The organism is Rhizobium sp. P2_G9 (assembly GCF_056403475.1).
In genome coordinates, this window is sequence record NZ_JBFUFK010000006.1 from 56,605 (window position 1) to 112,011 (window position 55,407).

Here is a 55,407-nt window from a genome sequence, read left to right on the forward strand (position 1 = left end):
CTTTCGGCGCTCCTGGCTATCTTTCCGTTCCTGATCTTCGGCACGACGCTCGCGACCTTTCTCGGGGCGGACCAGTTTTCCTCGACCGCGGTGCACCTGATCTTCGACAATCTGCCGCAAATCATCGCCGAGCCGATCGCCAAGGAAGTGGTGCAGGTGCTGACGGTGCCGCGCGGCGGCCTGTTGACGGTCTCGGTTCTGGCGGCTTTCTATTTCTCGTCCAACGGCGTCGAGGCATTGAGAATCTCGCTCAATCGCGCCTATCGCGTCTATGATCCGCGCCGCTGGTATATCACCCGTCCGATCAGCCTTTGCTATGTGCTCGCCGCCGTGCTGGCGCTGGTGGCGCTGTCGACCTTCCTGGTCGCGGCACCGCTGGCGGTGCGCTTCGCGGGCAAGTGGATTCCCTGGGCCAAGGATTTCATGATCGTCGTCAACAGCTGGAGTCTCTGGGGCGCCGGGATCACGGTGCTGATCGTGCTGTTCGTCGCCCATCTCTGGCTGCCTTATAGCAGGCGCAGCTTCCTCGATGTGCTGCCCGGCGTCCTGCTCACCATTTTTGCCTGGCTCGCGGGCGGCTACCTCTTCGCCGATTATCTCAGCACATTCAACAACTATGCCGCGACCTATGCTGGGCTGGCATCGATCATGATCGCGCTGGCTTTTCTCTATATGGCGGCGGCGATTTTCATGCTCGGCGCGGAGATCAATGCAGCGCTGATGAAATACCGCGTCCGCCACCTGATCGGCCGGTACCTGTCACGCCGGCAGGTCATCGAGGCCGATCCGGCGCCGGATGTCGAACGGGCTGAGACCCGCCTGCCGGAGGACACGCAGGCCGGTTGAGCCGAGACTTTTGGAGAGCTTTTCGCCTGACGCGTCGAGCAGCAAGGCGTGGTGGTGGTAGATCGGGGCAGGCAGGCCGAAAAGGGTTTGCAGCAGGCGATGCACTGGCGTGGCGTGGTAGAGGTCACGGCCGCGAACGATGTGGGTTATGCCCTGTAGCGCGTCGTCGAGGACGACGGAGAGGTGATAGCTGGAGGGGGCGTCCCAGCGCCAGAGCACGACGTCGCCCCAGATGGAAGGGTCGGCGGGGATGGTTTCGGGGTGACCGGAGGAGGTTTCTGTCCAGGCGAGAGCTTGTGTTGCCGCGTCTACCCCCCTCTGGCCTGCCGGCCATCTCCCCCTCAAGGGGGGAGATTGACTCGTGGCTCGCTCTCCACCCTCCACCGGCGTTGGGTCATTGAAAACCACTTGAGGAGAGAGAGGCCGAGGTGGTCGCCCCATCCAATCTCCCCCCTTGAGGGGGAGATGGCCGGCAGGCCAGAGGGGGGTAGCCGCAATCTCCGACAGCGCCCTCTCCATATCCAGCCGCCACATATGCCGCTCGCCCGCCGCAATCCGCCTCGCAGCCAATTCCGGATCGAGCCCTCGCTCCTCCGTCGGATAAATCGGCGTCCCATCCGGATCACGCGGCCAGACGCCACCTCCGGCCTCGAACACCGTCACTCTCGCCTTCACCTCTGCCCGCGACAGAAAGGCGGGATAGACCAGCCCTCGCCCATTCAACGTCTCCAGCGCCGCGCGATAGTCCGCCACATGTTCGGATTGCCGCCGTACCGGCTTCTCCCAAGTGAGGCCCAGCCAGCGCAGGTCCTCGTAAATGGCAGCCTCGTATTCCGGCCGGCAGCGGGCCGGGTCGATATCCTCGATCCTCAGCAGGAATCGGCCGCCAGACGCTTTTGCCATGTCGAAATTCAGCAGCGCCGACAGCGCATGGCCGAGATGAAGCTCTCCGTTCGGGCTCGGCGCGAAGCGGAAGACCGGGGCCATGTCAGGCCGGCTGCTTCTTGAAGAAATTGCCGGAGACGGCGAGGAGTGCGCCGAGCGAAACCAGCAGGCAGGCGATCAGGATCCGCCACGAGGGTTCGGCAAAGTGGGCAAGCACCAGCGCCAAGGTCGACAGCACCGGTGCGGCATAGCTCGCCACGCCAAGAATCTGGATATTGCCTTTCTTGACGCCATAGTCCCAGGCATAGAAGGCCAGACCGACCGGAAACAGGCCGAGGCCGATCACGGCAAGCCATTCGGTCGTCGCCTGCGGCCAGACCGTCGTTTCCAGCGCCATATGGCAAAGCGCCGACAGGATTGATGTCGCCAGGCAAAAACCGGTGACGGCATCGGTCGGCACGTCGCCAAAGCGACGGCTGACCAGCGAATAGGTCGACCAGATGAAAGCGCAAACAAGGGCGGCGAGATAACCGATCGTATACCGGCTATCGAAATTCAGGCCGTTGCGCGACACGATCAGGAAGGTGCCGGCGAAGCCGATCAGGGCACCGAGGATATGCACGAGCCGTAGCCGCTCGCCCGGCAGCATGGCCGAGCCGAGCACGATCAGCAGGGGCCAGAGATAGGAAATCAGTCCCGCTTCGACCTCCGGTGCACTGCGCAAGGCGGTGAAATAAAAGAAGTGATAGCCGAACAGGCCGATCACGCCCGTTGCCCAGGCGGCAGGCGGCTGCTTCAGAAGTTTCAGCCGCTCAGGCCTGAGGATGAAGGTGAAAATGCCCGGCAGCGAGCCAATGGCGAAACAGATCGCCGCAAGCTGAAAGGGCGGCATCTTGCCCGACGCGGCGGTGAACAGGGCCAGAAGCGCCCACATCAGAATTGCCGAGAAACCCGATAGTGTCGCGCGCAGCATCAGCAAAACCTTCGAGATCATCTTCCGGCATTGGATGCGCCCGGGCGGCTAGCCGTCGAAACGCGTCGCCGTGACCGTCAGCGTGCCGTATCGCGTCGGGACCGAGAAGAATACTGGCGCATATACATTGAGAAGAGCCGACTTCGCAAACCAGATTTCCATGCTCGACAGCTTGCGGATATATTCGACGTCGCTGCGGCCCTTGCGATAGCCGGATTTCGGTTCGTAGCGGACCGAACAGACGATCGCGTCGCCGGCAAACCCCTTGATCTTGAACTGGTCCTCGCGCTTGCGCGACAGTTTCAGGCTGAGCCGCGATTCACCGTCATAGATCTTGATCTCGGACTGGCACGGATCCACCTTCAAAGGCACGACCAGACCGGCGATCGGGTCGGTGACCGCCTTCAGGTCGTCCGGGCTGACATCGATCCAATTCTTGCGCTTCCTCATCTCCGGCTCGGCGACCGAAGATGTGACATTGCCTTCGTCGAAATGGGTCTCGAAGCTGCGCGCCTTGCGGCCATATTTGTAGCGGAAGGAGAATTGCTGCGGATCGAACGTGCCATTCTTGACGATGCCGTAGGACGACATTTCCGCCTTGGCGTCGGAAATGATGCCGCCAATGCCGGTGGAGGCGATCTGAGCATCGATGGAATAGGTCTTGCCGCTCTTGCGCGCCTGGAAAAACGCATTGGCGAGCGGCAGGCCCGAAAGGGCGATCTCGTAATTGGTGTGGTTCAGCACTTCCTCAGCGCCGACAGCAGGGCCGAAAAGGCCGAGCAAGGCGGCAACAGAAAATGTGAGAAGACGCTTGAACATTCAGGAGCCCTGATGGTGACAGCCACGGAGTAGAAAGCTAATGTGGTTTTTCTTGGCAAGTGGCAAAAGGCCACGCCCCGAGAAAATTCGACTGCAGGCCAAGTTTGGCTTGACAGTCCAAGCAGCGGTCTTTAAGGAACCGCAACTTCCAAAACAGGCCAGCGGAGCGCAGGCCCGACTTTCGGGTGCGTCATCCTGTTGCCAGTGCGAATAGAATAGGTGTTAAAATGTCCCGTTGCTGCGAACTGACCGGCAAGGCCGTCCTTACCGGGAACAATGTCAGCCATGCCAACAACAAGACCAAGCGTCGGTTCCTGCCGAACCTGTGCAACGTCACGCTGATCTCGGACGCGCTGGGCCAGCGTTTCCGTCTTCGCGTTTCGGCGCATGCGCTGCGCTCGGTCGAGCATCGCGGTGGCCTCGACGCTTTCCTGGCCAAGGCTGATGAGTCCGATCTTTCGGTCCGCGCCCGTCTGTTGAAGCGTCAGATCGTCAAGAAGCTCGCAGCCTGATCAAGGCTTCGATCTCACGGATGAAGGCTTGAACGGCTCCGTTCAGGCCTTTTTTCTGTGTCCAGTGCATGTCTCCCGAAAATGAAAACGGTTTCGGAGACATGCGAAAACAAACAAAGATATCGTCAACTCCAACTGGTGGCATCACCCAGGATAAAAAAATGCGGGCGCAACGCTATACATTCATTTATGTGATCCTGATGACGCTTGTCGTCGTCGCTTCCAACGTGCTGGTTCAGTTTCCGGTCCAGGGCACGTTGTTCGGCATCAATCTTGCCGATCTGCTGACCTATGGTGCCTTCACCTATCCGATCGCCTTCCTGGTCACCGATCTCACCAATCGCCAGTTCGGGCCGAAATATGCACGCATCGTGGTGATCTGCGGCTTCATCGTCGGCGTCACCTTCTCCTGGTTCGTTGCCGAGCCGCGCATCGCCATGGCTTCTGGCTCGGCCTTCTTCTTCGGCCAGATGCTCGACATCTCGGTGTTCAACCGGCTGCGCCGGCAGGCCTGGTGGCGGGCGCCGCTGGTCGGCTCGGTGATCGGCTCGATGCTCGATACGGTGATGTTCTTCTCCTTCGCCTTCGCACCGGCTTTCTCGTTCCTCGGCCCGAACAACGATTTCGCCATCGGCTGGGCGCCGTTGCTCGGCGTGTTGCACGCCGAAGCGCCGCGCTGGGTGTCCTGGGCGCTCGGGGATTTCTCGGTGAAGATGATCGTGGCGTTCGTCATGCTGATGCCCTACGGGGCGCTGATGAGCGTGCTCAAGCCGATGCCGGGTGTGCAGAAGGCGTAAGTTAGGAGCCTGGAGCTTACCCACTCTGCCCTGCCGGGCATCTCCCCCACAAGGGGGAGAATGGATGGGGCGCCCTCTCGCTCGTATCTTTACCGTTGCATTCGCAGCAGCGTTTGTTTGGGGCTGTGGGCGCACCGCGAGCCACTCTCCCCCTTGTGGGGGAGATGCCCAGCAGGGCAGAGGGGGGTGCCACGCCCCCAAGGTCTACATCTTGACCGGTATCTTGTTCTCGAAATACCGGAACACCGCGACCAATATGCCTGTCAGCGTCATATAGACCAGGGCCAGCAGCAGGAGCGGTTCATAGGTGAGGAACGTATCCTGGCGGATCTTCGACACCACGCCATAAAGATCCACGACCGTGATCGTCGCCACCAGCGGCGTCGACTTCAGCTGCAGCACGGTCTCGCCGTTCAAGGTCGGCAGTGCCCGCTGCACGGCGCGCGGCAGCCAGACGCGACGGAAGAGCGTCCAGGGGGTCATGCCATAGGCGCGGGCGGCCTCCAGTTCGCCGCGGGGCACGCCGGCGAAGGCGCCGCGCATTACCTCGCCCTCATAGCCGGCGAAGGAGATCGTCAGGGCGGCGAAGCCATAGGGCCAAGCTTCCCTGAGATAGGGCCAGAGCAGCCACTGCCTGTGACCCGGATAGAGCGAGAAAACCGAACCGAGGCCATAGTAAAGCAGCCATAGCTGCAAGAGCAGCGGCGTGCCTCGGATAATCGAGCAGAAACTTGTGCAGAGCGCTTTTATCCACCATGGACCGGCAACCATGCCCATGCCCAGCAGGACGGCCAAAATAAAACCGACGATCGCCGACGAAAACAGCATGGCAAGAGACCGGCCGATGCCAGCCACGATCATGCCTTCATAGTTCGGAAGCCAGTCCCAGCGCAGGGTGGTGACCGCGAGAACCACCAGTGCCAGTACGATCAGGATCATCACGATCCGATGCGGCTTGAACAGGCTGCCCTTGAATTCCGGTACCGGCTCCGCCGGAGGTATGATGACCTCTTCGCTCATCGGGCCGCTCCCGCTATTCCGCGCCGCGATCGCCGCTCCGACAGTCGCAGGGCCGCATTTGATACGAGGAACACCGCGAAATAGAGCGCGCCGGCAGCCAGATAGTAACTCATGTAAGCCTTCGTCGCACCGGCAGCCTGACGCGTCGCGAGCGTCAGTTCGGTAAAGCCGACAACCGCCAACAAGGACGTGTCCTTGGTGGCCACCATCCAGAGGTTTCCAAGCCCAGGCAATGCATAGGGCAACATCGCCGGCAGCGTAATGCGGCGGAAAATCATGAACGATGGCATGCCATAGGCACGCGCAGCCTCGATCTGGCCAGCCGGGATCGACTTGATGGCACCTCTGAGCACTTCCGTCGAATAGGCGCCCTGCACGACACCGAGCACGAGAATGCCTGCAAACAGTCCGCTGATGTCGATCCGTGCATAGCCAAGCAGAACCAGAACCTGGTTCACCGCATCCGTGCCGGCATAATAGAGCAGCAGGATCAGCACCAGTTCCGGTACGGCGCGCACGAGGGTCGTATAGACCTCCCAGAGGTCGCGGGCCACCTCACCGCCGTAAAGCTTGCCCGTCGCGCCGAACATGCCGATGATCAGACCAAGAGAGTATGACCCGACAGCGATCTCCATCGAGGCCAGCAGGCCTTTCAGCATCTGCCCGCCCCAGCCGTTCAGGTCGAAAGCCGAAAGGCTGGCATCGGATAAGGTCAGAAACGATTGATACATCGGCGCCGGTTTCTAAAAATGGCCTGGAGGCGCATGGCGAAGCCGCCATGCGCCGCTCATGGATTACTTGCCGTAGATGTCGAAGTTGAAATATTTCTTCGAGAACGTGTCATAGGTGCCGTCGGCGCGGATCGCCTTGATCGCGTCGTTGAGCTTGGCCTTCAGCGCGGTGTCTTCCTTGCGGACGCCGATGCCGACGCCGGCGCCGAGAACGGCCGGATCATCGGCAACATCGCCCTTATAGTCGCAGCACTTGCCGGCATCGGACTTCAGGAAGGCGTCGAGCGCGATGGCGTCGGCCTGGATCGCATCGATGCGGCCGGCGGCGAGGTCTTGGTTGGCCTCGTCCTGCGTCTGGTATTCCTTGATTTCCTGGGCCTTGGTGAAGTGCTTGTGGGCATAGTCGGCGTGGACGGTGGAAACCTGAACACCGATCACCTTGCCGGCCAGACCGTCCGGCGTGGAGGCGATCTTGTCGTCCTTGTTGCCGATGATGCCGGTGGGGGTGTTGTAATATTTGTCGGAGAAATCGATGGTCTTTTCGCGTTCGGCGGTGATCGACATCGAGCCGATGATCATATCGATCTTGTGGCTGGTCAGCGCCGGGATGATGCCGTCCCAGGCGACCGGGGTGATCACGCAATCGAGCTTGGCCTGCTTGCAGATGGCCTCCTGGAACTCGACTTCCCAGCCGACCCACTTGCCCGAAGCGTCGAGCGAGGTGAACGGCGGATAGGGCTCGGCGGCGAAGCCGACCTTCACCGTTTCCGCCTGCGCTGCGACGGCGCCAGTCAGGCCGAGCGCGAGTGCCGCGGCAGCGATCTTCAATCCCAATTTCATATGATTCTCCCTTATTATCAAAGGTGTGTGTGGCGGTTTTTGCACCTGTCTTCGTCCCTAAACCGGTTCCGATTTTCGGGAGACATGCGCTAGTGCACCGAAGAGATGAACTTCTTCAGTGCTTCGGATTTGGGTGCGCCGAACACCTGATCCGGCGGGCCCTGTTCTTCGATCAGGCCATTGCGGAGAAACACCACATGGCTGGCGACATTGCGCGCGAACTTCATCTCGTGGGTGACGAGGATCATCGTGCGTTTTTCCTTGGCGAGGTCGCCGATGACGGCGAGCACTTCGCCGACGAGCTCCGGATCGAGCGCCGATGTCGGTTCATCGAACAGCATGGCCAGCGGCTCGATCGCAAGTGCGCGGGCAATGGCCACACGCTGCTGCTGGCCGCCCGACAGGAAGGCAGGATAGATGTCGCGCTTCTCGTGCAGCCCGACACGGCGCAGGATCGTCTCGGCCGTGGCCGCGGCCTTGTCCCTGGGCACGCCGAGCACATGAACCGGCACTTCGATGACGTTCTGGAACACGGTCATGTGCTGCCAGAGATTGAAGCTCTGGAACACCATGCCGAGCTGGGTGCGGATGCGCCGCACCTGCTTGTGATTGGCAGGCGTCAACCCGCCGCGCCCGTCACTCTTCATGTCGATGGTTTCGCCATGAATGGTGATCGTGCCGGCGCTCGGTTGCTCCAGCAAGTTGATACAGCGCAGGAAGGTGGATTTGCCGGAACCGGAGCCGCCAATGATGGCGATGACATCGCCCTGCTTGGCCGAGAGGGATACACCCTTCAGCACTTCCAGCGGTCCGAATTTTTTATGCAGGTCTACAATCTCGATGGCTTGCGCCGAGTCTGTCATGATACCGCCAATACCGGGCTGCTTTTACGCGCCCGCTTTTCTTGAAGCCGTTGCGAGAGACACAACGGCTCATGTTCCCCAGTTATTCGTTATTCCGTGTCGGCAACTGGCCTCCGACCGGCGTGTTAAAAATCAGTAAAGCACTTGTTTTGCAATTATTCAAGTGTATAATCTATAAAAGTCATAGCTGCCGGATTTTACTCCGGAAATGCCCAAAATGGAGAGTGCGTGAGAATGAACGCCTATGGTTCGCAGGCCATGTCTTCCCGTTTGACCAAGGTGCTGATGCGCCGGCCCGGCAAGAGCCTGCTCGCTGCCGATGCCCACGAATGGCATTACGGCCCGACCTTCGATGCGGAAAAAGCCATAGCGCAATACGCGCATTTCGCCGCGTTGGTGGAGAAATCCGGCGCCGCCATTGTATGGATCGAAGACAATGGCGATGGCTTGGCCGATGCCATGTTCACGCAGGACCCGTCCTTCGTCACCGATCACGGTGCTGTCATCCTGCGCATGGGCAAGAAGCTTCGCCTGGCGGAAGGAGACCTGCATGAAGCGGCCTATCGCAAGGCTGATGTGCCGATTCTCGGCCGGCTGACGGCACCCGGCACGGTCGAAAGCGGCGACTGCGTCTGGATCGACAAAAAGACGCTTGCGATCGGCCGCGGCGTGCGCAGCAACCAGGCTGGCATCGACCAGGTGGCCGAAATCCTGAAGCCGCTCGGCGTTACCGTGCTCGGCTTCGACCTGCCGCTCTGGCAGGGCGAGGAAGCCTGCCTGCATCTGATGAGCGTCATTTCGCCGCTGGCCGATGACCTGGCGCTGGTGCATGCGTCTTTGCTGCCGGCCTCGTTCTACCTGTTGCTGAGGGAACGCGGCATCACCATGATCGTTGCGCCCGAGGAAGAATTCGCCGCGAGCAATGGCCTGAACCTCAACGTGCTGCCGACCTCGCCGAAGAAGGTGATCATGGTCGAAGGTTTTCCGAAGACGAAAGCCGCCATGGAAGCGGCCGGCTGCGAGGTCGAGACATTTGTGGCCGATGCGCTGTGCATCGCCTGCGAAGGCGGGCCGACCTGCCTCACCCGACCGATCCTCCGGGAGGGCTGATGACGCGGCGGTCGTTCCATCACGAGAGCGAGGATGTGCGGCGGCAGGACCTGATTGCCGCCACGCTCGACTGCATCGCCGAATATGGCATCCAGGGTGCGACCGTCCGCCAGATCGCCGACCGGGCCGGCGTCACGCCGGGCCTGATCCGGCACTATTTCGTCAGCAAGGAACTGATGTTCCAGGCGGCCTATCGCGAAGTCGTGTTCACGATGTTCGAGAGCGCCAGCAAGGCTGCCGACGAGAAGATCCACGATGCAGCGGCGCGGCTGAAGATCTTCGTGCTGGCCAATTTCCAGGAACCGGTCATCGACCAGCGGATGCTGTCGCTCTGGGCGACCTTCATCTCGCAGACCGGCGTCGACCCGGCGCTCGCCGCCATCCACCGCGAAGGTTACCTCTCCTATCGCGACACGCTGGAACAATTGCTCGGCGACGCGATGAAATCCGCGGACCGAGCCGTTATCGACGGCGAGCAGCGGTCGCTGGCGATCGCCATCAACGGCTTGATCGACGGACTGTGGCTGGAAGGCTGCATGGCCGGCGAGATGTTTGCCGACGGAGAACTTGGACGGATCGCACTTGCCTCCGTCGAGAAACTGACCGGGCTCGCGCTCGGCTGAGAACGAAAGGAACGACAATGCGCTACGCTTCGATCACCAACCGTCTGACGGGTCTCGGTTCCGGCAAATGGGCCGTGCATGTCGAGGCGCGCGACATGGTCCATTCGGGCATCCCGGTCATCGAACTGACGATCGGCGAGCCCGACCTGGCACCGGACAAGCGGCTGCTCGACGAATGCGCACGCTCCATGTATGCCGGCCGCACCCGCTATTCCAACGGCCGCGGCGAACCGTTGATCGTCAAAGCGCTGGTGGACAAATACCGCAAGCGCCGGTCGGATGTCACCGAACGCAACATTCTTTGCTTCCCGGGCACCCAGACTGCGCTTTTCGCCGTCATGATGGGCCTTGTCGAGGCGGGTGATACCGTGCTGACCGGCGATCCGCTCTATGCGACCTATGAAGGTGTCGTCGCCTCGACGGGGGCGAAGCTCATTCCGGTGCCGCTGCATCCGCAAAAACGCTTCCATCTGCAGGCCGCCGACCTCGAAGCGGCGATCACACCGGAATGCCGGGTATTGCTGCTCAATAATCCGCACAATCCCTCCGGCGCGGTGCTGTCGAAGGAGGAGATCGATGCCATCGGCGCGGTCTGCCGCAAGCATGACCTGTGGATCGTCTGCGACGAAGTCTATGAACAGCTGATCTTCGACAAATCGTTCTTCTCACCTTTCGACGATCCGGGCCTGGCCGAACGGGTGATCGCGGTGTCGTCGATCTCTAAATCGCATGCCGCACCGGGCTTCCGCAGCGGTTGGGCAGCAGGGCCGGTGGAATTCTGCGAACGATTGCTGCCGGTCTCCGAAACCATGCTGTTCGGCGGCCAACCCTTCATCGCCGACATGACGGCGATGGCGCTCAACGAACATTTCGATACCGCCGAGATCATGAAGGCCAATTATTTCCGCCGCGCAAAAATCGTCGCCGAGCATATCAAGGGCTCCAACACGATCGCGCCGCTGATGCCGGAAGGCGGCATGTTCATCCTGCTCGATGTTACCGGAACCGGGCTTTCCGGCGAGGAATTTGCCTGGAAGCTGTTGAAAGACAAGCATGTGGCCGTGATGCCCGGCTCGTCCTTCGGCGCCGAGGCGGTCGATTTCGTGCGGCTGTCGCTGACAGTGCCGGACGACGATCTCCGGATCGCCGTCGACCGGATCGCGGAACTTGGCGAACAGTTGACGCCGCCAGCGGCACGGCGGGCGTAAAGAGGGCAGTCGTCAGGCTCCCACTTCGAAAGCTTATAACCGTGTCACAACGAGGCTGGCCTAAACTCGGCCGGCATCGACTTGCGATCAAGGCGGGGCAACTGCTCGATCTTCTCACCGACTTCATTTTGCGCCAGGCGAAGTTCGTAAAGAAGCTGGAGATTAAGCCAGAATTCGGGGGTCGTGCCGAACCAGTGACCGAGGCGCAAGGCGGTGTCGGCCGTGATTCCCCGCTGCCCATTGATGATGCCGGTGATCCGGTTCACTGGCACATCCAGTTGACGTGCGGCCTCCGCCGCAGAAAGGCCCAGCTCATGCAGCTCTTCGGCGAGATGCTCGCCGGGATGAATAGGGGTGCGGGCCATGTGCATTCTCCTAGTGATAATCGACAATCTCTACATTCGTCGGGCCGGATGAATTCGCCGGCCATTCAAAGCAAATCCGCCATTGGTCATTGATGCGGATGCTATACTGCCCCGCCCTGTCGGCCTTCAACGCCTCAAGGCGATTTCCCGGCAATGCCGCGAGGTCACCCAAATTCTGCGCCGTCTCCAACCGATCAAGCCGTATTTCAGCTTGGCGCGCAAAACCCGAAAACTCTCGCACATGATCACCAAGGGCAAACCGCTCGGTGCGTTTATCGCGATAGCTCACAATCATGCAGTAAACTACCGAGATTTACGAGTTACGTAAAGCATAATTTATCTCCACAAAATTCATCGTAACAGCTTAAGAGCTCTTGGCCTCAAACTGGTTCTGGCTTGCCATCCACGTTCGATCCACTCTCGCTGTCAGCACTTCTTTCGCGACATCGATAAAGGCCCTGAGCTTCGGGGCCGTCGATGCTTTCCGTGGATAGTAGAGGAACAGGCCCGGCTCTTCGACGGCGTGTTCGGCGAGGACGACTTCGAGTCTGCCTACCTCGATCTCCTGCCGAGACAGCGGTTCCATTAAATAAGCGATTCCCACTCCGGCAAGGGCGAGTTCCTTGGCATAGGTCGCATCGGTGACAATCACCGTTCCCTTCGTTGCCACTTTGATATCTTTGCCGGCTTCCTCCAACTCCCAATCATAAAGCGCGCCCGAGGAAATCAGCCGGAAGCGGATGCAATTGTGATCCGAAAGATCGGCGATGCGTTTCGGCTCGCCCATGCGTGCCAGATAGGCCGGCGAGGCGACCATGATCATGCGGAAAGGCGGCGTCAGTCGCGTGGCGATCATGTCCTGCGCGATCATCTCGCCGAGCCGGACGCCGGCGTCGAAGCCGCGCGAAATGATGTCGATCGAGGCGTCTTCGCTGGCGATCTCGACAACGAGGTCCGGATGGCGGCGGCTCAGTTCTGCCAGCACCGGTGTGACGACGATGTCGAGCGCCGTGCGCGGGACGCTGAGCCTCAGATGCCCGGCGACAGTACCGGCATTCGACCGCAGCCGGTCGACCGCCTCGCCGATTTCGAGAAAAGCGTCGCCGACCGAGTCCATAAGGCTACGGCCGGCTTCCGTCAGTGCCACGCTGCGCGTCGTCCGGGCGAACAGGGGCTGACCAAGGCGCATCTCGATCTGGCGGATCGAGTGGCTGACGGCTGATGGACTCATGCCAAGTTCCGCAGCCGCGGCGGCAAAGCCACCACGGCGGGCGACGGAGAGAAAGACCGGAAAGTGAACGAGCAAATCTCTGTCCATTCATGAGCCATATCGCATAATCTATACGAATTGAACTGTCTTATCGTTGTCCGAACTTCCGCATAAGTTCCTCTCCAGCAGACAAGCTGAGCGAAGGAGACGACAAATGACTGCTCATATCCCTACATGGTTCATTACCGGCGCATCCTCGGGCTTCGGCCATGCCTTTGCCAACTACGCCCTGTCGAAAGGCTACAATGTCGGTGCCACGGCTCGCACGGTTGCGAAGCTTGGAGCATTGGAAGCCAAGGCGCCGGGCCGTGTTCTCGTTCACGAACTCGACGTGACGAAGCCGCACGACGCCAAGCAGGCGGTGGCCGCCGCCATTGAGCGTTTCGGCGGCATCGACGTGCTGGTCAACAATGCCGGCTATGCCATTGTCGGTGCGGCGGAGGAGACGCCCGAACATGAGTTGCGGGCGCTGATGGATACCAATTTCTTCGGCGCGGCCGCGGTCACGCAGGCTGCGCTGCCGCATATGCGGGCGAAGAAGAGCGGCGCGGTCGTGATGATTTCCAGCATGGGCGGCCAGATGTCCTTTGCCGGCGTCGGCGCCTACTCCGCCAGCAAATTCGCGCTCGAAGGCTATTCGGAGGCGCTGGTGCAGGAGGTTTCGAGCTTCGGTATCAAGGTACTGGTGGTCGAGCCGGGCGCCTTCCGCACCGCGCTGGTCAGCAGCTCGGAGCGATTCATGCCCGTGCACGACGATTATCGCGACGCGCTGTCCGGCGTGCGCAAAGCGATGCAAGAGATGGATGGCACCCAGGATGGCGACCCGCTGAAGGCGGCGGCGGCAATCGACAAAGCATTGGCGGCAGACAAGACACCGTTTCGGCTGCAGCTCGGCGGCGATGCGATCGATGCCATCCGCGACCACGCCAAGGCGTTGCTGGCCGACCTCGAAACCTGGGAAGCAGTCGGACGCGACACGCGCCTCGACCAGCATTGAGCAGCCTCTCCGCATCTCTTGTCTCGGGTCGGCGGGCGTCTTGCGACGCCCGCCGAATTTTTGGCCCAATCGCGTGGTGTTAAGCGCCGCGCAAACAATTTTCTGTATTTCGCTAAGGCTTCAGGCTATAGCCCCGGCATCCGGCGATTACCGGAGAGGAACTCTTTGATGCAGCAGAAGCAGGCCCTGGCGGAAAAGACCGAGACGGGCGATCCGGACATCCTCGACGTCGCCGCGTTCCAGGCCGGCGTTGCGGCAATAGGCGCTAAGTACAAGGCCGATCCGGAAGCATCGCGCGCCGCACTGCTTGCCTATTTCCGCAGCACCAACCAGGAAGGTCGGGAAAAGGCGCACCAGATCCTCAACGAGGATGGGTCCGGCATGGGCTGCGCCCGGCGCATTTCCTGGCTTCAGGACCAGCTCCTGATGCAGGCCTTTGACTTTGCCACCCGCTATGTCTTCCCGTCGAGTTCGACAACGCTCTGCGTCACCGCCGTCGGCGGCTATGGCCGGGCGACGCTGGCGCCGGGCTCCGACATCGATCTGCTTTTCCTGCTGCCGGGCAAGCAGACCGCCTGGAGCCAGAAGGTGGTCGAGTTCATTCTCTACCTGCTCTGGGATATGGGCCAGAAGGTGGGACACGCGACGCGCACGGTCGAGGAATGCATCCGGCTTTCCAGGACCGACATCACCATCCGTACCGCGATCCTCGAAACCCGCTTTATCTGCGGCAATGTCGCGCTGAAGAAAGAACTCGAAACCCGCTTCGACAACGAGATTGTGCGCACCACCGCGGCCGAATTCGTTGCAGCAAAGCTTGCCGAGCGCGATGACCGGCACCAGAAATCCGGCAATACCCGCTATCTGGTCGAGCCGAACGTCAAGGAAGGCAAGGGCGGTATCCGCGACCTGCACACGCTGTTCTGGATTGCCAAATATTTCTATCGCGTCCACGACACAGCCGATCTCGTCCAGCTTGGCGTGCTGTCACGGACGGAATATCGGCTGTTCGAAAAGGCTGAGGATTTCCTCTGGGCGGTGCGCTGCCACATGCATTTCATCACCGGCAAGCCGGAGGACAGGCTGTCCTTCGACCTGCAATCGGATGTCGCCACCGCTCTCGGCTATAAGCCCCGACCTGGCCTGTCGGCCGTCGAACGCTTCATGAAGCATTATTTCCTCGTCGCCAAGGATGTCGGCGACCTGACGCGCATTCTTTGCGCCGCCTTGGAAGACGAGCAGGTGAAGGAACCGCATGGTCTGAGCGGCGTCTTCAGCCGCTTCGCCCATCGCCGCCGCAAGATCGCCGGTACACAGGATTTCGTCGAGGACAAGGGCCGTATCGATCTCAGCCGGCCCGACGTGTTCCAGCGTGACCCGGTGAACCTGATCCGCCTCTTCCACATCGCCGATCTGAACGGGTTGGAATTCCATCCGAACGCGCTCAAGCACGTCACCCGCTCGCTCGGGCTGATCAATGATACGCTGCGCAACAACGAGGAGGCCAATCGGCAGTTCCTCGCCATCCTGACGTCGCGGCGTGACCCGGAACTCATTCTCAGACGAATGAACGAAGCAGGCGTGCTCGGCCGTTTCATTCCGGAATTCGGTAAGATCGTCGCGATGATGCAGTTCTCGATGTATCATCACTATACGGTCGACGAGCACCTGATCCGCGCCGTCGGCATTCTTTCCAGCATCGAAAAGGGCGAAGGCGCGGAAACGCATCCGCTGATCTCCGGCCTGATCAAGGGCATCGAAGATCGCGAGGCGCTCTATGTCGCCGTGCTCCTGCACGACATCGCCAAGGGCCGCCCGGAAGATCATTCGACCGCGGGCGCGAAAGTCGCGCGAAAACTCTGCCCGCGGTTCGGCATGACGCCGAAACAGACCGAAATGGTCGCCTGGCTGATCGAAGAACATCTTGTTATGTCGATGATGGCGCAGACGCGCGACCTCAACGACTGGAAGACGATCGCCGATTTCACCAGCAAGGTGCAATCGCTCGAACGGCTGAAAATGCTGCTGATCTTGACGGTCGCCGATATCCGCGCCGTCGGCCCCGGCGTCTGGAACGGCTGGAAAGGCCAGCTCTTGCGGATTCTCTATTATGAGGCGGAACTGGTGCTTGCTGGCGGCTTTTCCGAAAGCCCGCGCACCGAGCGCGCCCATATCGCCCGCGACCGGCTCGCCGACGCGCTGTCGGACTGGCCGGACAGCGAGCGCAACGCCTATGTGCGCATGCACTATCAGCCTTATCTGCTGTCGGTGCCGCTCGAAGACCAGATCCGGCATACCACGTTCATTCGCGATGCCGACCGCGAGGACAAGGCGCTCGCCACTATGGTGCGCACGGACAGTTTCCACGCGATCACGGAAATCACGGTGTTCGCGCCCGACCATCCGCGCTTGCTGGCGGTCATAGCCGGCTGCTGCGCCGCAGCGGGCGCCAATATCGCCAATGCGCAGATTTTCACCACCGCCTTTGGCCGGGCGCTCGACACGATCCATATCAGCCGGCAGTTCAAGGAAGATGCCGACGAATTGCGCCGCGCCGGCACGATTTCGAAAACGATCGAAGACGTGCTGTCCGGCAAACGCCGGCTGCCCGAAGTAATTGCCACGCGCACCAAGAACCGCAAGCAGGACAAGACCTTCGTCATCGCGCCGAGCGTGACGATCTCGAACATGCTGTCCAATAGGTTCTCCGTCATCGAGATCGAATGCCTCGACCGTCCGGGCCTGCTCTCCGATGTCACCTCGATGCTGGCCGACCTGTCGCTCGACATCACCTCGGCGCGCATCACCACATTCGGCGAGAAGGTGATCGACACCTTCTACGTCACCGACCTGACCGGCGAAAAGATCACCACCGACAATCGCCAGTCGCTGATCGCGGCACGGCTCAAGACCGTGATCGGCGACGGCAGCGACGACGGCGAGGCGCGGGTCGCGCCGGGCGTGGTGGCGCCGCTGTCTCCAAAGGGCCGGCTTGTGAAGAAACCGGCAGAGAACGAATGAGCCTCGTCAAGAAATTCATGACCGTCGGCGGTGCGACGCTGGGCAGCCGCGCTTTCGGCTTCGCCCGCGAAACGCTGATGGCCGCAGCCCTCGGCACCGGGCCGATGGCCGACGCCTTCTACGCTGCCTTCCGCTTCCCCAATCTCTTCCGGCGTCTGTTTGCCGAAGGCGCGTTCAATGCCGCCTTCGTGCCGCTGTTTGCCAAGGAGATCGAAGGCGGCGGCAAGGAAGCTGCGAAGCGCTTCTCCGAAGAGGTGTTCGGCGTCCTCTTCACCATTCTGCTGCTGATCACCATCGTCATGGAACTGGCGATGCCGCTGATCGTGCGCACCATCATCGCGCCCGGCTTCGATTCGGCCAGCGAGAAGTATGCCGTGACGGTGAAGCTCGCCGTCGTCATGTTCCCCTACCTGATGTGCATGTCGCTGACGGCGATGCTGTCGGGCATGCTCAATTCGCTGCATCACTATTTTGCTGCCGCGGTGGCGCCGATCTTCCTCAATGTGCTGATGATCGGTGCGCTTGGCTATGCGCTCTATACGCATGCCGATCCCCTGACGACCGCCTGGTATCTTTCCTGGGGCGTGTTGGGGGCGGGCCTTTTGCAGATGGGGGTGCTCTATCTCGGCGTGCTGCATGCCGGCATGACCATCGGCTTCCGGCGGCCGCGGATGACGCCGAACGTCAAGCGGCTCCTGGTGCTGGCCTTCCCGGCGGCGGTGACCGGCGGTATCACCCAGATCAACCAGATCATCGGCCAGATGATCGCCTCGACCAAGGAAGGCGCGATCGCGGCGCTACAATATGCCGACCGTATCTATCAGCTGCCGCTCGGCGTCGTCGGCGTGGCCGTCGGCGTCGTGCTGCTGCCGGAACTGTCGCGGTCGCTTCGGGCCGGCTATCAGCGCGAAGCCTCCAATATCCAGAACCGCTCGATCGAGTTCGTGCTGTTCCTGACGCTGCCGGCGGCTGTCGGCATCTGGATGCTGTCGCACGATATCATCCGCGTCGTTTACGAACATGGGGCATTCAATCCGGAGATGACGACGCGCGTCTCCGCCATTCTCGCCATCTATGGTCTCGGCCTGCCCGGCTTCGTGTTGATCAAGGCGCTCAATCCCGGCTTTTTCGCCCGCGAGGACACGAAGACGCCGATGCGCTTCACCACCTTCGCCGTGGTCTGCAATTGCATCGTCGCCGTGTCGCTCTTCCCCTTCTTCGCCGAGCGGGGCATCGCCACCGCCGAAGTGACCTCCGGCTGGATCTCGACCATCCTGCTCGGCACGACGCTGATCCGGCGCGGCCATCTGCATTTCGACAGAGCCTTTGTCAGCCGCTTTATCCGGCTGGCGATTTCCGCCCTGATCATGGCCGTGGCCGTACACTATGCCGCTGCCTATGCCGACCAGTTCATCACCCGGCGTGCCGGTATTCTGCACGAGGTCGTCGGCGTGTTCGCGCTGATCGGGTTTGCCATGGTCGTCTATTTCGTTACGGCCTTCGCCATTGGCGGCGCCAGCGTCGGCATGCTTCGCCGTAACATCAAGCGCGGCGGCGGCACACCCGCACCGGCCACCGGCGGAGACGACTGATGCGCTCACTGTTCCTCGTCACTCTTGTCGTGCCGGATTATGACACGGCCATCGCTTGGTATCGCGACGTTCTCGGTTTTGCGCTCGCGGTCGATGATCCGCTCGGTGACGGCAAGCGCTGGGTGGTGATGAAGCCTGATCCGGTGGCCGGCGCCGGCATCCTGCTCGCCCGTGCCGGTGACGACGAAGAGACGAAGGCCATCGGCAACCAGACGGGCGGTCGTGTCAGCTTCTTCCTCCAAACCGACGACTTTGCCCGCGACCATGCGCTCTATCGCTCGCGCGGCGTCGAATTCATCGAGGAACCGCGGCATGAGGATTACGGCACCGTTGCCGTGTTCAAGGATGTGTTCGGCAATTTCTGGGACCTGATCGAGCACAGGCGACAGGCATCGTCCAACTGATAAAACCCTTGTGATCTTGCGAAAATCGCGATTTCCAAGCTCCGGTTTTCATGCCAAACCGGACATATGGAAAAACGATTGCTGAACAAGGACGACGCACCGGCAACCCGTCGCAATCTTCCGGCCGAGGAACGGCGGCGCTTGCTGCTCGATGCAGCGATCGATATTTTCTCAGAAAAAGGCCTCGGCATCACCGTGCAGGAACTGGCCGACCGCGTGAAAGTCACGCAGCCGTTGGTGCATCGTTATTTCCCGACCAAGGCGGACCTGATCGGCGCTATCCGCGATTCGATCCAGAATGCCCATTGGGACCCGCAATGGCGGCTCATCCTGACCGACCGGACGCGTCCGCTCGCCGACAGGATCGTCGGCTTCTACGAGCAATATCTGCCACAAATCTATGTCGACCGATGGTATCGCGGTTTCTGGTATGCCGCCCTCGACGATCCATCTTTCGCGCAAGCCTATCTCAGCCATGTGGAGAGCGAGCTTTTCACCGCGCTGATCGGCGAGGTGCGGGCGCAATTCGGCTATCCGGGATTCGACGAGATTGCGATGTTCGAGCGCGAGATGGAATTGGTCTGGGGGATGCATTCGACCAATATCTTCGTCGGCATCCGCCGCTATGCCTACCACACGAAAGTGTCCGGCGACCTGCCGATGATCGTCAAGGACCAGATGCGCGCCTATCTGGCGATCGCACCGCAGGTGCTGTCGGAACTCATGCCGCGATAGTACTGGGCACAGCGCGGCCATATTGCCGCGGCGAGCAGCCCATCCGCTTCTTGAACGCGGTGCTGAAGGCGCTTTCCGATTCATAGCCGAGCGACAGCGCAATGGTCGAGACCGGCTCGCTGCCATTGGTCAATCGATCGCCGGCAAGCAGCATCCGCCAGTTCATCAGATATTCCATCGGCGGTTTGCCGACCTTTTCCTTGAATTTCAGCGCGTAGGTCGAGCGCGACATGCAGGCGCATTCGGCGAGCGCCTCGAGCGTCCAGCGATAGGCGGGATCGTCATGCATGGCCTTGATCGTCGCGCCGATCTGCCTGTCGGCGAGCGCAAAGAGCCAGCCGACGCCACCCTTCTCGCCTTCGGCCAGATGCATGCGGAGCGCCTGGACCAGCATTATATGCGCGAGATGTTCGACGACGAGGAAACCGCCGGGCTGCTGTTCGCGCAATTCCTGCATCATCCGCTCCATCGACCAGCGCAGCTCAGACTGACCCGGCTGGTCGTTGTGGATATGGACGATGGGCGGCAGCACCCTCAGCAGGATATCGGCGTTTTCGCCCCCAACGGCAAAGCGGCTGCTGATCAGCGAAAAATCACCGCCGCCGTTATAGGTGACGACACCGTCACGTCGCGCCAATGAAAATACGGCTGCCGCCTCGACGGTCGGGACGGACAAATCCGAAGCCATACAGAACGGCCGTCCGCTGGGCAGAATGAAGCAATCTCCGGCTGTCAGCAGAACCGGCTCAGGCACGTTTTCCACTGAGAGCCAGCATTGTCCCGACACGATAGCGCCGGTTTTGATGCTCTTCTGTTGATCTGGAAACTGCACCGACCATGGGCCTGCAGCGTCGAAGACGGCAGAAAGGTAATTTCTGGGCTTCAGCAAGGATAGGACGTCTGAAAGGGGATCCATAAGCTTCTCCGGACGATCTCGAAGATAATCGAGACGCTACAGCATAGATCGTATCGGCTCAATCGCTTATCAACTCCGCAGCGGCCGGATGAAGCGGCCCATCCATTCCAATGCGAGAGAAGGAGAAGTCGTGATGCGAGTCTTCGTCACGGGTGCCAGCGGTTTTGTCGGTTCGGCCGTCGTCCAGGAACTTCTGGGCGCGGGTCATGAGGTCTTGGGCATGGTGCGGTCGGATGCGGCGGTGGAAAAGCTCGCCGCCACCGGCGCCAAGGTGCATCGAGGTGAACTCACCGACCTCGACAGTTTGCGGAACGGCGCCAAGGATGCCGATGGCGTGATCCATACCGCGTTCATCCATGATTTTTCGAAGTTCAAGGAAAATTGCGAGATCGACAGAGCTGCGATCGAAACGCTGGGCGATGCATTAGCCGGCTCTGGCCGGCCGCTGATCGTGACCTCGGGGACAGGGCTCTTGACACCCGGCCAATTGGTGACCGAGGACACGCTGGCCCCGCCTCCGAATGCCATCCCGCGCGTCTCGGAACAGACGGTCTTCGCCCAGTCCGCGAAAGGCGTCAAAGCCATGGCCGTCCGCCTGCCGCCCTCGGTGCATGGCGTCGGCGACCACGGCTTCGTGCCCCTGCTGATCGGCATAGCCCGTGAGAAAGGTGCTGCCGCCTATATCGACGAAGGAGAGAATGTCTGGCCGGGCGTGCATCGCCTCGACGCGGCGAAAGTCTATCGGCTGGCGCTGGAGAAGGGCACAGCGGATAGCCGCTATCATGCGCTCGAGGGTGAGGGCGTACCGTTCAGGCAGATCGCCGAAGTCATCGGCCGCAGGCTGGGTGTGCCGGTGCTGGGCAAGTCGAAAGAGGAGGCTGCCGACTATTTCGGTTGGTTCACCCACTTCGCGATGATCGACAATCGTGCTTCGAGCGAAAAGACCCGCCAGGTGCTCGGCTGGCAGCCGACCCAGCCGGGCCTGCTCGCCGACATCGACCAACCGGCATATTTCCAGGTTTGATCGGTCCAAATAGGCGTTTGAATATCAAAAATTGGAGGTCGGCAAGCGCCGGCCTCCTGCATTTTCTTTCTCCCGCAATATCCTCTTGATCCCGTCTTCGCTGACGTGCATAAGCCCGCGCGTTAGCAACATGGGCCGTTGGCCCTGGGGCCCTCCACCAGCCTAACCGAGGACATTCCTATGGGTGAATTCAAGAAACTCGTCTTTTCCGGCGTGCAGCCGACCGGCAACCTGCATCTCGGCAATTATCTCGGCGCCATCCGCAAGTTCGTGGCGCTGCAGGACGGCAATGACTGCATCTATTGCGTCGTCGACCTGCATTCGCTGACCGCACAGCTCGTGCACGACGACCTGCGCGGCCAAATCCGCGCCATCGCCGCCGCCTTCATCGCCTCCGGCATCGATCCGGAAAAGCATATCGTCTTCAACCAGTCGGCCGTGCCGCAGCATGCCGAGCTCGCCTGGGTGTTCAATTGCGTCGCCCGCATCGGCTGGATGTATCGCATGACGCAGTTCAAGGACAAGGCCGGCAAGGACCGCGAGAATGCCTCGCTCGGCCTGCTCGCCTATCCCAGCCTGATGGCGGCTGACATTCTCGTCTATCGCGGCACCCATGTGCCCGTCGGCGACGACCAGAAGCAGCACCTTGAGCTCGCCCGCGACATCGCCATGAAGTTCAATCTCGACTATCAGGATCATATCCGCAAGGCCGGCCTCGGCACGGATATCGTCGTCGGCGAGGAGAAGATCCATGCCTATTTCCCGATGGTCGAGCCACTGATCGACGGTCCGGCGCCCCGCGTCATGAGCCTGCGCGACGGCACCAAAAAAATGTCGAAATCCGATCCGTCGGACCTGTCGCGCATCAACCTGCTCGACGATCCCGAGGAGATTTCGAAGAAGATCCGCAAGGCCAAGACCGACCCCGACGGCTTGCCATCAGAGATCGAAGGCCTCGCCGGGCGTCCGGAAGCCGAAAACCTCGTCGGCATCTATGCTGCGCTCGCCGACAAGACCAAGGCCGACGTGCTCGGCGAATTCGGCGGCCAGCAGTTCTCGGTGTTCAAGCCGGCGCTGGTTGATCTCGCCGTCAGCGTTCTCGCGCCGATCACCGCCGAAATGCGGCGGCTGATGGACGACACGAGCCATATCGACGCCATTCTCAAGAAGGGCGGCGAGCGGGCTGGCGAGCGGGCTGAAGTCGTGATGAACGAAGTCAAAGACATCATCGGATTTCTCCGCTAAGAATCGGATGACAACTCCGCCGCAGCACGATGCGGCGGAGTGAATTCCGGGTTTACGGGAGACATCCGGCACATGGTTTCCAAAAGACAGTCACGGCTCGAAGGCCACCGCCGCAAATTCATGGCAGTGATCGACAACACGCCGGAATGTGCCCGCGCCGTGCGCTACGCCGCCATGCGCGCCAAGAATTCCGGCGGCGGCGTGGTTTTGATCTATGTGATCGCCGATGCCGACTTCAACCAGTGGATCGGCGTCGGCGAAATCATGCGCGCCGAGGCCCGCGAGGAGGCCGAAACGGTGACCTCCAAGGTCGCCCAGCAGGTGCGCGAGGCAGTCGGCATCGAGCCGGAACTCGTCATCCGCGAGGGTAAGGCGACCGAGCAGATCATGCAATTGATCGAGGAGGATCGCGATATCGCCATCCTCGTGCTCGCCGCCAGCGCCGCCAAGGAAGGCCCAGGCCCGCTCGTCTCCTCTGTGGCGGGACGCGGCACTGCCTTCCCGATCCCGGTCACCATCGTGCCGGAAACACTGACGGATGAAGAGATCGACGCGCTGGCGTGACAGCGTTTTTCGGGAATACCTCTTCGCGTTTGTTGTCGCTTGCCGGCCAACGTAACGACAACGGAAGCGTATTTTCAACAAGACTTTGGGAGCGGAGCGGTTTTCATGGTCCGGGCAATCGGTCCGTCCTTTGCCGCGAGTGCCGACCAACCCGGCCTAGCGCCACCGGCCAAAGCAGCCGCAAGGCTATTGCGGATATAAATGAAAGCGACCAATCGTCCGCCGCAATCGTACTCCCAGTCGACTCTTATGTCCGAAATGTCCGCTGTCGGCGAGAAGTTCTCATGGCTCGCAGCATATCCCATTGGGTTGGCGAAGGGCGCCAGATTCGGCACAGTCCATTCGGGTTCCGCAGCCGCTTCGCAACGATTGTAGATCCAGACATCGCCAACGACTTTTCTTTTATTGTCCAGAAAGTAAGCGTAGGCAACACGCCCATCGTCGTCGAAAATGACCGAGCAGCCGGACTCGACGTTGGGAAACTCTCGCAAAAAGCCGGTCGAGCTGTTCATCTCTGCCCCTTCGTTATCCATCTTCTGATGCTATCGACGACGATATCAAACCCTCATCCTCTATGACATATTTCCAGAAAGCAGCGCTTTGCGCACTAGGACGCGATGAAATCTTGACGCCGATTCACCTCTTTTACTCTTGCGACCTCCAGCCAAACGGCCTATTTGTTTTTGAACAATTCTAAATCCGACGGCCTTGACCCGCCTGGACATGGAGAGACCGATGTTCATTCAGACCGAATCCACGCCGAATCCGCAGACGCTGAAATTTTTGCCCGGCAAGGTCGTGCTGGAAAACGGCACCGCCGATTTCCGTTCCGCTGACGATGCCGAAGAGTCGCCGCTGGCCGAACGGCTGTTCGCCATCCGCGGTGTCACCGGCGTGTTCTTCGGCTATGATTTCGTCACCGTCACCAAGGACGATACCGACTGGCAGCACCTCAAGCCGGCGATCCTCGGTTCGATCATGGAACATTATATGTCCGGCGCGCCGATCATGGGCGGGCTTTCGGGCAAGGCGGCAGCGGAGAGTGAAGACGAGTTCTTCGATCCGGCGGATGAAACCGTGGTCGCCACGATCAAGGAACTCCTGGAATCGCGCGTGCGTCCGGCCGTCGCCCAGGATGGCGGCGACATCACCTTCAAGGGTTACAAGGACGGCAAAGTGTTCCTCAACATGAAGGGCGCCTGCTCCGGTTGCCCGTCATCGACGGCGACGCTGAGGCATGGCGTGCAGAACCTGTTGCACCATTTCATTCCGGAAGTGCGGGAAGTCGAGGCCGTCTGATCGACGGAATTTTATGCGCTTGCTGGTGATCGACACGTCCGGGCCGGAATGCGCGGCCGGCATTTTTGATGCCGGCGCAGCACACATGCTTGCGCTCCAGTCCGAGACGATCGGCAAGGGTCATGCGGAAATCCTGCCGGGAATGATCGAGGCTGCGGCACGTGAGGCCGGGCTGCCGCTCAAGGCGCTCGACCGCATTGCGGTGACGATCGGTCCTGGCTCGTTCACCGGCATTCGCGTCGGCGTGGCGATGGCGCGCGGGCTCGCTCTGCCGCTCGGCATTCCGGCGGTCGGCGTCACGACGCTGTCGGTTGTCGCAGAGCCGATGCTGGGCCGGGACAAGCCGGTGCTGGCGCTGATCGATGCCCGGCGCGAGGAACTCTACGCGCAGCTTTTCACCGGCGACGGCTCGACGCGCGGTGAGCCGCAAGCCTTGCATTATGACGAAGCATTGAGGCTCGCTGCAGAAGCAGACGCAATGCTGGCCGGATCGGGCGCTTTGATCCTGAGCGGTGCAGCCTCGCCGCAGATCGACATGATCCCGCTCGATATCGTCGGTAGGATCGGCGCGAGGCTTGCGGCAGACGTCAAAGCCAGCCCGCTCTATATCCGCGGCGCTGATGCGAAGCCGCAAACAGGTTTCGCAGTGCAACACGCATAAGTTCTAAAGGATCATAGAGATTCTTCAATCTTTTGCGGCCATAGTGAAGGAACTGCATTCTTTTTGACGGAAACGCCCATGAATCCGGTCTCGTTGCTTGAAAGCTTCTTCACCCGCAAGGTGGAATTCGATGTTTTCGCCGCGGATGCCTCGGATTGCCGGGATTTCTCGCAACTTCACGGCGAACGCTTCTATCGCGGCTGGGGTGATGGAGAATTTCACTCCCTGCTCGGCCAGTCCAACGTCTTCGGTTTCAGCGCCCGAATCACCTCCGGCGTGCCGGGTCTGGGCGGATTCGTTCTGGCGCGCGAAGCGGCCGGGGAGGCGGAAATCCTGACGATTGTCGTCTCCGACAAATATCCGCGGCAGGGCCTCGGCTGGCGGCTGATGCTTGCTGCAATGCGGGAGATTCGCGCCCGCGGAGGCGAGACCCTTTTTCTCGAAGTCGACGAGGGCAATGACGCTGCGATCGGCCTCTACCGCAAGCTTGGTTTCAAGCAGGTGGCCGAGCGTAAGGGCTATTATAACGACGGTCGGGGTCGGAAATCCACGGCGCTTGTCATGCGGCTTGATCTCCGCTAGTCCCTCATCGAACGAAGTTTAGGGAATGCCGAGATGGCGGACATCACGCGGACGCTTGAGGAAATTTGTGCTGAACGCGGGCTGCGGATGACCGACCAACGCCGTGTGATTGCCCGCATCCTGCAGCAGTCGACGGACCATCCCGATGTTGAAGAACTCCACAAACGCTCGTCCGACGTCGATCCGCGGATTTCCATCGCCACCGTCTATCGCACCGTGAAACTGTTCGAGGATGCCGGCATTATCGAGCGGCATGATTTCCGCGAGGGCAGGTCGCGTTACGAGACCGTGCCGGACGAGCACCATGACCATCTCATCGATTTGAAGAGCGGCCGGGTGATCGAATTCCACTCCGCCGAAATCGAAGCGCTGCAGGAAAAGATCGCCCGCGAACACGGCTTCAAACTGGTCGACCACCGGTTGGAACTCTATGGCATTCCGCTTGCCAAGGACGAAAAGTGATCGCCAGGATTCGCATCATCCTTGCGATCACGTTGCTGGTCGTCGTCAGCGTGATCCTGTTTCCGATTCATCTGCTGTTTCTCTGGCTGAAGCATCCTTGGCGCGTGCGCATGCCGCGCTACTGGCACCGCATCGCGCTCAAGCTGATCGGTGTCAGGGTGACGACGCGCGGCGTGCTCGAACGGCGCCGGCCGCTGATGCTGGTCTCCAACCATTCCTCCTGGCTCGATATCCTGGTGCTGGCTTCGGTGGCCGATGTTGCCTTCGTCGCCAAGATCGAGGTGCGCGACTGGCCGGTCTTCGGCATCCTGGCGCGGCTGCAGCGTTCGGTCTTCGTCGTGCGCGAGCAGAAGCGCAAGAGCCAGGAGCAGGCCAATGAGATCGCCGACCGGATGAATGCCGGCGAGATTGTCGTGCTCTTTCCGGAAGGCACGACGTCGGATGGCAACCGCCTCTTCCCGACAAAGTCGACGCTGTTTGCCGCGGCGACATCGGCGGTTTCCACCGCCGCACAAGGCCGGGTCTTCGTCCAGCCGGTCGCCGTCGCCTATACCAGAATTCATGGAATGCCGATGGGCCACTACCATCGGCCGGTCACGGCCTGGCCGGGCAATGTGCCGCTGATGCCGCATCTGATCGGCGTACTGGAGACCGGCGCTCTCGACGTGGAGGTCAGTTTCGGCACGCCCATCGAGGTGACGGCGGCGACCAACCGCAAGCTGCTCGCCCAGACCGCCGACGACCAAGTCCGCGACATGCTCGAACGATCGCTACACCCCACGCCTCGAGCAAGCTCTGAAGATTAGACTTCATTTGCCGGCCTACATGATCTAAAGAGCCGCAATGGACCAGATCGTTGCAGAAAACATCAGCCAGACGCGGGCGAATACCAAGAAGGTGTTCGTCAAGACTTATGGCTGCCAGATGAATGTCTATGACAGCCAGCGCATGACCGATGCGCTGTCGGAGAGCGGCTATCAACCGACCGACACGGTCGAGGACGCCGATCTGGTGCTGATCAACACCTGCCACATCCGCGAGAAGGCGGCGGAAAAGGTTTATTCCCAGCTCGGCCGATTGCGCAAGCTCAAGGAAGAGCGGGCGTTGCAGGGCAAAGAAATGATGGTCGGTGTCGCCGGCTGCGTCGCCCAGGCCGAGGGTGCCGAGATCGCAAGGCGTGCGCCGGTCGTCGACGTCATCATTGGTCCGACCACCTATCATCGCCTGCCGGATGCGATCGCACGGGCTCGCAACGGCGAACGGGTGATCGAGACGGACTATGCCGTCGAGGACAAGTTCGAATACCTGCCGCAGATCAATCGCGAGAAGACGCTTGCTCGCGGCGTTTCGGCTTTCCTGACGGTGCAGGAAGGCTGCGACAAATTCTGCACTTTTTGTGTCGTGCCCTATACACGTGGCTCGGAAGTGTCTCGGCCACTGACGCAGTTGGTCGAGGAAGCCAAGAAGCTTGTCGATGCCGGCGTGCGCGAGGTGACGCTGCTCGGCCAGAATGTCAATGCCTGGCATGGCCACGGGCCGAAGGGCGAGGCCTGGGGCCTGGGCGACCTGCTTTATCACCTGGCTGATATGCCCGGCATCGAGCGGTTGCGCTACACGACCAGCCATCCGCGCGACATGGATGAGCGGCTCATCAATGCGCATCGCGACCTCAGAAAGCTGATGCCCTATCTGCATCTGCCAGTGCAATCCGGCTCGGATCGTATCCTCAAGGCAATGAACCGTCGTCATACGGCGGCCGAATACATCGCGCTGATCGACAAAATCCGTGCTGTGCGGCCGGATATCGCGCTGTCGGGTGATTTCATCGTCGGTTTCCCCGGCGAGACCGATGCGGATTTCGAGGATACGTTGAAGCTGGTCGAGACGATCGGCTATGCCTCCGCCTTCTCGTTCAAATATTCGGCCCGTCCCGGTACGCCTGGCGCCGAGATGAAAGACCATGTGCCGGAACAGGTCAAATCCGAGCGGCTCGAACGGCTGCAGGCGCTGCTGATGGCACAACAGACAGCCTTCCAGCAGTCACTGGTCGGCCAGACGGTCGAAGTGCTTGTTGAAAAACCCGGCCGATTCGACAATCAGATGGTTGGCCGTAGCCCATGGCTGCTTCCTGTGATAATTGATGCAAAAGATACAAGAATTGGTGCCATAATCATGGCACGAATCACGAAGGCCGGATCCAACAGTTTGCACGCGGAGATCGCATGAACACCTATGGATGGCCTATTGAAAGGAGCAAGACGGTTTGAGCAGACCCGAATTGATGTCTTCTACCGAGCGCCAGCCAATCCGGACTCCGGCAGACGCCAATCACTTCGTTCTGACCTTCGATAACAACCGTCTCGCCAGCGAGCTGTTCGGCCAGTACGATCAAAACCTCAAGCTCATAGCCGAACGGCTCAGCGTGGATGCGCGGCCGCGCGGCAATACGGTGTCGCTGACCGGCGAGCTCAATGCCATCAACATGGCTCGGAAGACCCTCGACCATCTCTATGACCGGCTACAGAAGGGCGGCACGATCGAGCCGTCCGATGTCGAAGGTGCGATCCGTATGGCGCAGGCGACCGACGACCAGCTCGTCTTCCCGGCGCTGGAGAAAAAGGCAAAGCTCACGATGAGCCAGATTTCCACCCGCAAGAAGACGATCGTGGCGCGGACGCCGAACCAGGACGTCTATATGCGGGCGCTGGAGCGTTCCGAACTGGTCTTCGGCGTTGGCCCGGCCGGTACCGGCAAGACCTATCTCGCTGTCGCGCATGCCGCACAGCTTCTCGAACGTGGCGCCGTCGACCGCATCGTGCTGTCGCGGCCGGCGGTCGAGGCCGGCGAGCGGCTGGGCTTCCTGCCCGGCGACATGAAGGAAAAGGTCGATCCCTATCTGCGTCCGCTCTATGACGCGCTTTATGACATGATGCCGGGCGACAAGGTCGAACGCGCCATCACCGCAGGCGTCATCGAGATCGCACCGCTGGCTTTCATGCGCGGCCGCACGCTTGCCAACGCCGCCATCATCCTTGATGAAGCACAGAACACCACGTCGATGCAGATGAAGATGTTCCTGACGCGTCTCGGCGAGAATGCGCGGATGATCGTCACCGGCGACCCGAGCCAGGTCGATTTGCCGCGCGGTGTGAAATCCGGCCTGGTCGAGGCGCTGCAGATCCTCAATGGCGTCGAGGGCATTTCCGTCGTTCGCTTCAAGGATGCCGACGTTGTGCGTCATCCGTTGGTCGCCAAGATCGTTCGCGCCTATGATGCCGAGGGTGCACTCGGCAATGGTGGCTACGAATCCTGATGTCTGAGACGTCCAGACTGGATCTCCAGCTCGCCGTCGAGGCGGGCAAATGGCCGTCGGAAGACGAGTTGCAATCTTTCTCTGCGCGTGTGCTGGAAAGGGCCGCCGACTTCCTCGCCGACGAAGTCAAGCAGCCTTTTCCCAAGATGCCGGTTGAAATTTCGCTGGTCTTCACCAGCGACGAGGATATAAAGGCGATCAACGCGGAATGGCGGGGACAGGACAAGCCGACGAATGTGCTGTCTTTCCCGGCTTTTCCGCTGGAGCCCGGCGGCAAGCCGGGTCCGATGCTGGGTGACATCATCCTTGCCGAGGAAACTTTACGACGCGAAGCCCTTGACCTCGGCAAGCCGTTTGACGATCATCTGACACATCTTCTGGTGCATGGCTTCCTGCACCTGTTTGGTTACGACCATATGGACGACGAGGAAGCAGCGGTCATGGAAGGCTTGGAAATCCGCATACTGGCGGAACTCGGCCTCGACGATCCCTACGGGGACGATGACCAGATAACAGTTTGAGGCGATGAGCGACTTTTCCACACGGCCGAGCGAGACGGCACATCATTCTCCGGCCCATAACGGCGCCGACGACGGCAGCACGTCTACCAAAGGCGACAGTACCACCGGGCCCAGATCGTCGATCTGGGCAAAGGTGTCGCGGCTGCTGCGTCCCCATTCCGCCTCGACCTTGCGGGAAGACCTTGCCGATGTGCTCGCCACCGAGGAAAGCGCGGGCAGCGATTTTTCTCCGATCGAACGGGCGCTGCTCGGCAATCTCCTGCGTTTCCGCGAAGTGCGCGTCGAGGATGTGATGGTGCCGCGCGCCGAGATCGAGGCGATTGACCAGGATACGACCATCGGCGAACTGGCGCTGATGTTCAACGAGACCGGCCGCTCGCGCATGCCCGTCTATGCCGAAACGCTCGACGATCCCAAGGGCATGGTGCATATCCGCGACCTGATGGGCTATATGATCAAGGAAGGCCGCAACCGCCGCCGTTCCGCACCAAAGGCCGCGGCGCCTGCGACCGTCACCGATGGCACCGTGCCCCTGCCGGCGCCGAAGGCGAGCAAATCAAAACCCTTCGACCTCTCGCGTGTCAATCCGGATGTGACGATTGCCGAAGCCGGCATTATCCGCCCGGTGCTGTTCGTGCCGCCCTCCATGCTCGCCTCCGAACTGATGGCCAAGATGCAGGCGGAACGGACGCAGATGGCGCTGGTGATCGACGAATATGGCGGCACCGATGGCCTCGCTTCTCTCGAAGACATCGTCGAAATGCTGGTCGGCGACATCGAGGACGAGCATGACGACGAAGAAGCGATGTTCACGCGTCAGTCCGACGACATCTGGGTCGCCGATGCGCGCGTCGAGCTTGAGGAGATCGCCAAGGCGATCGGCCCGGATTTCGATGTTTCCGGGCAGATGAACGAAGTCGACACGCTGGGCGGACTGATCTTCGCCGAGCTTGGCCGCATCCCGGCGCGCGGGGAAGTGGTCCAGGCCGTGCCCGGCTTCGAATTCCACGTGCTCGATGCAGATCCGCGCCGGCTCAAGAAGGTGAGGATCACCCGCAAGCGCACGCCGGTCCGCCGCCGTACGCCGAAGGAAGAGGGTGAGAGCGAAATCGGCGCGGAAGCGGAAGCCGCAACTGTGCCGGCTTCAGAGAAGGGCTCGGATATCTGAGCCCTGGAGCCTCAGGCGCGAATATCCAGCACGCGATTGCGATGCTTCGGATGCGTCGAATAAACAAAAATCCGGTCGAGGTCGCGGTCCGGCATCATGCTGAGGAAGCGCACCTCGATCGTATTATTGGCGTTGACGCGCATCAGCGTGCAGCCGACGCGGTTGACCTTGGCATCGGGGACGTCGAGATAGAACTGCTTCGGCAGGCTGAACTTGGTGTTGATGGCAAGGATGGCGCCGCTCTTCGAAATGGCGATCAGGTCGCAGCGGCGGGCTGCAAGATTCTTCACCGCATTTTCAGTATATTCGATGCGCGCCGCATTCATCGTCTCTTCCATGGCAAACCGCTTTTCGCGGTCGTACATGAAGGACTCTTCCTTGCTCAGATAGTTCGGCTTGGGTGAGGTTCCGGGTTCCATGGTTGTCCCTCCAAATTCACGCAAACCATGGTAGGAAGAGAAGGCTAAAAATGAATTGACGCGATGCGTTTTTGAAACATGTCAAGTTGATTGCCGTGTTTCAGGCTTAACAAACCGCTAGTCTGCCGCCCGCGATGACACAGATGCAAGTCACGGCAAGGCAATAAAACAATTTACTGGACTTATTGATCAGCCTCAGTGTTTATCTCCACGTCCGCGGCTGATCTTGAGACGCGAAAACAGGAAATCGTGAATGACGACCGCTTTGGACCAACTCAAAGGCAAGCATGTTCTGGTCGTCGAGGATGAGTTCCTGATCGCTGAAACCATGTGCCTCGACCTCGAAAATGCCGGCGCCATCGTCGTTGGCCCGGTGCCGACCGTGGCACGCGCATTGTCGCTGCTGCAATCGCGCCAGGTCGACGCAGCGCTTTTGGATATCAAGCTCAATGAAGAGACGTCGATATCGATCGTCAACGACCTCTCCCGGCGCGCCATTCCCTATGTATTCGTGTCCAATATCAACCCTTCCGAACTGCCGCCGCGCTTTCGCGACGCGCTTGTCGGCAAGCCGGCCGAAATAACCGTCATTGCCCGAGCGCTTTTCCGGGGCGAATAGCGGCGCTGGCTGGCGCGGATCAAGGCTGCGCTGGCTGGAGGGCATGGATGCGAGGCCTCCAATGCCGAGCCGTTGAGGGGGGCAAAGAGGGTACTCACTGGGCTAGGAATTCCCGGCCTTGGAAAATCCGACGTTCGGTATCGCCAATTCCATATGGACACGTCCTGCCGGAGGTGATCGTATGCGCTCGATGAGAATGCGAGAGGCCTGGATTGTTGAATATTCCTGCACTTTTCGATCTTTCCGGCCGCAAGGCGATCGTTACCGGTGCCAGCCGCGGCCTGGGGCAGGCGATTGCCGAAGCATTGGCGGGCGCCGGGGCCGATGTTGCGATCACCGCGCGCGACGTCGAGTCTCTAAGGGAGACCGCCCGCCGGATAAAAGCGCTCGGTCGCTCCATTCATACGTTTGAGCTCGATGTGCGCGATGTCGAAGCCTGCGGCAGCGTGATTGCCGAAGCGGCCGATGCACTGGGCGGGCTCGATATTCTCGTCAACAATGCCGGCCATGAGGATGTGCGGCCGTCGCTCGATGTCGACGAGCTGCTCTGGGACAAGATCGTCGATACCAATCTCAAGGGCGCCTTCTTCGCTGCCCAGGCCGCTGCGCGCTGCATGCGCGACCTCGGCAAGGGCGGCGCAATCGTCAATCTCTGCTCGCTCACCTCCTATGTCGGCGTGCCGACCGCCGTGCCCTATGGCTCCTCCAAATCCGGCCTGATGGGCATGACGCATGCGCTGGCCGCCGAATGGGCCGGCCTCGGCATCCGCGTCAACGCCATCGCGCCCGGCTATTTCCGCACGGCGATGACCGATGTGTTCTACAAGGACGACGTCTGGCAGCAGGCGATGCTGGCGAAAATTCCGCAACGCCGCTTCGGGGCGATGGAGGATGTCGCAGGCGCCGTCGTCTTCCTCGCCAGCGACGCCTCAGCCTATGTTACCGGCACCTGTATCCCCATCGACGGCGGCTATCTCGCCTCGATCTGACCCAGTCCCAAGGAAATTCCGATGTCCGACGTCTCCTTCCATGATCTCTCCACGCTCGACGAAGCCGGCCGCGCTGACTTGCTGAAACGCTCTGAAACCGACCTTTCCGGTTTCATCGACAAGGTGAAGCCGATCATCGAGGCGGTGCGGACGGAGGGCGACGCAGCGCTGGTGCGTTTCGCACGCGATCTCGACAAAGCCGATGTCAATATCGGCAGCCTGAGGGCAAGCGAAGCGGAATTCGATGCAGCATTTGACAAGGTCGACCCGGAGGTGATCGAAGCCATCCGCTTCGGCATCGACAATATCCGCCGCTTCCACGAGGAACAGAGACCGGAGCCGATGTGGCTCAAAGAAATGCGGCCCGGCGCCTATGCCGGCGACCGCTTCACGCCGATCAAATCGGTGGCGCTCTATATCCCGCGCGGCAAGGGCGCCTTCCCGTCGGTGACGATGATGACGGCGGTGCCGGCAGTCGTCGCCGGCGTGCCGGAACTGGCGATCGTGACGCCGCCGGTGCCGGACGGTTCCGTCGATGCCGCGACGCTGGTCGCAGCAAGGCTTGCGGGCGTCGAGACGGTCTATAAGGTCGGCGGTGCACAGGCTGTCGCCGCCGTCGCCTATGGCACCGAGACGATCAAGCCGGCGATGAAGATCGTTGGCCCGGGCAGCCCGTGGGTGGTTGCCGCCAAGCGGCTGCTTTCGGGCGTCATCGATCCCGGCTTGCCCGCCGGCCCGTCGGAAGCGATCATCTTTGCCGACGATACGGTCAAGGGCGGGCTTGCGGCGCTGGACCTGCTGATCGAGGCGGAGCACGGGCCGGATTCGTCGGCCTATCTGGTCACCCATAGCCGCCGCGTTGTGGAAGAGGCACTGGCGGCTTTGCCGGAGCATTGGGGCCGGATGACGGAGCAGCGTGTCGCCTTTTCGACTGCGGTGCTGACCGGCAAATGCGGCGGCGTGATCCTGACGCCGTCGGTCGAAGAAAGCTATCGCTTCGTCAATGATTATGCGCCCGAACATCTGGAAATCCTGTCCACCGATCCCTTCGCCCATCTCGCCCATATCACCGAGGCGGCGGAGGTCCTGATGGGGCCGTATACGCCGGTGTCGATCGGCAATTTCGGACTGGGTCCGAATTGCGTTCTGCCGACCAGCCGCTGGGCGCGGACCTACGGGCCGCTTTCGGTCACCGATTTCGTCAAGCGCTCGTCCGTCGGCTATGTCACCGCTTCGGCCTATCCGGAATTCGCCAAGCATGCCTGGACTTTGGCGCGCTATGAAGGCTTTTCCTCACATGAACACGCGGTTTCCGATGTCCGCAAGAAATATCTCTGAGGGATTTGGATGAAGGCGGCACGGCTCTATGCGGCAGGCGATCTCAGGGTCGAAACCATCGATCCGCCCAGTGCGCTCGCGCCCGGCTGTCTGCGTATCGCCGTCACCGCTGCCGGCATCTGTGGCTCCGACCTGCACAATTTCCGCACCGGCCAGTGGATCAGCCGCTCGCCCTCGGTCGCAGGCCACGAGTTTGCCGGCATCGTCACCGAAGTCGCACCGGATGTCTCCGACTTTGCGGTCGGCGATACCGTCGTGGCCGACAGCCGCGTCTGGTGCGGCGAATGCCCGGCTTGCCTGAGCGGGAGGCGCAATGTCTGCCTGCATCTCGGTTTCGTCGGCGAGGTCTGCGATGGCGGCTTTGCCGAGGAGACGGCATTGCCGGCGCGGCTGATGGTCAGGCATGATCCTGCGCTGGATCCGCGTGTCGCAGCCATGGCCGAACCCCTGGCCGTGGCGTTGCATGCCGTGCGTAGACAAGCCGTGCCATCCGGTGAGCCGGTCCTGATTGTCGGTTGCGGGCCGATCGGCGGTCTTGCAGCCTTGCTTCTTTCACGACTGCATGATGGTCCTTTGCTGGTCGCCGATCGAAACGCGGCGCGCGCCAGGCGCGTCGCGGACGTCACCGGCGCTGCTGCCGTTGACCTGGAGCCGGACGCGATTGCGGCATCACTCGATGGGAAGGCATTGCGCCATGCCCTCGATGCCACCGGCAATATCGCTGTCCTGAAGACAGTGTTCGATCTCCTGGCCGGCAGCGGTTCGCTGGCGCTGGTCGGCATCACGCATGGCCATGTGGATCTTGACCCCAACCTGTTGGTCGAACGCGAAATCGCGCTGATCGGCTGCCATGCCTTTGCCGATGAGCTTCCGGAGGTGGTGGCGATGCTGCCCGATCTCGCCGATGCTCTCCTGCGGTTGATCGACCGCGAAATCGATATCGATGAGGTGCCGGAAGCCTATCGCCGACTTCTCGCGGGTGAAGCGACAGGCCTGAAGACCATCATCCGCGTCGGTGATCGATGAGCACCAGCCGCACCGCCGAAATCCGACGGCTGGCCCGCATGGACGAGGCCAGGGCCGTCCTGCTGTTGGCGGACCTTCTGCGTGAACTTTTCGATCTCGACGCATGCGCGATTGCCATCAACCACGACCAATACAGCCTCAATTCGCTGAATGGATTTTTCGAGGCCGATGGGCAGCACTTCTTCTTCAAATTCCACCAGGAAGAGGGTGAGGAGGCGATGTCCGGCGAATATTACCGTGCCGACATCCTCGCCCGTGCCGGCCTGCCGGTGGATCAACCGGTATATATGTCGGCGCTGCCCGGCGAGCAGATCCTGATCTATCGCCGTCGCAGCGATCCCCGTTTTTCAGACGTGCTCCGGACGCTCGACCTTGTGCCGGATGACAAAGCCGAAGCGCTCGCAGTCGCGGCAGAACGCAATCTTTCTGAAAAGCTGCTGGCGGTCTATCGCCGCACGCTGCACCCGATCACGCCTCGGCAGGCCGCCGCGGAACCTGTCCATCGGCTGTTCTACGAACGGCTGGTGGATTTGCCGGAGGGTGCCTATCCGGGCGGGCGCTATCGGAATTTCTATGTCGGACAGCAATTTGCGTTTCCCGGCGTGACACTGGGTTGGAACGAATTTTCCAATGCCCGCATCGTGGTCAATGGCATCCGCTATCGACACACGATCGGCGAGCTCTTCGACCGCGCCGCCAGGCTGCTGCTACCGGAGCAATTGTTCCATGCCGGCGGGGTCGTGGCGCATGGCGATGCGCACAATGCCAATGTCTGGTATTCGGCCGAGGGCGATCACGCCGCACTTTGCTATTTCGATCCGGCCTTTGCCGGAGAGCACATGCCCAGCCTGCTGGCCGAGGTGAAGACGACCTTCCACAATATCTTTGCCCATCCCTTCTGGCTCTATGACCCGACCGAAGCTGCTATGCGCTTCAAAGGCGAGGCGCGCTACGAAGCCGGCATGCTTCATCTCGATACCGACTGGGCACTCAGCCCGGTCCGCCATGCCCTGCTCGATGTGAAGGCGCAGTGTCTGTGGCGGCCTCTGCTGGCCGAATTGAAAACGAGGGACATGCTTCCGGCCGATTGGCGTGACGTGGTTCGCTCGGCGCTTTTCCTCTGCCCGACGCTGGTAATGAATTTGCGCGCCGGCGTCGCTGCTCACGATCCCGTCTCGTCGCTGATCGCCTTTGCCGTCGCCACCATGGTCGGCAGCGAGCCGGAAGATGGCGGCGACATCGTCAGCGATTTCCTCGATTCCATCACGCCGGCCTGATCTGTTTCGGCTTTTCGGCATCAAGGAGAGCGATCATGGATGAGATGCCCACTCGGGCACGCGACGGGCGCGGACCGCGCTACGCGGAAGAGCTTGACGGTCCGCCCGTGACGGGCGATGAGGTATCGTTCCGGGCAAGATCGCTGAACTTCCGCCGCTGGACTGAACTGGAGAGCGCATGGACCAGGCCCTGACCCTTCTCGACCGGCTGATCGCCTTCCCAACCGTCAGCCGCGACGGCAATATCGACCTGATCCGCTATGTCGCCGACCTTTTGACGGCTGAAGGCATCCCGTCGCGGCTCTTTCCGCATGAGAGTGGCGACCGCGCCTCGCTCTTTGCCACGATCGGGCCCGAAGGTTCGGGCGGGGTGGTGCTGTCAGGTCATACCGATGTCGTCCCCGTCGAAGGCCAGGCCTGGACCAGCGATCCGTTCCGCATGATCCGTCGCGATGACCGGCTTTTCGGCCGTGGCACCGCCGACATGAAGGGGTTTATCGCCTGCGCCATCGAGGCCTTCGTCGCCGCGAAGAGCCGGGCGCTCACCCGGCCGCTGCATCTGGCGCTGTCCTATGACGAGGAAATCGGCTGCGTCGGCGTCCGCCCGATGCTGACGGAACTGGCAGCCGCAGGCATCCGGCCGGAATGGGTGCTGATCGGCGAGCCGACCTCCATGGCGGTGGCGACCGGCCACAAGGGCAAGACCGGGATGAAGGCGATCTGCTGTGGCCACGCCGCCCATTCGGCGCTGGCGCCCACCGGCCTCAACGCCATTCATCTCGCTGCGGATTTCCTGACTGAAATTCGCGCCATGCAGGCCGATCTCGAAGCGACGGGACGACGTGATCCGGACTATGACGTGCCCTATACGACACTGCATGCCGGCGTGATCAAGGGTGGCACGGCGCTCAACATCGTACCGGACAATTGCGAAATGCTGTTTGAAATCCGCAACATCGCCGGCGACGACCCCAAGAAAATCCTCGACGAATTCTTCGAGCGCGCCGGCCGTATCGCCGGCAAGGCGCGCAACCAGTTTCCCGAGGCCGATATCAGGATCGAGATTTTCAACGAATATCCGGGTCTCGGCACGGATACGACGGGTGCGGTGACCAAGGAGGCGATTGCGCTTTCCGGTCAGTCGAACCGCATCAAGGTCGCGTTCGGCACCGAAGGCGGATTGTTCCAGGAGGCGCTGCAGACCACGGCTATCGTCTGTGGCCCCGGCAGCATGGACCAGGGCCATAAGCCGGATGAATTCGTTTCCGTCCCGCAGCTCGAAGCCTGCCGGACAATGCTATCGCAGCTGACGGACAGGCTGGCCGGATGAATGCAGGCGCTCAGCCTGCGCCGTGGCATTTCTTGTATTTCTTGCCCGATCCGCAGGGACAGGGATCGTTGCGGCCGACCTGCGCAATGGCGGGCTTTTGCACACGGACCGCGACGTCGCCTTTGACATAGCGCCAGGCACCCATGATCCGGCGGAATTGGGATGTTTCCGACAATGTGAAGATGCGAGTGTTCTGGCGATAGCGCGCCGTGAATGTCACCGTGCCGGCATCATCGCCCTCGCCGCCGGCCTCCGTTGCTTCGATTGTCAACCCGACCCACTCGGTGCCGGGCATCGACTTGGCCGCTTCCTCGCGATTGAAGGCAAGGGCTGCCTCGCCGGCGCAGGTCCGCTCGATATAGTCGAGATTTCCCTGCGCATAGGCGGTGTAGCGCGATCGCATCAGCGCCTCGGCCGTCGGTGCAGGCCTGCCGGCCAGCAGAGGGCCGCAGCACGCCATGAAATCTTTCCCCGATCCGCAGGGACACAAGGTCATCAACCGCACCTCTTCAAGCTGAGATTTCGCTTTTAGAGATGCCGGCCGCCAGTGTCCAGAAAGATACCCTATAGCACCCGGTCAGCGGGGGCGGGTAGCGATGTGCTCGGCAACGTATTTTGCGTCGTGCCACGCGCCCCAGATGAAGGGCGATGCCCTCCGCGACAGCCAGGCCAGACCGAGGAAGTAGAGGCCGGGCACTTTCGAAACGCCGTTACGATGCGCAGGCCGGCCTTTCTCATCAAAAGCGTCGAGCTTGAGCCAGCTGAAGTCGAGCCGGTATCCCGTCGCCCAGATGATCGAGGTAATATCCGCTTTGGCGAGATCGAGCTCCAGGATCGGATCGATGGCGCATTGAGGCAGCGCGCCGATAACATGGGCCTCAGGCTCTTCCGGCAAATCCAGGCCTTCGCGGGCGGCATAGGCATCGGCGGCAGACAGGACCGAGAGATAGTCCGCGTCCCCTCCGGCGATATTCTTGGCCAGATCCACGGCAAAACGCATCTTGCTGTCTTGATATGCCTCGGCACGGCCGACCAGGGTAATCCCGCTGGCGGCGAGCTTGCGGAAATCAACGGTGTGCCCRCCATGCGCACCGCTCACGGCGATTGTCACATGCTCCAGCGCTGGATCGTTGGTCTTGACGTCCCAGAGCCCCAGGGCGCCGAGCCACCAGACGAAATCACGCCCGCGATAACGCCGCGGAGGCCGGTTGTGTGGACCGACCGACAGATAGACCGTCCGACCTGACCTCACCAGTTCATCGGCGATCTGTACCCCGGAAGAGCCGGCGCCGATCACCAGGCAGGCGCCCGCAGGCAATTGCCCGGGATTGCGATAGGCGGAAGAATGCAGCTGGACGATGCCGCTGTCAGCCGGCAAGATCGCTGGGATCACCGGCTTTTGAAACGGTCCGGTGGCCGCTATGACATTCTTTGCTTCGATGGTGCCCTGATTGGTTTCAACGCGAAAACCCGAACCGTCGCCGATTTCATGAAGTGCCGTGACCTCCACGCCGCAGCGGATCGGCACAGCCATCTTTTCCGCATAGGCGACAAAATAGTCGACGATCTGGTCACGCGCGGCAAAGCTGTCGGGATCAAGCCCATCAAAGGCCATGGTCGGAAATCTATCATGCCAGGCCGGGCCGTTCGCCACCAGCGAATCCCAGCGTTCGCTGCGCCAGCGTTCGGCAATACGGTGCCGCTCGATCACCAGATGCGGGACCTTGTTGTTGGTCAGATGTTCGCTGGCCGCCAGCCCTGCCTGGCCGCCACCGACCACGAGCGTGTCGACTTTTTCAACCGTCATGCACCGGCTCCTTTTTTGAGACATCCAACCGCAAAGCAGCGGGGCCAACCGCAGACCAGCAGGGCAAAAAATTGTTAGTCGACACCGCTGGTTCGAGAAATAATGATTTATTTCAGTCTTGCTTTGGATATTTCGAGGTAGGGGTGGCGAAAGGCATGATGGCCTTCGTCCGGCGCCTTCCTATTGACTACGCACGGCCGACGACTCACTACTGACCCTCGTCATTTGCCACCAACCATTCGGCCGCCATGCGCTTCACCCTCCGCCAACTCGAATATTTCATTGCCGCCGGCGAGACCGGCAGCATCACCCAGGCGTCGGAGCGCATCAATATTTCGCAGCCGTCGATCTCGACGGCCATCTCGCAGCTCGAACAGGAGCTGGATGTCCAGCTTTTCGTCCGCCACCATGCGCAGGGCCTGTCGCTGACGCCGGCCGGGCGGATCATGCTGATCGAGGCCAAGCGGCTGATCGAGCAGGCGGAATCGCTCTATGCCGTGGCATCCGAGGCCAGTGACGAAGTGCGCGGCCAGCTCAATGTCGGCTGCCTGACGACGCTGGCGCCGATGATCCTGCCGGAACTGGCGCTGTCGTTCAAATCCGGCTTCCCGAATGCTTCCATCCGCCCGCATGCCGACCATCAGGAAACGCTGCTCTCCGGTCTGCACAAGGCAATGATCGATGTCGCCATCTCCTATGACCTGCAGATCCCGACCGATATCGAATTCACGCCGTTGGTGGATCTGCCGGTACATGCCGTGGTCGGCGAGAGCCATCCGCTGGCGCGCAATTCGGCGGTGACGCTGGAGGAATTGGTGAAGGAACCGCTGATCCTGCTCGACTTGCCGCTTAGCGCCGAATACTTTTTGGCAATCTTCATGAAGGAAGGCCTGCAACCCAACATCGCCTTCCGCATCGCCCATCCCGACGTGATCCGCACCATGGTCGCCAATGGCTATGGCTACACGCTGGCCAATGTCACACCGCGTTCCGACGTCGCACTGGATGGCCGCCGGGTGGTGCGCGTGCGCCTTTCCGGCGAGCACCGGCCGATGACGATCGGGCTTGCGACGTTGAAGCAGATCAAGAAATCACGGCTGCTGACGGCTTTTGCCGGCCATGCACGGTCCTTCATCTCGGAGGCCTATATCCCCGGCATGGTGGCACCTGCCATGGGCCAGAAGAAGCGTTGAGCTGATCGATTTTGCGGAACTTGGGTCAAGCCGACCTGATGCTTCGGAATTTCCTAATCAGGATTACTAAAAATTCTTGTTTTGACCGGCCGGGATTAGTGCTTTGTTGCGACATCCGGCGAAGTTCGACGGCGACCTGATGTTGACTGGGAGGCAGATCGGGCAGACGCCAGCTTTGACACGGCAAGCCTTAGGCAAAACAGAGGGAACGTACATGACCAATCTCGCTTCGCGTCTCGCCAAGCTCGCTCTTGCGGCTGGCGTCGCTCTCACCGCCTTCTCGGCCGCGCATGCCGGCACGATGAAGCTCGGCATGACCACCTGGGTCGGTTACGGCCCGCTCTTCCTCGCCCGCGATCTCGGCTACTTCAAGGAAAAGGGCCTCGATATCGACCTGCAGATCGTCGAGGACAATGCGATCGCGGAAGCCGCGGTCGCCGCCGGCCAGATGGACGGAGATGCCGGCACGATCGACGAAATCCTGAAATACCGCTCGCCGGAATTCTGCTTCAAGTCCGTCTATGCGCTCGACGACAGCCATGGCGGCGACGGCATGCTGGCCCCGTCTACGGCCAATTCCCTCAAGGATCTCAAGGGCCTGGAAGTCGGTATCAACGAAGGCTCCACCTCGCAGTTCTGGTTCGACATCCTCTTGAAGCAGAACGGCATGTCCGAAAAGGACGTCAAGATCACCAACATGACCGCCGACGATGCCGCCGCGGCCTTCATGGCCGACCGCATCCCCGTCGCCGTCACCTGGGAACCGCACCTGACGCTGGCCAAGAAGGCCAACAAGGGCAAAGTGCTGATGGATTCTTCTAAGACGCCGGGCATCATCGTCGACGTCGTGTCGTTGCGCTGCGACTATATCAAGAACAATCCGAAAGATGTCGAGGCGCTGGTCTATGGCCTCTACAAGGCCAATGAATATATCAAAACCAACCAGGACGACGCCTACAAGATCATGGCCAAGGGCGTCGGCGGCTGGCTGACCGACCCGAAGGATTTCGCTTCCTCGGCTGCCGGCGTGAATTTTTATGGCGAACCGCGCAACAAGGAATTCTTCAAGGACGGCGCCAACGGCGAATCTGGCAAGCTCGTCGTGCTTGGCAAGGAAGTCTGGGGTGCGCTTTCCAAGCTGAAGATGGACGTCAAGTATGACGACGTCGTCGATACGAGCTATCTCGGCCTGAAGTGACACCTCCGTTTACCGGGACGGTCCGCCGTCCCGGTCCCCGACAGTCCGTGGGCAAACGGAGCGCCTCCCTGTGAGTAAAAAACCGTTTTCAAAAGACATTGCGACGCCGTTTCGAGAGATTCCGCGGGGCCTGACAATCGGCCTGCCGATCGTGATCTGGATCGTCGTGATCGCCGTCTGGTTCCTTGTGACCTATTCCGGCTTGGTTCCAAGCATCTTCCTGCCACGTCCGGACATCGTGGTGGAAAGAACATTCGCCATGGCTTCGGATGGTTCCCTCTGGGAACATGTCAGCGCTAGCATCGAAGTCGTGATGATCGGGTTCGTCATATCCAGCATTATCGCTGTGCCGCTTGGCCTGTTCATGGGAACATACCGTGTGGTGCAAGCCACGCTTGATCCCCTGGTGAATTTCATCCGCTACCTGCCGGTCACGTCGCTTATCCCGCTCTTCATTCTCTGGATCGGCATCGGCATCTGGGAACGGATCGCGGTCATCTTCTTCGGCACATTCTTCCAGCAGGTAGTGATGTTCGCCGATGCGGGACGCTCGGTCCCACGCGATCTGGTCAACGCGGCCTATACGCTGGGTACACGACGCAAGGATACGGTGTTTCACATTGTCCTGCCGGCCACACTGCCCAATATCCTCGACATTCTCAGGGTGACCATGGGTTGGGCCTGGACCTACGTGGTCGCGGCGGAACTGGTCGCAGCGAGTGCCGGCCTCGGCTATATCTCGATGAAGGCATTGCGCRGCTTCCAGGTCGACGTCATCTTCATGGCCGTTGCTTCGATCGGCATTCTCGGCGTCGCCACCGACCAGGTTTTCCGGCTTATACGCCGCCTCGCCGCTCCGTGGGCGAACTAGGAATAGACGATGGCTGCCACGAAATTGGATCATAACAGTTCCGACATCTCCGTCGATCAAGTCGAACTGCGCTACGGCGCCGGTAAAGGATCGGTGCTCGCGCTGAGCGGACTGTCGCTGCATGTCGAGAAGAACGAATTCTGCGTCATCGTCGGCCCCTCCGGCTGCGGCAAATCGAGCCTGCTCTACCTGATTGCCGGGCTCGAAGACCGCACCGGCGGCGCGATCCGCGTCGGCCCCAGGCCGATCAGCGAACCGGGTGCCGACCGGGGCATGGTGTTCCAGTCCTACACGCTGTTTCCCTGGCTGACCGTGTCGCAGAACGTCGAATACGGCCCCAAGCGCAAAGGGTTGCCGGCGCGCGAGCGCAGGGAGATCGTCGATCACTATCTCGCCGAGGTCGGCCTGTCGAAATTCTCCAATCATTATCCGTCGCAGCTTTCCGGCGGCATGAAGCAGCGCGTAGCGATCGCCCGCGCGCTGGCAAACGACCCGGAAGTGCTGCTGATGGACGAGCCGTTCGGTGCGCTCGACAGCCAGACACGGCATTCGATGCAGACGCTCTTGCTGAGAGTCTGGGAACATTCGATGAAGACGGTGCTGTTCGTCACCCATGACATCGAGGAAGCCATCCTGCTTGGCGACCGGGTGCTGGTCATGTCCGGCCGCCCGGGACTGATCAAGAAGGAGATCAAGGTGAATTTCGCCCGGCCGCGCAGCTTTGACCTGGTGCTGGAGCCGGAATTCATCGCCATGAAGCGTGAGATCCTCGGTCTGCTCAAAAACGACGAGGACGACGTTCACTGACGGGCAGCCGCCCGGCGACATCCGTGGAGAGTGCCATGAGTGAACTTGCGTTCGACTATATCGTCATCGGCGCGGGCTCTGCCGGCTGCGCTGTTGTCAACCGCCTCAGCGGCGATCCGGGCAAGACTGTCTGCCTGATCGAGGGTGGCGGCAGCGATGCCAGCCTGCGTGTCAGGGTGCCGGCCGGCATCCTGTCGCTTTACGGCAGCAAGCGCTACGATTATTCCTTTGTCGGCGTGCCGCAGCCGCAGCTCAACAATCGCCGCATTCCCGTCAATCGCGGCAAGGGGCTGGGCGGATCGAGCATCATCAATTCGATGATCTATATTCGCGGTGCCCGCGAGGACTATGACGAATGGGCCGCGCTCGGCTGCGCCGGCTGGTCCTATGCCGACGTGCTGCCGGTATTCAAAAGTTTCGAGCATAATCTGCTGGGGCAAGACCCCGCTTATCACGGCGTCTCCGGCGAACTGCTGGTCGACAATCCGCGTGACCCGAACGAAGTATCGAATGTGTTCGTCGAAGCCGGCAAACATGTCGGCTTGCCTGACRATCGCGATTTCAACGCCGAAAGCCAGTATGGCGTCGGTATCTACAACGTCACCCAGGACAGGGGCCAGCGCTTCTCGGCCCATACCGCCTTCGTCAAGCCGGTGCTAGGCCGCGGGAACCTGACGACGCTCACCGAGACCGAAGTGTTGTCGCTGATTCTTGACGGCCGCAAAGTCACCGGCGTGCGCGTGCGCCGCAACGGCGCGGAAGAAGTGATCGACTGCCGCGGCGAGGTCGTCCTGTCAGCGGGCGCTATCGGTTCGCCGCACGTGCTGCTCGCCTCGGGCATTGGCCCGGCCGGCGAGCTTTCCAGCAATGGCGTCGCGCCACAGGTCGACCTGCCTGGTGTCGGCAAGAACCTGCGCGACCATGTCGACGGCATGATCACCGTGCGTTCGTCGAGCCGCCGTACACTCGGGCTGTCGGCGCAGAACCTGCCGGCGATGATTGTGGCGCCTCTCAAATATTTCGGCGCGCGCCGCGGCATGCTGACCACCAACTATGTCGAGGCCGGCGGTTTCGCCAGGACGAAATATGCCGGTGACGGTCCGGCGGACATCCAGTTCCATTTCGTGCCAGGCTATCGCAGCCATCGCGGCCGGTTGATCGAATATGGCCACGGCTATGCGGTGCATACCTGCGTACTGCGGCCGAAAAGCATCGGCGAGATCCGGCTCAAGCGGAGTAATGTGCTGGAGATAGACCACCGGTTCTTCTCGGAGGAGCAGGATGCGCTGACGCTGGTCGAAGGCATCAAGTTCGCCCGTTCGATCTTTGCCGACAAGGCTTTCGATGACCTGCGCGGCCCGGAAATGCTGCCGGGACCGAATGTAAGGACGGATGAAGAGATCCTCGCCTATCTGCGCGCCGAGGCACTGACCGTTTTCCACCCCGTCGGCACCTGCAAGATGGGCACGGATGCGATGGCGGTGACCGATCCATCGACATTGCTTGTGCGCGGCCTGCAGAACCTGCGCGTCGCCGATGCCTCGATCATGCCGACGCTGATCGGCGGCAATACCAATGCGCCGTCGATGATGATTGGCCTGCGCGCCGCCGGCATGGTGCTGGGCAAACCCGTCGCCGTGAATGAGGCGGCCTGATCCATGCCTATCGATCTCGACCGGCTCACAGTAGACGCGGCGCAAGCCGACTTCGCTTCCGGCACACTCACCGCAGAGGACCTGACTCGCGCCTGCCTTGCCCGCATCGCCGTGCGCAATCCGCATCTCAACGCCATCATCTTTCTCAACGACCATGCGCTCGACGAAGCGCGCGAGATCGACCGCCGCCTGGCCGCAGGCGAAACACTCGGCCCGCTCGCCGGCATTCCCTTCGTCGCCAAGGACACGATGAATGTTGCTGGCTTCCCCACCACCGGCGGCTGGCACCTGCTGTCGAGCAAGGCTGGCGGCATCGACCTGATCCCGGAGCAGGACTGCGATGTCGTGGCGCGGATGCGTGCCGCCGGCGCTGTGCTGCTCGGCAAGACCAATGTGCCGGTACTGTCAGCCACTGGCACCCATGCCGACGACAGTTGGGCGGGCCCGACCTTGAATGTGATCGACAATAGGCTGGTGCCGGGCGGTTCAAGTGCTGGTTCGGCCTCAGCCGTCGCGAGCGGCATGGTGGTGATCGGCCTTGCCGAGGAAACCGGCGGCTCGATCCAGAACCCGGCTGCGGCGCATGGCCTGGTGGGCGTCAAGCCGACTTTCGGCCTGGTTTCCAATGCCGGCGTCATGCCGCTCGGCGCCTCGACGCTCGATGTGATGGGACCGATCGCGCGGACGGTACGGGATGCAGCGATCGCGCTCGATGTGCTCGCCGGCTATTCATCCAACGATCAGAAGACTGTCGCAGGCGTCGGCACGAAGCCGGCCGGCGGCTATGCGGCCCAGCTCGACCGGCATCCCCTTGCCGGCAAGCGACTTGGCCTTTATGGCCCCGGCTGGCGCAAGGTTTCCGGCAGCTGGCGCGGTCAGCCGCTGGCACCCGGTGTTGCCGATGCTTATGAGAGAGTACAGGTTCTGCTGAAAGCCAGGGGTGTCGAACTCSTTGCGGACCCCTTTGCCGGCAGTGGCTTTGCCGATCTCGCCAGGATCACACTAGGTGGCGACGAATATGACATACGCGGCATGGAGAGCCTGCCCTATGACCTCGGCGTCTGGCTGGCATCGCTCGGACCGAAGGCTGCGATCAAGAATTTTGCAGAATTCTGCCAAGCGACCAGGGCCGAGGATCCTTTCGCGCCGTCCGGCGTGTTGAATTATTTATCCGGATTCGACGAACTCCAGGCCTGCATGGCCAACCCGTCAAAACCACCGCCACTGACAAGCTTCTATGAGGCTCGGCAAGCCCATCTCGCCATCTTCAACTCGGTGATGGATCGCCACGCGCTCGACGCCCTGATTTTTCCGCAGGCCGCCGATCCGCTGCCCGAGCGCGGCGCCGGCATCAGCATACGCGAGACAACCGTCGCAGAGATCAATATCGCCGGTCTGCCGGGCGTAACCGTGCCTGCAGGACATCTGGCGACGGGCGAGCCGTTCGGCCTGATCTTCGTCGGCCGGCTGTGGAGCGAGGCCATGCTGCTGGGCTTGGCGCATGATTTCGAGCGGTCGGTGAAAACCTGACCGGCTCGCGACGTCGCCAAGCTCCTGTCGCCCGGCGATCAGGTCATACGATTTTTCTCGAGCCATTCGGTTGGGCTAAGAGATGTCACCCTTCGGAATTCACGGTTGAAGTTCGATTTGGTCTGAAAGCCGGATTCAAACATGGCGGCAGTGACCGAGCTGCTCGTCTGCAGCAGCCGGCACGCTTCGGCGATGCGGAAATCGTTGATATATTGCGAGACATTTTTGCCGGCGAGCCTGTTGACTGCACCGGATATCTGCCTGGCTGGGATGCCGGAGCGTCGTGCCAGCCGAGCGAGCGTCAAGTTGTCGTCGAGAAATAACTTCTGCTCGTTCAGCAGGAGATCCAAGCTGTCCAGCACCCCACGATCCCGCCCGGTCTCGGAAAGAGAAAGGTCGCCTTGCGTGGCAGGTTCCGGAAGCGCCTTCGCCTGCGCGGCCACGATCGCTGTCAGGCCGAGGAGGAGCAATCCAAGCAGGTTCGCATTGCTGACGATAAGGATGGCGTTGTGTCCTCGGCTCCACGCGAAATCGAGATAAACCKCGAGATCGAACGAAGCCGACAGGCACAGTGATGCAGCGGCAATGACAAGCGCCCGATGTGCTGCAATGGCGCTTTCAAACCTGGCCTCATCCAGACCGTCGGGTCCCCACCGGCCGAGCCTGAGCAGTGCAATGGCGTAACCGATGAACACAGCCATCAGCGTAACGTCGATGAATTGTGGCATCACGACGAGCAGGGCGATGATGATGAAGGGCGGAAGGGCGTGCACCCAAATGGCAACCTGTCGATCAGACTCACCCTGATTGATCAGCTTGCGGAAGCTGGCCAAAACAAGTGGAGGAAGGCAGGCGGCGAGAACAGGAAGGACATAATGCAGTTCCACAAAGCCGTAGCCCCATCGCAAGCCAACGGCGACCGATTGCAACACGGTCAGGCCGATGAGCGCAAGGAACGGACGATTTTCTTTCTGCAGATCGGAGTTTCGCAGCAGCGCTCCGAGCAGGATTAGAAGCAGAAGGGCAACGACGAAAGGCAGGGGGACAAAAATCACGGGCGCACACACGGTTGGGGGTCGGCGCCACGATGGCCGCGATCACGATCGAGAACGACCTAGATCATGATTCAGGTCGAGTTCCCACACCGTTTTTCCTCAGATGAACGCCGGAAAGCAGCCGCAAACGCGGCTGATCGTTTCGGTCACATTATTGAGGGAACAATGAAGCTTTTGATGAAAGTCAGGACCATATTCGGGGCCATGGCGCTTTCCATGTTGATTGCGCAACAGACTGCCAGCGCCGGCGAAAATGTGGGTGTGCATCAGATCGCGGCTCCGTCGAAAGAGCGGGGCGTCGATCTCGACGCGACAGTTTGGTACCCGGCGAAACCAGGTGGAAAGTCCGTCACGCTTGGTGAGAGCGTGTTTTTCAAGGGGACTCCTGCCATGCGCGATGCCCCGATAGCGGATGGAAAATTCCCGCTCGTTCTGCTCTCTCACGGAGCAGGCTTGGCGGGAACCGCGCAGGCGCTAAGCTGGATTGCAGTACCATTGGCGAAACAGGGCTTCATTGTCGCGGCGCCCACCCATCCCGGAAATGGCGGTGCACACCGATCTGCTGCGGAAACGATGAAGCTTTGGCTGAGGCCTACGGATATCACCGAGACCCTGAATGCGATGGAAACCGCCTCTTTCTTTCGAGAGCAACTGGATTCCGACGAGGTGGGTGTTCTCGGGCTTTCCATGGGCGGCAGCACCGCGCTGATGATCGCTGGCGCTCGCATAGATCCACAACGTTTGGCAAGCTATTGCGACACGGACGCGCGCAATGCATCTCTTTGTGCATGGGTCAGGCAAAGTGGAGTTGATCTGCACGCAATGGATTTTCGATCAGCCGGCCGTGACTACAGGGACAAGCGCATCCGGTTTGCCATGGCAATCGATCCCGCGCCTGTCGACGTCTTTGAATTCAAGGATTTTTCCGAGATTTCGATTCCTGTCGACGTGGTGAATCTCGGCCAGCCGGGGAAAATCCCCCTGACTGTGGACGCTTCGAAGATTGTGAAAGTCATTCCACAGGCCACATATGCCGCGATCGAAGATGCAAGCCACTTCAGCATGTTCGCCGAGTGCAAGCCGGGTGCGGTCGAGATGGCTGAATCCGCAAAGATCGGTGATCCGATTTGTATGGATGCCGGAGGCCGGACTCGGCGTGAAATCCATGCTCAACTGAGCGATATGGTCCTTGCTGTCTTCAACCGCGCGTTTGGCCGCCAGACTGCCGGAGCCCGGTCAAACCCATAGCGTTTTGGACAGTGACGTGTCGTCGGCTCGGTGTCGGACTTCGCCCTTTCTGCAAGCGACCGACCTCATGGCTTACCGCATCCTACTCCTGCGGTTCGCAGCGAACATCGGTGCGGACGGAATTGGCGATGAAGCATTCCTCATGCGCCAGATGATGCAGTTCCGCCGCGGTTTGCCCATCCGGCACGTCCCCATCCCAGGCAATGCGCGGCCGGAGCGTCACTTCGCTGACCCAGAAGTGGCCCTTTTCGTTTTTCGCCATTCGCCCTTCCGCCACATCTTCATACCGGTTAATGACCAGGCCGCGTTTGGCGGCCAGATAGAGGAAGGTCAGCATGTGGCAGGAGGACAGGCTGGCAATGAAGGCTTCTTCCGGATCGACGCCGGAAGGGTCGGAAAAGCGCGGCACGACATGCGGCGACGAGGAGGCGCGGAAACTGACGCCGCCGTCGAAGGACCAGGTATGGCCGCGGCTGTAGCGGTTGTCGCTGAACACTTCGCCCGGCGTCCGCTCCCAAAGGATGGTGGCAGTGTAGCTGGCCATGTAGGACCTTTCTGCATGGGGCCTGTCTGGCGCTGCTGACAGGCTGGTTTGCTCTGCATCGAGTTTGTATCCGGAAGAAATAACCAGAAACCGCCCTAAGCGATAGTCCATGCCGCCTTGCGAAGGGATTGACAGAAGGACACAATTGCGGCAATCATCAAGTCATCAGATGACTTGATGATTGAAAACCATGCAGCCCGTCAGCCGAACCAATCTCGCCGAAACCGCGGCCATTGCCATCCGCCAGGAAATCCTCGCCAAGCGCTGGGGCATCGGCGAGAAGCTGCCCAATGAGGCGGCGCTCTCCGACATGCTCTCCGTCAGCCGCGGCACGATTCGCGAGGCGGTACGGGTGCTCGTTTCGCAAGGCTATCTGGAAACCCGGCAGGGCTCCGGCACCTATGTCCTGTCGACCACGGATACGGCAGGCACGATGACCATGGCGCGCCGCGCCGGTCTGCGCGACCTGTTCGAGGCACGTGCGGCACTGGATGTCGAAGGCGCCCGGTTGGCGGCGCTGCGGCGGACGCCCGAAACGATCGTTGGCCTCCGCATGCTGCTGGAAAAGCGCGGCAATTTCCAGGGGGAGGACAAGGCCGGCTTCATTGAGCGTGATCTCGCCTTCCACAAGGCAGTGATTGCCGCCTCGGGCAACCTGGCGATGGTGGCGATCTACGATTTCTTCTCCGCCTCGATCACCGAGACGATCGCCTCGACGCTCGGTGGTGACATTCCCGAGCCGGATATGCAGGCGCATATTGCCATTGTCGATGCCATCGAAAGCGGCGATCCCGAAAAAGCCGATACCGCGGTGCGCGGCTTCATGGCGCCCGTTATTGCCGCTCTCGAACGGATGATTCTTTCATGAATAGCCATGTCCAGCCCCATGAGCCCGTCGAAGAATTGCTGATCGACGACGAGGCCGCTGCTCCGCCTGCCACGCCGCCGGCTAAGCAAACCGCCGCAAGCCGGGTGATTCTTGGCGTCAGCCTCGTGCTGATCGCCTTCAATCTTCGGCCGCTGTTTTCCAGCGCGTCTTCGCTGCTGCCGGAAATCCGCAGTGAGTTTGGCCTCGGCAGCATCGGCACCAGCGTGCTGACGACATTGCCGGTGTTCTGCATGGGTGCCTTCTCGCCACTTGCGCCAAAGCTGGCGCAGAAGATCGGTGCAGAGCGGACGCTGCTTGGCATGCTCTTTCTGCTGACGCTCGGTGTGGCTTTGCGCGGCATCGCCTCGGTGCCGATGCTGTTTTTGGGCACCGCGCTGGCCGGCGCCTGCATCGCCATCGGCAATGTGCTGCTGCCGGGTCTCGTCAAGCGCGATTTCCCCGATCGTGCCGCGCTGATGACGGGTTTTTACACGATGGCGCTTTGCGCCGGTGCCGCCGGTGCGGCCGGATTGACCCTGCCGGCGGAGCGTGCCTTCGGCGGCTCGCTGCAAGGTGCCTTGGCCGTTTGGGCAGTGCCGGCGCTTGTCGTCAGCCTGATGTGGTTGCCGCAGGTCCTGACCGGCGGCAGTGCCGCCAGCCGGCCGCGTGTGCGTGTTGCAGGCCTGTGGCGGGATCGGTTGGCCTGGAATGTGACGCTGTTCATGGGGCTGCAGTCGGCGCTGGCCTATTGCGTCTTCGGCTGGCTGGTGCCGATCCTGCGTGAGCGCGGGCTCGACGGCGTCGCAGCCGGCGGTATCGTGTCGCTTTCGGTGATGGTGCAGGCGGCGTCCTGCCTGCTGCTGCCACATCTTGCCGTGCGCGGTAGGGATCAGAGGCTGGTCAATGTAGCGCTGATCGTGGTCTCCGTTACCGCCCTGCTGGGCTTCCTGTTTGCGCCGCTGTCGACCGTCTGGGTTTGGGCGGTGCTGTCGGGCATCGGCCAGGGCGGGCTGATTGCCGTGGCACTGATGGTTATTGTGCTGCGTTCGCCCGATTCGCATGTCGCGGCGCATCTTTCCGGCATGGCGCAATGCGTCGGCTACCTGCTCGCCGCGCTCGGACCGCTGATCGTCGGCCTGATCCGCGGCTGGACCGGCTCCTTCAGCTGGAGCGCAGTGCTGTTCGTCCTGCTCGGGCTTGGCGCGGGCATCAACGGCTGGCTGGCCGGCCGCAATCGCCTCGTCGGCGTGCGAGCGGAAACCGGCTGAACGCCTTCCATTCTGAAAAAATTGGACGCCCGGTTAATTGCACCGGTCGCCCCGCTGAGCGCTTTCCTTAGACTGCCGGTCAAAGCAAAAGACCGGGAGTGAGACTATGGAGGCAGCGGCGGACTATCTGATCCTGGGGGGCGGTTCGGCCGGATGCGTGCTTGCCGCGCGGCTGACCGAAAATCCGAAGATCAGGGTGCTCCTGGTGGAAGCCGGGCGTAACCTGACGCGCGAGACGATGCCGGCACATGTCCGCAGCCGCTACCCCGGCCGCGCCTATCTCGATCCCAACAATATCTGGCCGGAATTGCAGGCCTATTTCGCCGCCCCTTTCGACGGCGTTTCGCGCGGCAAGCGGCGCTATGAGCAGGGACGGGTGCTGGGGGGCGGCTCCTCGGTCAACGCCATGGTCGCCAATCGCGGTGCGCCTTCGGACTATGACGAATGGGGGGAGATGGGTGCCGAGGGCTGGTCTTTCGAGGCCACCCTTCCCTATTTCCGCAAGCTCGAACGCGATGTCGATTTCGGCGGCGACAACAAATATCACGGCACGGTCGGGCCAATTCCCATCCGGCGAATTTCCGACCAGCGCATGTCGCCCTTCGTCAAAAGCGTCTGCGGCGCCTTTGAGCGGCAGGGCTATAAGCGCCATGCCGACCAGAACGGCGTCTGGGAGGATGGCATCTTCGTCGGCGCGATCGCGGTCGATGACAGCGGCCACCGTATCCCCACTTCGCTTGCCTATCTCACCGACGATGTCCGCAAACGCGCCAATCTGGAGATCATAACCGATCACACCGCCGAGCGGCTGGTGATCGACAATGGCCGCGTCACTGGCGCGGTGATCGTGCCGTCGAATGGCGGCGCGGAACGGACCGTGACAGGCCACGAGACCATTCTCTCGACCGGAGCGCTGCATACGCCGACACTGCTTATGCGCAGCGGCATCGGCCCGGCGGCACATCTCTCGGACATGGGTATTCCGTCCATCCTCGACCTGCCGGGCATCGGCGCCAACCTGATGGAGCATCCGTCGACGGCTGTCAGCTGCTACCTGCCGCCCAATCTCCGCCTCGCCGATCTCGACGAACACCACGACCACGCCATCCTGCGCTTTACCTCCGACATTCCGAATGCACCCGCAGGCGACATGCATGCGGCGATGATCGCCCGCTCCGGCTGGCATTCGATCGGCAGCCGCATCGGCACGCTGTTCATCTGGCTCAACAAGCCTTTTTCACGCGGTCAGGTGCGGCTTTCGGGCAAGACATCTAGAAGCGAGCCGGACGTCGATTTCCGCATGCTCTCCGATGACCGCGACCTGACACGCCTCGCCTGTGGTTTCCGCACCGGCGCGAAGGCATTGCTTGACCTACAGGACCACGGCGTTTGCGGCCCGGCTTTCCCGACCGCCTATTCCGCTCGCGTGGCGGCGATTGCCGCCGATGGCACGATGAACATGCTCAAACGCGGCCTGTTCTCGGCGATGATGGATGCGGCCGGCCCGGCGCGCGCCTGGCTGTTGCGCACAGCCGTGACCAGCGGTCTCGATCTCGCCTCGGTGGTCGCCGACGATCAGGGGCTCAAGACCATGCTCAAGGCCGCCGTCGGTGGTGTGTGGCATGCTTCGGGCACTTGCCGCATGGGCGGCGCCGATGACAAGATGGCGGTGACCGATGGTGCGGGCCATGTAAGGGGCATTGCAGGCCTGCGCATCTGCGATGCCTCGCTGATGCCTTCGATCCCGCGCGCCAACACCAACACACCGACGATCATGATGGCGGAGCGGATCGCCGATCTCATCAAGGCCGAAGCCGGTGCGGTATAGAATGGTTCATTTTTCCGCGGATTGCGTTACTATGCTGTCGATGCCTCCCGACAGACGGCATCGCAACGGCACGAAGGACATCCGTGGGAGCGGGTCCGCTGCCGTGGAGGAGGAGAAATGACGGGTATCCTGGCCGCCCTCAACGGCCCGTTCGGGCGTGTCACCTATTTCGAGATCGTCGAACCGGTCGGTAATCATGCGCATCCGCATGTGCATCTGCTGTTCAAGATTTCTGGCGACGACCGGATGATGAATGTCGAAGGCCGGACGGTGCGGCTCGACGACGACACCTGCATCCTGATCAATCCCTGGCAGGAACATTGCGACATCAGGCCGGATAGCGACAGTGCCACGCGCATGCTGGCGCTCTATATCGAGCCCGTCTGGCTGTCGCGCCATCTCGGCGGCGGCTGGCAGCGGAGTTTCGAGATCGTGACGGCGCCGATATTGCCGCATGTGCGCAGCCTGGTCGACGCGGTGCGCGACATGATCGAGGGCGGCCGCTCGGACCATGTGGCATTCGAGGCCCTGCTGCTCGAGCTGATCCAGGAATGCACCGCGCCGGTGAGGCTGCCGGTGGAAATGCGCCGCAGTGCCGACTACCGCATCAAGAATGCCGTCCAGCTGCTGCGCGAGGCGCCGCAGCTGCATAATGACTTTCGCTCCATCGCCCGCGATGTCGGCCTGTCACGCTCGCGCTTCTTCGAACAGTTCCGCAACTCGGTCGGCGTGGCGCCAAACATGTTCGTCGACAGTCTGGTGATCGAGGAGGCGATCCGCATGCTTGCCGTTTCCGGCCAACCGCTTGGGCAGATCTCCACCAATCTCGGCTTCGCGGCGCCTTCAAGCTTTACGCGTTTCTTCAAGGAGCGCGTCGGGTTCACGCCGAGCAATCTCCGGCGCCATGTCAGCGACGCGGCTCTCTGACAGTCGCGTTATGCCAGGGCCATGGCGAGGCGCTCGGCCCATTCGGCGATTCCCGTTTCGTCGCGCACCAGGTCCTGGCGGATTTCGATGAGGATTGCCGGATAGCCGCGATCGTCGCCATGCACCGGCACGGCATAGTCTCCCGCTCTGTCGACCGTATAAGGCTCGTTGGCGCCAACGATCAGCGAGCGGTCCTGGCTGAGCCGGTTGATTGTCTCCTCCGCAAATCCTCTTGATTTGTCGA

At 61.3% G+C, this 55,407-nt stretch carries 58 protein-coding genes (2 of these 58 cut by a window edge); 40 read left to right on the forward strand and 18 right to left on the reverse strand.

The window, feature by feature from the left end:
- Window positions 1-846, forward strand: partial view of a YihY/virulence factor BrkB family protein gene (locus AC1DYF_RS06805; RefSeq protein ID WP_477875934.1) — the 3' portion only. Its footprint begins 96 nt before the window's first position; only the last 846 of its 942 coding nucleotides appear in the window; the start codon falls outside the window, past its left edge; it ends in the stop codon at window positions 844-846.
- Here AC1DYF_RS06805 and AC1DYF_RS06810 read toward each other — a convergent pair.
- From AC1DYF_RS06810 to AC1DYF_RS06820, 3 genes are read right to left on the reverse strand one after another with little or no spacing between them, the layout of a single operon-like run.
- Window positions 760-1,833 (reverse strand): glutamate--tRNA ligase family protein, encoded by a 1,074-nt coding sequence (locus tag AC1DYF_RS06810; RefSeq protein WP_477875935.1) that lies wholly within the window; start codon window positions 1,831-1,833, stop codon window positions 760-762. The two genes, AC1DYF_RS06805 and AC1DYF_RS06810, sit on opposite strands and share 87 nt — an antisense overlap.
- 1 nt (window position 1,834) lies before the next feature.
- Entirely contained in the window at window positions 1,835-2,707 is an 873-nt protein-coding gene (gene yddG, locus AC1DYF_RS06815; protein WP_477876056.1) for an aromatic amino acid exporter YddG, read from the reverse strand.
- 45 nt (window positions 2,708-2,752) lie between these two features.
- Window positions 2,753-3,523 carry a DUF3108 domain-containing protein gene (locus AC1DYF_RS06820; RefSeq protein WP_477875936.1) on the reverse strand — a complete coding sequence of 257 codons (771 nt, stop codon included), beginning with the start codon at window positions 3,521-3,523 and terminating at the stop codon, window positions 2,753-2,755.
- Between the two features lie 227 nt (window positions 3,524-3,750).
- Between AC1DYF_RS06820 and rpmB the strand changes: the two genes are divergently transcribed.
- Both rpmB and AC1DYF_RS06830 read left to right on the forward strand, forming a co-directional pair.
- Window positions 3,751-4,035, forward strand: coding sequence for a 50S ribosomal protein L28 (gene rpmB, locus AC1DYF_RS06825; protein ID WP_477875937.1), 285 nt, complete (start codon window positions 3,751-3,753; stop codon window positions 4,033-4,035).
- Between the two features lie 161 nt (window positions 4,036-4,196).
- On the forward strand, window positions 4,197-4,832 hold the full coding sequence (locus AC1DYF_RS06830) for a VUT family protein (RefSeq protein WP_477875938.1): 636 nt from the start codon (window positions 4,197-4,199) through the stop codon (window positions 4,830-4,832).
- 204 nt (window positions 4,833-5,036) lie between these two features.
- On the opposite strand, the gene AC1DYF_RS06835 is transcribed toward AC1DYF_RS06830, so the two are convergent.
- From AC1DYF_RS06835 to AC1DYF_RS06850, 4 genes are all read right to left on the reverse strand, one after another.
- Entirely contained in the window at window positions 5,037-5,852 is an 816-nt protein-coding gene (locus tag AC1DYF_RS06835; RefSeq protein ID WP_477875939.1) for an ABC transporter permease, read from the reverse strand.
- Window positions 5,849-6,583 (reverse strand): ABC transporter permease, encoded by a 735-nt coding sequence (locus AC1DYF_RS06840; protein ID WP_477875940.1) that lies wholly within the window; start codon window positions 6,581-6,583, stop codon window positions 5,849-5,851. The genes AC1DYF_RS06835 and AC1DYF_RS06840 overlap by 4 nt, the downstream gene beginning before the upstream one ends.
- Before the next feature lie 63 nt (window positions 6,584-6,646).
- Window positions 6,647-7,423, reverse strand: coding sequence for a transporter substrate-binding domain-containing protein (locus AC1DYF_RS06845; protein ID WP_477875941.1), 777 nt, complete (start codon window positions 7,421-7,423; stop codon window positions 6,647-6,649).
- 89 nt (window positions 7,424-7,512) lie between these two features.
- Window positions 7,513-8,286 (reverse strand): ABC transporter ATP-binding protein, encoded by a 774-nt coding sequence (locus AC1DYF_RS06850; protein ID WP_477875942.1) that lies wholly within the window; start codon window positions 8,284-8,286, stop codon window positions 7,513-7,515.
- Between the two features lie 234 nt (window positions 8,287-8,520).
- On the opposite strand from AC1DYF_RS06850, the gene AC1DYF_RS06855 reads away from it, so the two are divergent.
- From AC1DYF_RS06855 to AC1DYF_RS06865, 3 genes are read left to right on the forward strand one after another with little or no spacing between them, the layout of a single operon-like run.
- Window positions 8,521-9,396, forward strand: a complete 876-nt coding sequence (locus AC1DYF_RS06855) for a dimethylarginine dimethylaminohydrolase family protein (RefSeq protein WP_477875943.1) — start codon at window positions 8,521-8,523, stop codon at window positions 9,394-9,396.
- Window positions 9,396-10,019 (forward strand): TetR family transcriptional regulator C-terminal domain-containing protein, encoded by a 624-nt coding sequence (locus tag AC1DYF_RS06860; protein ID WP_477875944.1) that lies wholly within the window; start codon window positions 9,396-9,398, stop codon window positions 10,017-10,019. The genes AC1DYF_RS06855 and AC1DYF_RS06860 overlap by 1 nt, the downstream gene beginning before the upstream one ends.
- Before the next feature lie 17 nt (window positions 10,020-10,036).
- Window positions 10,037-11,227: a pyridoxal phosphate-dependent aminotransferase gene (locus AC1DYF_RS06865; RefSeq protein ID WP_477875945.1), complete on the forward strand. Its 1,191-nt coding sequence runs from the start codon at window positions 10,037-10,039 to the stop codon at window positions 11,225-11,227.
- A 44-nt stretch (window positions 11,228-11,271) separates the two neighbouring features.
- On the opposite strand, the gene AC1DYF_RS06870 is transcribed toward AC1DYF_RS06865, so the two are convergent.
- The 3 genes from AC1DYF_RS06870 to AC1DYF_RS06880 form a co-directional block, all read right to left on the reverse strand.
- The gene (locus tag AC1DYF_RS06870) at window positions 11,272-11,592 is read right to left on the reverse strand and encodes a HigA family addiction module antitoxin (RefSeq protein WP_477875946.1); all 321 of its coding nucleotides are present in this window, start codon (window positions 11,590-11,592) and stop codon (window positions 11,272-11,274) included.
- Between the two features lie 10 nt (window positions 11,593-11,602).
- Entirely contained in the window at window positions 11,603-11,887 is a 285-nt protein-coding gene (locus tag AC1DYF_RS06875; protein WP_477875947.1) for a type II toxin-antitoxin system RelE/ParE family toxin, read from the reverse strand.
- A gap of 69 nt (window positions 11,888-11,956) precedes the next feature.
- Window positions 11,957-12,910 (reverse strand): LysR family transcriptional regulator, encoded by a 954-nt coding sequence (locus tag AC1DYF_RS06880; protein ID WP_477875948.1) that lies wholly within the window; start codon window positions 12,908-12,910, stop codon window positions 11,957-11,959.
- Window positions 12,911-13,016: 106 nt separating this feature from the next.
- Here AC1DYF_RS06880 and AC1DYF_RS06885 point away from each other — a divergent pair, with 106 nt between their 5' ends.
- From AC1DYF_RS06885 to AC1DYF_RS06905, 5 genes are all read left to right on the forward strand, one after another.
- Window positions 13,017-13,859 (forward strand): oxidoreductase, encoded by an 843-nt coding sequence (locus AC1DYF_RS06885; protein ID WP_477875949.1) that lies wholly within the window; start codon window positions 13,017-13,019, stop codon window positions 13,857-13,859.
- Between the two features lie 168 nt (window positions 13,860-14,027).
- Window positions 14,028-16,880 (forward strand): [protein-PII] uridylyltransferase, encoded by a 2,853-nt coding sequence (locus tag AC1DYF_RS06890; protein WP_477875950.1) that lies wholly within the window; start codon window positions 14,028-14,030, stop codon window positions 16,878-16,880.
- Window positions 16,877-18,472 carry a murein biosynthesis integral membrane protein MurJ gene (murJ, locus tag AC1DYF_RS06895; protein WP_477875951.1) on the forward strand — a complete coding sequence of 532 codons (1,596 nt, stop codon included), beginning with the start codon at window positions 16,877-16,879 and terminating at the stop codon, window positions 18,470-18,472. Before AC1DYF_RS06890 ends, murJ begins: the two co-directional genes overlap by 4 nt.
- A complete protein-coding gene (locus AC1DYF_RS06900) occupies window positions 18,472-18,876 on the forward strand; it encodes a VOC family protein (protein WP_477875952.1) in 405 nt (134 codons plus the stop codon). Before murJ ends, AC1DYF_RS06900 begins: the two co-directional genes overlap by 1 nt.
- A gap of 78 nt (window positions 18,877-18,954) precedes the next feature.
- On the forward strand, window positions 18,955-19,611 hold the full coding sequence (locus tag AC1DYF_RS06905) for a TetR/AcrR family transcriptional regulator (RefSeq protein ID WP_477875953.1): 657 nt from the start codon (window positions 18,955-18,957) through the stop codon (window positions 19,609-19,611).
- Here AC1DYF_RS06905 and AC1DYF_RS06910 read toward each other — a convergent pair.
- Entirely contained in the window at window positions 19,598-20,527 is a 930-nt protein-coding gene (locus AC1DYF_RS06910) for an AraC family transcriptional regulator (RefSeq protein ID WP_477875954.1), read from the reverse strand. The genes AC1DYF_RS06905 and AC1DYF_RS06910 overlap by 14 nt on opposite strands.
- 133 nt (window positions 20,528-20,660) lie before the next feature.
- On the opposite strand from AC1DYF_RS06910, the gene AC1DYF_RS06915 reads away from it, so the two are divergent.
- From AC1DYF_RS06915 to AC1DYF_RS06925, 3 genes are all read left to right on the forward strand, one after another.
- Window positions 20,661-21,551 carry an SDR family oxidoreductase gene (locus AC1DYF_RS06915; protein WP_477875955.1) on the forward strand — a complete coding sequence of 297 codons (891 nt, stop codon included), beginning with the start codon at window positions 20,661-20,663 and terminating at the stop codon, window positions 21,549-21,551.
- Between the two features lie 180 nt (window positions 21,552-21,731).
- Window positions 21,732-22,796 (forward strand): tryptophan--tRNA ligase, encoded by a 1,065-nt coding sequence (gene trpS, locus AC1DYF_RS06920; protein ID WP_477875956.1) that lies wholly within the window; start codon window positions 21,732-21,734, stop codon window positions 22,794-22,796.
- A gap of 72 nt (window positions 22,797-22,868) precedes the next feature.
- On the forward strand, window positions 22,869-23,360 hold the full coding sequence (locus AC1DYF_RS06925) for a universal stress protein (protein ID WP_477875957.1): 492 nt from the start codon (window positions 22,869-22,871) through the stop codon (window positions 23,358-23,360).
- 74 nt (window positions 23,361-23,434) lie between these two features.
- Here AC1DYF_RS06925 and AC1DYF_RS06930 read toward each other — a convergent pair whose 3' ends face one another.
- Window positions 23,435-23,872 carry a hypothetical protein gene (locus AC1DYF_RS06930; RefSeq protein ID WP_477875958.1) on the reverse strand — a complete coding sequence of 146 codons (438 nt, stop codon included), beginning with the start codon at window positions 23,870-23,872 and terminating at the stop codon, window positions 23,435-23,437.
- 223 nt (window positions 23,873-24,095) lie between these two features.
- Between AC1DYF_RS06930 and AC1DYF_RS06935 the strand changes: the two genes are divergently transcribed.
- From AC1DYF_RS06935 to AC1DYF_RS06975, 9 genes are all read left to right on the forward strand, one after another.
- Window positions 24,096-24,659 (forward strand): NifU family protein, encoded by a 564-nt coding sequence (locus AC1DYF_RS06935; protein WP_477875959.1) that lies wholly within the window; start codon window positions 24,096-24,098, stop codon window positions 24,657-24,659.
- A 13-nt stretch (window positions 24,660-24,672) separates the two neighbouring features.
- Window positions 24,673-25,320 carry a tRNA (adenosine(37)-N6)-threonylcarbamoyltransferase complex dimerization subunit type 1 TsaB gene (gene tsaB, locus AC1DYF_RS06940; RefSeq protein ID WP_477875960.1) on the forward strand — a complete coding sequence of 216 codons (648 nt, stop codon included), beginning with the start codon at window positions 24,673-24,675 and terminating at the stop codon, window positions 25,318-25,320.
- 78 nt (window positions 25,321-25,398) lie between these two features.
- Window positions 25,399-25,902 carry a GNAT family N-acetyltransferase gene (locus AC1DYF_RS06945; RefSeq protein WP_477875961.1) on the forward strand — a complete coding sequence of 168 codons (504 nt, stop codon included), beginning with the start codon at window positions 25,399-25,401 and terminating at the stop codon, window positions 25,900-25,902.
- 33 nt (window positions 25,903-25,935) lie between these two features.
- On the forward strand, window positions 25,936-26,364 hold the full coding sequence (locus AC1DYF_RS06950; protein WP_477875962.1) for a Fur family transcriptional regulator: 429 nt from the start codon (window positions 25,936-25,938) through the stop codon (window positions 26,362-26,364).
- A complete protein-coding gene (gene olsA, locus AC1DYF_RS06955) occupies window positions 26,361-27,170 on the forward strand; it encodes a lyso-ornithine lipid O-acyltransferase (protein ID WP_477875963.1) in 810 nt (269 codons plus the stop codon). The genes AC1DYF_RS06950 and olsA overlap by 4 nt, the downstream gene beginning before the upstream one ends.
- Before the next feature lie 37 nt (window positions 27,171-27,207).
- A complete protein-coding gene (gene miaB, locus AC1DYF_RS06960) occupies window positions 27,208-28,590 on the forward strand; it encodes a tRNA (N6-isopentenyl adenosine(37)-C2)-methylthiotransferase MiaB (protein ID WP_477875964.1) in 1,383 nt (460 codons plus the stop codon).
- 55 nt (window positions 28,591-28,645) lie between these two features.
- Window positions 28,646-29,677 (forward strand): PhoH family protein, encoded by a 1,032-nt coding sequence (locus AC1DYF_RS06965; RefSeq protein WP_477875965.1) that lies wholly within the window; start codon window positions 28,646-28,648, stop codon window positions 29,675-29,677.
- Entirely contained in the window at window positions 29,677-30,198 is a 522-nt protein-coding gene (gene ybeY / locus AC1DYF_RS06970; RefSeq protein ID WP_477875966.1) for an rRNA maturation RNase YbeY, read from the forward strand. Before AC1DYF_RS06965 ends, ybeY begins: the two co-directional genes overlap by 1 nt.
- A 4-nt stretch (window positions 30,199-30,202) precedes the next feature.
- A complete protein-coding gene (locus AC1DYF_RS06975; protein WP_477875967.1) occupies window positions 30,203-31,366 on the forward strand; it encodes a hemolysin family protein in 1,164 nt (387 codons plus the stop codon).
- Window positions 31,367-31,377: 11 nt separating this feature from the next.
- On the opposite strand, the gene AC1DYF_RS06980 is transcribed toward AC1DYF_RS06975, so the two are convergent.
- On the reverse strand, window positions 31,378-31,785 hold the full coding sequence (locus tag AC1DYF_RS06980) for a hypothetical protein (RefSeq protein WP_477875968.1): 408 nt from the start codon (window positions 31,783-31,785) through the stop codon (window positions 31,378-31,380).
- 253 nt (window positions 31,786-32,038) lie between these two features.
- Between AC1DYF_RS06980 and AC1DYF_RS06985 the strand changes: the two genes are divergently transcribed.
- From AC1DYF_RS06985 to argE, 6 genes are all read left to right on the forward strand, one after another.
- A complete protein-coding gene (locus tag AC1DYF_RS06985) occupies window positions 32,039-32,404 on the forward strand; it encodes a response regulator (RefSeq protein ID WP_477875969.1) in 366 nt (121 codons plus the stop codon).
- A gap of 215 nt (window positions 32,405-32,619) precedes the next feature.
- Complete coding sequence (locus AC1DYF_RS06990; RefSeq protein WP_477876057.1) at window positions 32,620-33,393, forward strand: SDR family NAD(P)-dependent oxidoreductase; 774 nt, start codon at window positions 32,620-32,622, stop codon at window positions 33,391-33,393.
- 21 nt (window positions 33,394-33,414) lie between these two features.
- Window positions 33,415-34,731 carry a histidinol dehydrogenase gene (gene hisD / locus AC1DYF_RS06995; RefSeq protein ID WP_477875970.1) on the forward strand — a complete coding sequence of 439 codons (1,317 nt, stop codon included), beginning with the start codon at window positions 33,415-33,417 and terminating at the stop codon, window positions 34,729-34,731.
- 9 nt (window positions 34,732-34,740) lie between these two features.
- Window positions 34,741-35,757, forward strand: a complete 1,017-nt coding sequence (locus AC1DYF_RS07000; RefSeq protein WP_477875971.1) for a zinc-dependent alcohol dehydrogenase — start codon at window positions 34,741-34,743, stop codon at window positions 35,755-35,757.
- 38 nt (window positions 35,758-35,795) lie between these two features.
- Entirely contained in the window at window positions 35,796-37,034 is a 1,239-nt protein-coding gene (locus AC1DYF_RS07005; RefSeq protein ID WP_477876058.1) for a hypothetical protein, read from the forward strand.
- Window positions 37,035-37,212: 178 nt separating this feature from the next.
- On the forward strand, window positions 37,213-38,364 hold the full coding sequence (gene argE, locus AC1DYF_RS07010; RefSeq protein WP_477875972.1) for an acetylornithine deacetylase: 1,152 nt from the start codon (window positions 37,213-37,215) through the stop codon (window positions 38,362-38,364).
- A 10-nt stretch (window positions 38,365-38,374) separates the two neighbouring features.
- Here the strand turns inward: argE and AC1DYF_RS07015 are convergent, their stop codons facing one another.
- Both AC1DYF_RS07015 and AC1DYF_RS07020 read right to left on the reverse strand, forming a co-directional pair.
- Window positions 38,375-38,860 (reverse strand): YchJ family protein, encoded by a 486-nt coding sequence (locus AC1DYF_RS07015; protein ID WP_477875973.1) that lies wholly within the window; start codon window positions 38,858-38,860, stop codon window positions 38,375-38,377.
- Between the two features lie 81 nt (window positions 38,861-38,941).
- A complete protein-coding gene (locus AC1DYF_RS07020; protein WP_477875974.1) occupies window positions 38,942-40,171 on the reverse strand; it encodes a flavin-containing monooxygenase in 1,230 nt (409 codons plus the stop codon).
- 248 nt (window positions 40,172-40,419) lie between these two features.
- On the opposite strand from AC1DYF_RS07020, the gene AC1DYF_RS07025 reads away from it, so the two are divergent.
- The 6 genes from AC1DYF_RS07025 to AC1DYF_RS07050 all read left to right on the forward strand — a co-directional run bounded on the left by AC1DYF_RS07025 (window position 40,420) and on the right by AC1DYF_RS07050 (window position 47,425).
- Window positions 40,420-41,364: a LysR family transcriptional regulator gene (locus AC1DYF_RS07025; protein ID WP_477875975.1), complete on the forward strand. Its 945-nt coding sequence runs from the start codon at window positions 40,420-40,422 to the stop codon at window positions 41,362-41,364.
- Window positions 41,365-41,578: 214 nt separating this feature from the next.
- Window positions 41,579-42,562 (forward strand): ABC transporter substrate-binding protein, encoded by a 984-nt coding sequence (locus AC1DYF_RS07030; RefSeq protein ID WP_477875976.1) that lies wholly within the window; start codon window positions 41,579-41,581, stop codon window positions 42,560-42,562.
- A 70-nt stretch (window positions 42,563-42,632) separates the two neighbouring features.
- Window positions 42,633-43,433, forward strand: coding sequence for an ABC transporter permease (locus tag AC1DYF_RS07035; RefSeq protein ID WP_477875977.1), 801 nt, complete (start codon window positions 42,633-42,635; stop codon window positions 43,431-43,433).
- A 9-nt stretch (window positions 43,434-43,442) separates the two neighbouring features.
- Complete coding sequence (locus AC1DYF_RS07040) at window positions 43,443-44,240, forward strand: ABC transporter ATP-binding protein (protein WP_477875978.1); 798 nt, start codon at window positions 43,443-43,445, stop codon at window positions 44,238-44,240.
- Window positions 44,241-44,275: 35 nt separating this feature from the next.
- Window positions 44,276-45,895 (forward strand): GMC family oxidoreductase, encoded by a 1,620-nt coding sequence (locus AC1DYF_RS07045; protein ID WP_477875979.1) that lies wholly within the window; start codon window positions 44,276-44,278, stop codon window positions 45,893-45,895.
- A gap of 3 nt (window positions 45,896-45,898) precedes the next feature.
- Window positions 45,899-47,425, forward strand: a complete 1,527-nt coding sequence (locus AC1DYF_RS07050) for an amidase (protein WP_477875980.1) — start codon at window positions 45,899-45,901, stop codon at window positions 47,423-47,425.
- Between the two features lie 38 nt (window positions 47,426-47,463).
- On the opposite strand, the gene AC1DYF_RS07055 is transcribed toward AC1DYF_RS07050, so the two are convergent.
- Window positions 47,464-48,480 carry a helix-turn-helix domain-containing protein gene (locus AC1DYF_RS07055; RefSeq protein ID WP_477875981.1) on the reverse strand — a complete coding sequence of 339 codons (1,017 nt, stop codon included), beginning with the start codon at window positions 48,478-48,480 and terminating at the stop codon, window positions 47,464-47,466.
- Between the two features lie 165 nt (window positions 48,481-48,645).
- On the opposite strand from AC1DYF_RS07055, the gene AC1DYF_RS07060 reads away from it, so the two are divergent.
- The gene (locus AC1DYF_RS07060; RefSeq protein ID WP_477876059.1) at window positions 48,646-49,728 is read left to right on the forward strand and encodes an alpha/beta hydrolase family protein; all 1,083 of its coding nucleotides are present in this window, start codon (window positions 48,646-48,648) and stop codon (window positions 49,726-49,728) included.
- 82 nt (window positions 49,729-49,810) lie between these two features.
- Here the strand turns inward: AC1DYF_RS07060 and AC1DYF_RS07065 are convergent, their stop codons facing one another.
- Window positions 49,811-50,272, reverse strand: a complete 462-nt coding sequence (locus AC1DYF_RS07065; RefSeq protein ID WP_477875982.1) for an OsmC family protein — start codon at window positions 50,270-50,272, stop codon at window positions 49,811-49,813.
- A 190-nt stretch (window positions 50,273-50,462) separates the two neighbouring features.
- Here AC1DYF_RS07065 and AC1DYF_RS07070 point away from each other — a divergent pair, with 190 nt between their 5' ends.
- From AC1DYF_RS07070 to AC1DYF_RS07085, 4 genes are all read left to right on the forward strand, one after another.
- On the forward strand, window positions 50,463-51,140 hold the full coding sequence (locus AC1DYF_RS07070; protein WP_477875983.1) for a FadR/GntR family transcriptional regulator: 678 nt from the start codon (window positions 50,463-50,465) through the stop codon (window positions 51,138-51,140).
- Window positions 51,137-52,408, forward strand: a complete 1,272-nt coding sequence (locus AC1DYF_RS07075) for a CynX/NimT family MFS transporter (RefSeq protein WP_477875984.1) — start codon at window positions 51,137-51,139, stop codon at window positions 52,406-52,408. Before AC1DYF_RS07070 ends, AC1DYF_RS07075 begins: the two co-directional genes overlap by 4 nt.
- A 106-nt stretch (window positions 52,409-52,514) precedes the next feature.
- Window positions 52,515-54,236, forward strand: a complete 1,722-nt coding sequence (locus AC1DYF_RS07080; protein WP_477875985.1) for a GMC family oxidoreductase — start codon at window positions 52,515-52,517, stop codon at window positions 54,234-54,236.
- A gap of 117 nt (window positions 54,237-54,353) precedes the next feature.
- Window positions 54,354-55,163, forward strand: coding sequence for a helix-turn-helix domain-containing protein (locus tag AC1DYF_RS07085; protein WP_477875986.1), 810 nt, complete (start codon window positions 54,354-54,356; stop codon window positions 55,161-55,163).
- 8 nt (window positions 55,164-55,171) lie between these two features.
- Here the strand turns inward: AC1DYF_RS07085 and AC1DYF_RS07090 are convergent, their stop codons facing one another.
- Window positions 55,172-55,407 carry the final stretch of an N-formylglutamate amidohydrolase gene (locus AC1DYF_RS07090; RefSeq protein WP_477875987.1) on the reverse strand. 511 nt of this gene lie beyond the right edge of the window, so the window shows 236 of its 747 coding nt (coding positions 512-747); its start codon lies off the right edge, out of view; its stop codon occupies window positions 55,172-55,174.

What these genes read in the sequence shown, in the direction of transcription:
- AC1DYF_RS06810 (WP_477875935.1), bottom strand. Translation starts at nt 1,833, where the DNA reads ATGGCCCCGGTCTTCCGCTTCGCGCCGAGCCCGAACGGAGAGCTTCAT.
- AC1DYF_RS06820 (WP_477875936.1), bottom strand. Translation starts at nt 3,523, where the DNA reads ATGTTCAAGCGTCTTCTCACATTTTCTGTTGCCGCCTTGCTCGGCCTT.
- rpmB (WP_477875937.1), top strand. Translation starts at nt 3,751, where the DNA reads ATGTCCCGTTGCTGCGAACTGACCGGCAAGGCCGTCCTTACCGGGAAC.
- AC1DYF_RS06830 (WP_477875938.1), top strand. Translation starts at nt 4,197, where the DNA reads ATGCGGGCGCAACGCTATACATTCATTTATGTGATCCTGATGACGCTT.
- AC1DYF_RS06835 (WP_477875939.1), bottom strand. Translation starts at nt 5,852, where the DNA reads ATGAGCGAAGAGGTCATCATACCTCCGGCGGAGCCGGTACCGGAATTC.
- AC1DYF_RS06840 (WP_477875940.1), bottom strand. Translation starts at nt 6,583, where the DNA reads ATGTATCAATCGTTTCTGACCTTATCCGATGCCAGCCTTTCGGCTTTC.
- AC1DYF_RS06845 (WP_477875941.1), bottom strand. Translation starts at nt 7,423, where the DNA reads ATGAAATTGGGATTGAAGATCGCTGCCGCGGCACTCGCGCTCGGCCTG.
- AC1DYF_RS06850 (WP_477875942.1), bottom strand. Translation starts at nt 8,286, where the DNA reads ATGACAGACTCGGCGCAAGCCATCGAGATTGTAGACCTGCATAAAAAA.
- AC1DYF_RS06855 (WP_477875943.1), top strand. Translation starts at nt 8,521, where the DNA reads ATGAACGCCTATGGTTCGCAGGCCATGTCTTCCCGTTTGACCAAGGTG.
- AC1DYF_RS06860 (WP_477875944.1), top strand. Translation starts at nt 9,396, where the DNA reads ATGACGCGGCGGTCGTTCCATCACGAGAGCGAGGATGTGCGGCGGCAG.
- AC1DYF_RS06865 (WP_477875945.1), top strand. Translation starts at nt 10,037, where the DNA reads ATGCGCTACGCTTCGATCACCAACCGTCTGACGGGTCTCGGTTCCGGC.
- AC1DYF_RS06870 (WP_477875946.1), bottom strand. Translation starts at nt 11,592, where the DNA reads ATGGCCCGCACCCCTATTCATCCCGGCGAGCATCTCGCCGAAGAGCTG.
- AC1DYF_RS06875 (WP_477875947.1), bottom strand. Translation starts at nt 11,887, where the DNA reads ATGATTGTGAGCTATCGCGATAAACGCACCGAGCGGTTTGCCCTTGGT.
- AC1DYF_RS06880 (WP_477875948.1), bottom strand. Translation starts at nt 12,910, where the DNA reads ATGGACAGAGATTTGCTCGTTCACTTTCCGGTCTTTCTCTCCGTCGCC.
- AC1DYF_RS06885 (WP_477875949.1), top strand. Translation starts at nt 13,017, where the DNA reads ATGACTGCTCATATCCCTACATGGTTCATTACCGGCGCATCCTCGGGC.
- AC1DYF_RS06890 (WP_477875950.1), top strand. Translation starts at nt 14,028, where the DNA reads ATGCAGCAGAAGCAGGCCCTGGCGGAAAAGACCGAGACGGGCGATCCG.
- murJ (WP_477875951.1), top strand. Translation starts at nt 16,877, where the DNA reads ATGAGCCTCGTCAAGAAATTCATGACCGTCGGCGGTGCGACGCTGGGC.
- AC1DYF_RS06900 (WP_477875952.1), top strand. Translation starts at nt 18,472, where the DNA reads ATGCGCTCACTGTTCCTCGTCACTCTTGTCGTGCCGGATTATGACACG.
- AC1DYF_RS06910 (WP_477875954.1), bottom strand. Translation starts at nt 20,527, where the DNA reads ATGGATCCCCTTTCAGACGTCCTATCCTTGCTGAAGCCCAGAAATTAC.
- AC1DYF_RS06915 (WP_477875955.1), top strand. Translation starts at nt 20,661, where the DNA reads ATGCGAGTCTTCGTCACGGGTGCCAGCGGTTTTGTCGGTTCGGCCGTC.
- trpS (WP_477875956.1), top strand. Translation starts at nt 21,732, where the DNA reads ATGGGTGAATTCAAGAAACTCGTCTTTTCCGGCGTGCAGCCGACCGGC.
- AC1DYF_RS06925 (WP_477875957.1), top strand. Translation starts at nt 22,869, where the DNA reads ATGGTTTCCAAAAGACAGTCACGGCTCGAAGGCCACCGCCGCAAATTC.
- AC1DYF_RS06930 (WP_477875958.1), bottom strand. Translation starts at nt 23,872, where the DNA reads ATGAACAGCTCGACCGGCTTTTTGCGAGAGTTTCCCAACGTCGAGTCC.
- AC1DYF_RS06935 (WP_477875959.1), top strand. Translation starts at nt 24,096, where the DNA reads ATGTTCATTCAGACCGAATCCACGCCGAATCCGCAGACGCTGAAATTT.
- tsaB (WP_477875960.1), top strand. Translation starts at nt 24,673, where the DNA reads ATGCGCTTGCTGGTGATCGACACGTCCGGGCCGGAATGCGCGGCCGGC.
- AC1DYF_RS06945 (WP_477875961.1), top strand. Translation starts at nt 25,399, where the DNA reads ATGAATCCGGTCTCGTTGCTTGAAAGCTTCTTCACCCGCAAGGTGGAA.
- AC1DYF_RS06950 (WP_477875962.1), top strand. Translation starts at nt 25,936, where the DNA reads ATGGCGGACATCACGCGGACGCTTGAGGAAATTTGTGCTGAACGCGGG.
- miaB (WP_477875964.1), top strand. Translation starts at nt 27,208, where the DNA reads ATGGACCAGATCGTTGCAGAAAACATCAGCCAGACGCGGGCGAATACC.
- AC1DYF_RS06965 (WP_477875965.1), top strand. Translation starts at nt 28,646, where the DNA reads ATGTCTTCTACCGAGCGCCAGCCAATCCGGACTCCGGCAGACGCCAAT.
- ybeY (WP_477875966.1), top strand. Translation starts at nt 29,677, where the DNA reads ATGTCTGAGACGTCCAGACTGGATCTCCAGCTCGCCGTCGAGGCGGGC.
- AC1DYF_RS06975 (WP_477875967.1), top strand. Translation starts at nt 30,203, where the DNA reads ATGAGCGACTTTTCCACACGGCCGAGCGAGACGGCACATCATTCTCCG.
- AC1DYF_RS06980 (WP_477875968.1), bottom strand. Translation starts at nt 31,785, where the DNA reads ATGGAACCCGGAACCTCACCCAAGCCGAACTATCTGAGCAAGGAAGAG.
- AC1DYF_RS06985 (WP_477875969.1), top strand. Translation starts at nt 32,039, where the DNA reads ATGACGACCGCTTTGGACCAACTCAAAGGCAAGCATGTTCTGGTCGTC.
- hisD (WP_477875970.1), top strand. Translation starts at nt 33,415, where the DNA reads ATGTCCGACGTCTCCTTCCATGATCTCTCCACGCTCGACGAAGCCGGC.
- AC1DYF_RS07000 (WP_477875971.1), top strand. Translation starts at nt 34,741, where the DNA reads ATGAAGGCGGCACGGCTCTATGCGGCAGGCGATCTCAGGGTCGAAACC.
- AC1DYF_RS07005 (WP_477876058.1), top strand. Translation starts at nt 35,796, where the DNA reads ATGGACGAGGCCAGGGCCGTCCTGCTGTTGGCGGACCTTCTGCGTGAA.
- argE (WP_477875972.1), top strand. Translation starts at nt 37,213, where the DNA reads ATGGACCAGGCCCTGACCCTTCTCGACCGGCTGATCGCCTTCCCAACC.
- AC1DYF_RS07015 (WP_477875973.1), bottom strand. Translation starts at nt 38,860, where the DNA reads ATGACCTTGTGTCCCTGCGGATCGGGGAAAGATTTCATGGCGTGCTGC.
- AC1DYF_RS07025 (WP_477875975.1), top strand. Translation starts at nt 40,420, where the DNA reads ATGCGCTTCACCCTCCGCCAACTCGAATATTTCATTGCCGCCGGCGAG.
- AC1DYF_RS07030 (WP_477875976.1), top strand. Translation starts at nt 41,579, where the DNA reads ATGACCAATCTCGCTTCGCGTCTCGCCAAGCTCGCTCTTGCGGCTGGC.
- AC1DYF_RS07040 (WP_477875978.1), top strand. Translation starts at nt 43,443, where the DNA reads ATGGCTGCCACGAAATTGGATCATAACAGTTCCGACATCTCCGTCGAT.
- AC1DYF_RS07060 (WP_477876059.1), top strand. Translation starts at nt 48,646, where the DNA reads ATGAAGCTTTTGATGAAAGTCAGGACCATATTCGGGGCCATGGCGCTT.
- AC1DYF_RS07065 (WP_477875982.1), bottom strand. Translation starts at nt 50,272, where the DNA reads ATGGCCAGCTACACTGCCACCATCCTTTGGGAGCGGACGCCGGGCGAA.
- AC1DYF_RS07070 (WP_477875983.1), top strand. Translation starts at nt 50,463, where the DNA reads ATGCAGCCCGTCAGCCGAACCAATCTCGCCGAAACCGCGGCCATTGCC.
- AC1DYF_RS07075 (WP_477875984.1), top strand. Translation starts at nt 51,137, where the DNA reads ATGAATAGCCATGTCCAGCCCCATGAGCCCGTCGAAGAATTGCTGATC.
- AC1DYF_RS07080 (WP_477875985.1), top strand. Translation starts at nt 52,515, where the DNA reads ATGGAGGCAGCGGCGGACTATCTGATCCTGGGGGGCGGTTCGGCCGGA.
- AC1DYF_RS07085 (WP_477875986.1), top strand. Translation starts at nt 54,354, where the DNA reads ATGACGGGTATCCTGGCCGCCCTCAACGGCCCGTTCGGGCGTGTCACC.